This is a genomic window from Nonomuraea mangrovi (assembly GCF_042681425.1).
Taxonomy (GTDB): Bacteria; Actinomycetota; Actinomycetes; order Streptosporangiales; family Streptosporangiaceae; genus Nonomuraea; species Nonomuraea mangrovi.
In genome coordinates, this window is record NZ_JBHUFV010000015.1 from 167666 (window position 1) to 225336 (window position 57671).

At 71.8% G+C, this 57671-nt stretch carries 50 protein-coding genes and 2 riboswitches (2 of these 52 running past the window's edge); of the genes, 29 read left to right on the top strand and 21 right to left on the bottom strand.

The genetic code is table 11. The features are described 5' to 3' along the window. On the bottom strand, positions 1-151 hold the 5' portion of the coding sequence (locus tag ACFSKW_RS08275; RefSeq protein ID WP_379570827.1) for a hypothetical protein. The gene continues 674 nt to the left of window position 1, outside the view; only the first 151 of its 825 coding nucleotides appear in the window; its start codon is at positions 149-151; the stop codon falls past the left edge of the window. Between the two features lie 310 nt (positions 152-461). Between ACFSKW_RS08275 and sucC the strand changes: the two genes are divergently transcribed. From sucC to ACFSKW_RS08290, 3 genes are all read left to right on the top strand, one after another. Continuing rightward, the gene (gene sucC, locus ACFSKW_RS08280) at positions 462-1643 is read left to right on the top strand and encodes an ADP-forming succinate--CoA ligase subunit beta (RefSeq protein ID WP_379570829.1); all 1182 of its coding nucleotides are present in this window, start codon (positions 462-464) and stop codon (positions 1641-1643) included. After that, entirely contained in the window at positions 1643-2518 is an 876-nt protein-coding gene (sucD, locus tag ACFSKW_RS08285; protein WP_379570831.1) for a succinate--CoA ligase subunit alpha, read from the top strand. Before sucC ends, sucD begins: the two co-directional genes overlap by 1 nt. A 251-nt stretch (positions 2519-2769) precedes the next feature. Next, a complete protein-coding gene (locus tag ACFSKW_RS08290) occupies positions 2770-4392 on the top strand; it encodes a cell division protein PerM (RefSeq protein WP_379570833.1) in 1623 nt (540 codons plus the stop codon). Between the two features lie 98 nt (positions 4393-4490). Here the strand turns inward: ACFSKW_RS08290 and ACFSKW_RS08295 are convergent, their stop codons facing one another. Next, positions 4491-4907 (bottom strand): hypothetical protein, encoded by a 417-nt coding sequence (locus ACFSKW_RS08295; protein ID WP_379570835.1) that lies wholly within the window; start codon positions 4905-4907, stop codon positions 4491-4493. 76 nt (positions 4908-4983) lie between these two features. Between ACFSKW_RS08295 and purN the strand changes: the two genes are divergently transcribed. The 3 genes from purN (at position 4984) to ACFSKW_RS08310 (ending at position 7504) form a co-directional block, all read left to right on the top strand. Further along, positions 4984-5607 carry a phosphoribosylglycinamide formyltransferase gene (gene purN / locus ACFSKW_RS08300; RefSeq protein ID WP_379570837.1) on the top strand — a complete coding sequence of 208 codons (624 nt, stop codon included), beginning with the start codon at positions 4984-4986 and terminating at the stop codon, positions 5605-5607. Continuing rightward, a complete protein-coding gene (gene purH / locus ACFSKW_RS08305) occupies positions 5604-7169 on the top strand; it encodes a bifunctional phosphoribosylaminoimidazolecarboxamide formyltransferase/IMP cyclohydrolase (protein ID WP_379570839.1) in 1566 nt (521 codons plus the stop codon). The genes purN and purH overlap by 4 nt, the downstream gene beginning before the upstream one ends. A gap of 158 nt (positions 7170-7327) precedes the next feature. Then, positions 7328-7504 (top strand): hypothetical protein, encoded by a 177-nt coding sequence (locus ACFSKW_RS08310; protein ID WP_379570841.1) that lies wholly within the window; start codon positions 7328-7330, stop codon positions 7502-7504. On the opposite strand, the gene ACFSKW_RS08315 is transcribed toward ACFSKW_RS08310, so the two are convergent. The 3 genes from ACFSKW_RS08315 to ACFSKW_RS08325 are packed head-to-tail and all read right to left on the bottom strand — an operon-like array spanning position 7464 to position 13485. After that, the gene (locus ACFSKW_RS08315) at positions 7464-8450 is read right to left on the bottom strand and encodes an ROK family protein (RefSeq protein ID WP_379570843.1); all 987 of its coding nucleotides are present in this window, start codon (positions 8448-8450) and stop codon (positions 7464-7466) included. The genes ACFSKW_RS08310 and ACFSKW_RS08315 overlap by 41 nt on opposite strands. Next, positions 8450-9358 (bottom strand): DUF7158 domain-containing protein, encoded by a 909-nt coding sequence (locus tag ACFSKW_RS08320; protein ID WP_379570845.1) that lies wholly within the window; start codon positions 9356-9358, stop codon positions 8450-8452. Before ACFSKW_RS08320 ends, ACFSKW_RS08315 begins: the two co-directional genes overlap by 1 nt. Then, complete coding sequence (locus ACFSKW_RS08325) at positions 9355-13485, bottom strand: glycoside hydrolase family 38 N-terminal domain-containing protein (RefSeq protein WP_379570847.1); 4131 nt, start codon at positions 13483-13485, stop codon at positions 9355-9357. Before ACFSKW_RS08325 ends, ACFSKW_RS08320 begins: the two co-directional genes overlap by 4 nt. Before the next feature lie 188 nt (positions 13486-13673). Further along, positions 13674-13803: riboswitch (cobalamin riboswitch) on the top strand. Between the two features lie 31 nt (positions 13804-13834). Here ACFSKW_RS08325 and ACFSKW_RS08330 point away from each other — a divergent pair. From ACFSKW_RS08330 to ACFSKW_RS08355, 6 genes are read left to right on the top strand one after another with little or no spacing between them, the layout of a single operon-like run. Beyond that, on the top strand, positions 13835-14026 hold the full coding sequence (locus tag ACFSKW_RS08330) for a CbtB domain-containing protein (RefSeq protein ID WP_358136434.1): 192 nt from the start codon (positions 13835-13837) through the stop codon (positions 14024-14026). 9 nt (positions 14027-14035) lie between these two features. Next, positions 14036-14785, top strand: coding sequence for a CbtA family protein (locus ACFSKW_RS08335; RefSeq protein ID WP_379570849.1), 750 nt, complete (start codon positions 14036-14038; stop codon positions 14783-14785). Between the two features lie 38 nt (positions 14786-14823). Continuing rightward, a complete protein-coding gene (locus ACFSKW_RS08340; protein ID WP_379570851.1) occupies positions 14824-15417 on the top strand; it encodes a histidine phosphatase family protein in 594 nt (197 codons plus the stop codon). After that, entirely contained in the window at positions 15414-17513 is a 2100-nt protein-coding gene (locus ACFSKW_RS08345; protein ID WP_379570853.1) for a VWA domain-containing protein, read from the top strand. Before ACFSKW_RS08340 ends, ACFSKW_RS08345 begins: the two co-directional genes overlap by 4 nt. 1 nt (position 17514) lies before the next feature. Next, on the top strand, positions 17515-18117 hold the full coding sequence (gene cobO / locus ACFSKW_RS08350; RefSeq protein ID WP_379570855.1) for a cob(I)yrinic acid a,c-diamide adenosyltransferase: 603 nt from the start codon (positions 17515-17517) through the stop codon (positions 18115-18117). Positions 18118-18125: 8 nt separating this feature from the next. Further along, complete coding sequence (locus tag ACFSKW_RS08355) at positions 18126-19586, top strand: cobyrinate a,c-diamide synthase (protein ID WP_379571511.1); 1461 nt, start codon at positions 18126-18128, stop codon at positions 19584-19586. Here ACFSKW_RS08355 and cobN read toward each other — a convergent pair. After that, on the bottom strand, positions 19541-23203 hold the full coding sequence (gene cobN, locus ACFSKW_RS08360; protein WP_379570857.1) for a cobaltochelatase subunit CobN: 3663 nt from the start codon (positions 23201-23203) through the stop codon (positions 19541-19543). The genes ACFSKW_RS08355 and cobN overlap by 46 nt on opposite strands. A gap of 38 nt (positions 23204-23241) precedes the next feature. Continuing rightward, positions 23242-23432: riboswitch (cobalamin riboswitch) on the bottom strand. Between the two features lie 7 nt (positions 23433-23439). Between cobN and cobG the strand changes: the two genes are divergently transcribed. The 3 genes from cobG to ACFSKW_RS08375 are packed head-to-tail and all read left to right on the top strand — an operon-like array spanning position 23440 to position 26830. Beyond that, on the top strand, positions 23440-24744 hold the full coding sequence (gene cobG, locus ACFSKW_RS08365) for a precorrin-3B synthase (RefSeq protein WP_379570859.1): 1305 nt from the start codon (positions 23440-23442) through the stop codon (positions 24742-24744). Then, positions 24741-25361 (top strand): precorrin-8X methylmutase, encoded by a 621-nt coding sequence (locus tag ACFSKW_RS08370; protein WP_379570861.1) that lies wholly within the window; start codon positions 24741-24743, stop codon positions 25359-25361. Before cobG ends, ACFSKW_RS08370 begins: the two co-directional genes overlap by 4 nt. Before the next feature lie 5 nt (positions 25362-25366). Next, positions 25367-26830: a precorrin-2 C(20)-methyltransferase gene (locus ACFSKW_RS08375; protein WP_379571513.1), complete on the top strand. Its 1464-nt coding sequence runs from the start codon at positions 25367-25369 to the stop codon at positions 26828-26830. Here the strand turns inward: ACFSKW_RS08375 and ACFSKW_RS08380 are convergent. From ACFSKW_RS08380 to ACFSKW_RS08395, 4 genes are all read right to left on the bottom strand, one after another. Continuing rightward, a complete protein-coding gene (locus tag ACFSKW_RS08380) occupies positions 26818-27543 on the bottom strand; it encodes a cobalt-precorrin-6A reductase (protein ID WP_379570863.1) in 726 nt (241 codons plus the stop codon). The two genes, ACFSKW_RS08375 and ACFSKW_RS08380, sit on opposite strands and share 13 nt — an antisense overlap. A 133-nt stretch (positions 27544-27676) precedes the next feature. Beyond that, a complete protein-coding gene (gene cobM / locus ACFSKW_RS08385; RefSeq protein ID WP_379570865.1) occupies positions 27677-28423 on the bottom strand; it encodes a precorrin-4 C(11)-methyltransferase in 747 nt (248 codons plus the stop codon). Then, positions 28420-29625 (bottom strand): precorrin-6y C5,15-methyltransferase (decarboxylating) subunit CbiE, encoded by a 1206-nt coding sequence (cbiE, locus tag ACFSKW_RS08390; protein WP_379570867.1) that lies wholly within the window; start codon positions 29623-29625, stop codon positions 28420-28422. The genes cobM and cbiE overlap by 4 nt, the downstream gene beginning before the upstream one ends. Next, positions 29622-30041, bottom strand: a complete 420-nt coding sequence (locus ACFSKW_RS08395) for a pyridoxamine 5'-phosphate oxidase family protein (protein WP_379570869.1) — start codon at positions 30039-30041, stop codon at positions 29622-29624. Before ACFSKW_RS08395 ends, cbiE begins: the two co-directional genes overlap by 4 nt. Positions 30042-30122: 81 nt before the next feature. On the opposite strand from ACFSKW_RS08395, the gene ACFSKW_RS08400 reads away from it, so the two are divergent. Then, positions 30123-30974, top strand: coding sequence for a bifunctional methylenetetrahydrofolate dehydrogenase/methenyltetrahydrofolate cyclohydrolase (locus ACFSKW_RS08400; protein WP_379570871.1), 852 nt, complete (start codon positions 30123-30125; stop codon positions 30972-30974). Between the two features lie 94 nt (positions 30975-31068). Here ACFSKW_RS08400 and murQ read toward each other — a convergent pair whose 3' ends face one another. The 3 genes from murQ to ACFSKW_RS08415 form a co-directional block, all read right to left on the bottom strand. Continuing rightward, a complete protein-coding gene (gene murQ, locus ACFSKW_RS08405; protein WP_379570873.1) occupies positions 31069-31974 on the bottom strand; it encodes an N-acetylmuramic acid 6-phosphate etherase in 906 nt (301 codons plus the stop codon). A gap of 81 nt (positions 31975-32055) precedes the next feature. Further along, on the bottom strand, positions 32056-32928 hold the full coding sequence (locus tag ACFSKW_RS08410) for a MurR/RpiR family transcriptional regulator (RefSeq protein ID WP_358136465.1): 873 nt from the start codon (positions 32926-32928) through the stop codon (positions 32056-32058). Beyond that, entirely contained in the window at positions 32913-34316 is a 1404-nt protein-coding gene (locus ACFSKW_RS08415) for a glycoside hydrolase family 3 protein (RefSeq protein WP_379570876.1), read from the bottom strand. The genes ACFSKW_RS08410 and ACFSKW_RS08415 overlap by 16 nt, the downstream gene beginning before the upstream one ends. Positions 34317-34461: 145 nt before the next feature. Between ACFSKW_RS08415 and ACFSKW_RS08420 the strand changes: the two genes are divergently transcribed. Continuing rightward, positions 34462-35985: a glycoside hydrolase family 10-like protein gene (locus ACFSKW_RS08420; RefSeq protein ID WP_379570878.1), complete on the top strand. Its 1524-nt coding sequence runs from the start codon at positions 34462-34464 to the stop codon at positions 35983-35985. Between the two features lie 224 nt (positions 35986-36209). On the opposite strand, the gene ACFSKW_RS08425 is transcribed toward ACFSKW_RS08420, so the two are convergent. Continuing rightward, positions 36210-36851, bottom strand: coding sequence for an FHA domain-containing protein (locus tag ACFSKW_RS08425; RefSeq protein WP_358136472.1), 642 nt, complete (start codon positions 36849-36851; stop codon positions 36210-36212). A gap of 181 nt (positions 36852-37032) precedes the next feature. Here ACFSKW_RS08425 and ACFSKW_RS08430 point away from each other — a divergent pair, with 181 nt between their 5' ends. The 4 genes from ACFSKW_RS08430 to ACFSKW_RS08445 all read left to right on the top strand — a co-directional run bounded on the left by ACFSKW_RS08430 (position 37033) and on the right by ACFSKW_RS08445 (position 41120). Then, on the top strand, positions 37033-38154 hold the full coding sequence (locus tag ACFSKW_RS08430; protein WP_379570880.1) for a citrate/2-methylcitrate synthase: 1122 nt from the start codon (positions 37033-37035) through the stop codon (positions 38152-38154). Next, positions 38151-38477, top strand: coding sequence for a DUF3017 domain-containing protein (locus tag ACFSKW_RS08435; protein ID WP_379570882.1), 327 nt, complete (start codon positions 38151-38153; stop codon positions 38475-38477). The genes ACFSKW_RS08430 and ACFSKW_RS08435 overlap by 4 nt, the downstream gene beginning before the upstream one ends. 52 nt (positions 38478-38529) lie before the next feature. Beyond that, positions 38530-39744 carry an NADP-dependent isocitrate dehydrogenase gene (locus tag ACFSKW_RS08440; protein WP_379570884.1) on the top strand — a complete coding sequence of 405 codons (1215 nt, stop codon included), beginning with the start codon at positions 38530-38532 and terminating at the stop codon, positions 39742-39744. Between the two features lie 335 nt (positions 39745-40079). After that, positions 40080-41120, top strand: a complete 1041-nt coding sequence (locus ACFSKW_RS08445; RefSeq protein ID WP_379570886.1) for a polysaccharide deacetylase family protein — start codon at positions 40080-40082, stop codon at positions 41118-41120. On the opposite strand, the gene ACFSKW_RS08450 is transcribed toward ACFSKW_RS08445, so the two are convergent. Beyond that, positions 41117-42106 (bottom strand): hypothetical protein, encoded by a 990-nt coding sequence (locus tag ACFSKW_RS08450; protein WP_379570888.1) that lies wholly within the window; start codon positions 42104-42106, stop codon positions 41117-41119. The genes ACFSKW_RS08445 and ACFSKW_RS08450 overlap by 4 nt on opposite strands. Positions 42107-42139: 33 nt before the next feature. After that, positions 42140-43270: a saccharopine dehydrogenase family protein gene (locus ACFSKW_RS08455; RefSeq protein ID WP_379571515.1), complete on the bottom strand. Its 1131-nt coding sequence runs from the start codon at positions 43268-43270 to the stop codon at positions 42140-42142. A gap of 206 nt (positions 43271-43476) precedes the next feature. Between ACFSKW_RS08455 and ACFSKW_RS08460 the strand changes: the two genes are divergently transcribed. The 3 genes from ACFSKW_RS08460 (at position 43477) to ACFSKW_RS08470 (ending at position 48208) form a co-directional block, all read left to right on the top strand. After that, positions 43477-45567: a serine/threonine-protein kinase gene (locus ACFSKW_RS08460; protein WP_379570890.1), complete on the top strand. Its 2091-nt coding sequence runs from the start codon at positions 43477-43479 to the stop codon at positions 45565-45567. 55 nt (positions 45568-45622) lie between these two features. Continuing rightward, positions 45623-46597, top strand: coding sequence for a malate dehydrogenase (locus ACFSKW_RS08465; protein ID WP_379570892.1), 975 nt, complete (start codon positions 45623-45625; stop codon positions 46595-46597). 399 nt (positions 46598-46996) lie between these two features. Beyond that, positions 46997-48208 (top strand): COG1361 family protein, encoded by a 1212-nt coding sequence (locus ACFSKW_RS08470; protein ID WP_379570894.1) that lies wholly within the window; start codon positions 46997-46999, stop codon positions 48206-48208. Here ACFSKW_RS08470 and ACFSKW_RS08475 read toward each other — a convergent pair. Genes ACFSKW_RS08475 through galE form a run of 3 tightly spaced genes read right to left on the bottom strand, consistent with a single transcriptional unit; the run spans position 48146 to position 50550 of the window. Then, entirely contained in the window at positions 48146-49393 is a 1248-nt protein-coding gene (locus tag ACFSKW_RS08475; RefSeq protein ID WP_379570896.1) for an MFS transporter, read from the bottom strand. The genes ACFSKW_RS08470 and ACFSKW_RS08475 overlap by 63 nt on opposite strands. 27 nt (positions 49394-49420) lie before the next feature. Then, positions 49421-49564, bottom strand: a complete 144-nt coding sequence (locus tag ACFSKW_RS08480; protein WP_379570898.1) for a hypothetical protein — start codon at positions 49562-49564, stop codon at positions 49421-49423. 26 nt (positions 49565-49590) lie between these two features. After that, the gene (gene galE, locus ACFSKW_RS08485; RefSeq protein WP_379570900.1) at positions 49591-50550 is read right to left on the bottom strand and encodes a UDP-glucose 4-epimerase GalE; all 960 of its coding nucleotides are present in this window, start codon (positions 50548-50550) and stop codon (positions 49591-49593) included. 105 nt (positions 50551-50655) lie between these two features. Between galE and ACFSKW_RS08490 the strand changes: the two genes are divergently transcribed. After that, positions 50656-51966 (top strand): hemolysin family protein, encoded by a 1311-nt coding sequence (locus ACFSKW_RS08490; protein WP_379570902.1) that lies wholly within the window; start codon positions 50656-50658, stop codon positions 51964-51966. A gap of 14 nt (positions 51967-51980) precedes the next feature. Next, positions 51981-52988, top strand: coding sequence for a tryptophan--tRNA ligase (trpS, locus tag ACFSKW_RS08495; RefSeq protein ID WP_379570904.1), 1008 nt, complete (start codon positions 51981-51983; stop codon positions 52986-52988). A gap of 142 nt (positions 52989-53130) precedes the next feature. Here the strand turns inward: trpS and ACFSKW_RS08500 are convergent, their stop codons facing one another. Further along, complete coding sequence (locus ACFSKW_RS08500; RefSeq protein WP_379570906.1) at positions 53131-53634, bottom strand: MarR family winged helix-turn-helix transcriptional regulator; 504 nt, start codon at positions 53632-53634, stop codon at positions 53131-53133. 59 nt (positions 53635-53693) lie between these two features. Between ACFSKW_RS08500 and ACFSKW_RS08505 the strand changes: the two genes are divergently transcribed. Both ACFSKW_RS08505 and ACFSKW_RS08510 read left to right on the top strand, forming a co-directional pair. Further along, the gene (locus tag ACFSKW_RS08505) at positions 53694-54914 is read left to right on the top strand and encodes an amidohydrolase family protein (RefSeq protein WP_379570908.1); all 1221 of its coding nucleotides are present in this window, start codon (positions 53694-53696) and stop codon (positions 54912-54914) included. 233 nt (positions 54915-55147) lie between these two features. Next, positions 55148-56089, top strand: coding sequence for a YihY/virulence factor BrkB family protein (locus ACFSKW_RS08510; protein ID WP_379570910.1), 942 nt, complete (start codon positions 55148-55150; stop codon positions 56087-56089). 190 nt (positions 56090-56279) lie between these two features. Here ACFSKW_RS08510 and ACFSKW_RS08515 read toward each other — a convergent pair whose 3' ends face one another. Then, a complete protein-coding gene (locus ACFSKW_RS08515; RefSeq protein ID WP_379570912.1) occupies positions 56280-57410 on the bottom strand; it encodes a D-alanyl-D-alanine carboxypeptidase family protein in 1131 nt (376 codons plus the stop codon). Between the two features lie 71 nt (positions 57411-57481). On the opposite strand from ACFSKW_RS08515, the gene ACFSKW_RS08520 reads away from it, so the two are divergent. Next, positions 57482-57671, top strand: partial view of an SCO4848 family membrane protein gene (locus ACFSKW_RS08520; RefSeq protein WP_379570914.1) — the 5' portion only. The gene runs 20 nt beyond the window's last position; 190 of the gene's 210 nt are visible here — the first part of the coding sequence; its start codon is at positions 57482-57484; its stop codon lies beyond the right edge, outside the window.

Consider the following 57671-nt stretch of genomic DNA (forward strand, 5'->3'; position numbering starts at 1 on the left):
TGGTCTCGGAGACCTTGACGCCCTTGCCGGCGACGAACTGCTTCTTGAGCGCCTCAACCGGGTTCTTCGGCGCGCTGGAGAACGCGAATGCGGGGGTGGCGACCGCGACCGCGGATACGGTGAGCGCGGTGGCGGCGATCAAACGCCTCATGTCTTTATGTGCCCCTTCGGTCAGATGTGCGGGACATCCTAGATCGCTAAAGAGGACAATCGGGCGATTTGCCACACATTGGTATGGCTCGCGAGCGATATCTATGACCCGATGACCTGGGCAGGTCAAGCTTGGGACTAGGCTTCCTTGGCGGAAACGCCCGGCACACGGGGTGGGCCCGGGCCGTCGAACATCAGTCGAATAGCAGGGAGTGAACCCGACGCAGCGCGCGGAGTGGAAGGCCGTAGGGACGAGGCGTTCCGCGAAGCGAGCGAGGAGGGGGAGCGACCAAGGAGAAGGACGGACCCTCGTGGACCTGTTCGAACATCAGGCGAAGGAGCTCTTCGCGGACTACGGCATCCCGGTGCCGCGCGGCATCGTCGCGCACACCGTGGAGGAGGTGCGTGCGGCTGCCGAGCAGCTGACCGGCCGCGTTGTTGTCAAGGCCCAGGTCAAGACCGGGGGCCGTGGCAAGGCCGGCGGCGTCAAGGTCGCCGATGACGCGGCGGACGCCGTCGCGAAGGCCACCGACATCCTCGGAATGGACATCAAGGGCCACACGGTCCACAAGGTGCTCGTGGAGGAGGCCAGCGCGATCGCCGAGGAGTACTACTTCTCCTTCCTGCTCGACCGCGCGAACCGTACCTTCCTCGCGATCTGCTCCGCCGCCGGCGGTATGGACATCGAAGAGGTCGCCCACAGCGCACCCGACAAGGTCGCCAAGGTGCCGGTCTCGGCGCTGACCGGCGTCGACCGCGCCAAGGCGCGCGAGATCGCCGTCGCCGGCGGCCTGCCCGAGCAGTCCCTGGACGGCGCGGCCGAGCTCATCGAGAAGCTCTGGTGCTGCTTCGTCGACGAGGACGCCTCGCTCGTCGAGGTCAACCCGATGATCCTGTCGGCCGACGGCCAGGTGAAGGCCCTCGACGGCAAGGTCACGCTCGACGACAACGCGACCTTCCGCCAGGCCGACCACGAGAAGTTCGCCGACAAGGCCGCCGAGGACCCGCTCGAGGCCGCGGCCAAGGAGAAGGACCTCAACTACGTCAAGCTCGACGGCAACGTCGGCATCATCGGCAACGGCGCTGGCCTTGTCATGTCCACCCTCGACGTCGTCGCCTACGCGGGCGAGGCCTTCCCCGGCCAGCCCAAGCCGGCCAACTTCCTCGACATCGGCGGCGGCGCCAGCGCCGAGGTCATGGCCGCCGGCCTGGAGATCATCCTCTCCGACGCCGCGGTAAAGTCGATCTTCGTGAACGTCTTCGGCGGCATCACCGCCTGCGACGCCGTCGCCAACGGCATCGTCTCGGCGTTCAAGCTGCTGGAGGAGCGCGGCGAGGCCGTGACCCGCCCCCTGGTCGTCCGGCTGGACGGCAACAACGCCCTGCTCGGGCGCCAGATCCTGCACGACGCCGCGCTCAAGGGCGTCGAGCTGGTTGACACGATGGACGACGCGGCCAAGCGCGCCGCCGAGCTCGCTGCGGTAGGTGCGTAATGGCAATCTGGCTGACCGAGAACAGCAAGATCATCGTTCAGGGCATGACCGGCGGTGAGGGCACCAAGCACGCCAAGCGCATGCTCGCCTCCGGCGCCAGGGTCGTCGGTGGCGTGAACGCCCGCAAGGCGGGCACCACCCACCTGGACCTGCCGGTCTTCGGCACCGTCAAGGAGGCCATGGAGCAGACCGGCGCCGACGTCTCCGTCGTCTTCGTGCCCCCGGCCTTCACCAAGGACGCGGTCATCGAGGCCGTCGACGCGGGCATCCCGCTCTGCGTGGTCATCACCGAAGGCGTGCCGGTCCACGACACCACGGCCTTCTGGGCCTACGCGGTGTCCAAGGGCAACAAGACCCGCATCATCGGCCCGAACTGCCCCGGCATCGCCTCGCCCGGCGCGTCGAACGCGGGCATCATCCCGGCCGACATCACCACCGCGGGCCGCATCGGCCTGGTGTCGAAGTCGGGCACGCTGACCTACCAGCTCATGTACGAGCTGCGTGACTTCGGCTTCTCGACCGCCGTCGGCATCGGTGGCGACCCCGTCATCGGCACCACGCACATCGACGCGCTCCAGGCCTTCCAGGAGGACCCGGGCACCGACGCCATCGTGATGATCGGTGAGATCGGCGGCGACGCCGAGGAGCGGGCCGCCGCCTACATCGAGCAGCACGTGACCAAGCCGGTCGTGGCCTACGTCGCCGGCTTCACCGCCCCCGAGGGCAAGACGATGGGTCACGCGGGCGCGATCGTGTCCGGCTCGGCCGGCACCGCGCAGGCGAAGAAGGAGGCGCTGGAGAAGGTCGGCGTCCGCGTCGGCAAGACGCCCTCCGAGACCGCCCGCCTGATGCGCGAGATCATGCAGTCCCGCTAGTCCCGTCTCCGCGGGGCTCTCCCGAGCCCCTCAGTACGGCAAAGCGTGGTGACGGCCACCGGGGTCACTCGGTGGCCGTCCGCATGTCCACGCCACTCCAGCGGGACTCCGGTGCCCGCCGCCACGCCAGGACCGCGAGCCGGCTCAGGCGCGGAAACGGCGGCGGGGGGCGGCTTGCCGTACAGGATGAATCGCGGGCGCCCGGCGCGGCTGTGGGGTTCTTGACTGAAAACTTGAGAACATCGAGCACTGTGACGGCCCTTCTCGACCAACTGCGGACAGCTCCCCGGACGGTACTGAGCAAGATCTCCGGAGATGACGACGAGACGAGGCGGCCGCTGCCCGTCTCAGGGATGCTCGCGGCGGCGGCCACGTTGGGGGTCGGGCTGGCCGTGCTCATCACCCTCACCCTGGTCGGCTGGATCGCCGCGCCGAGGGGCGCGCTCGGCACGGGCCTGCCGGGCGTGTTCCGCACCGCCGCGCAGATCTGGCTGGCCGCGCACCACGCGGGGTTCGCCTGGCCCGGCGGGCAGCTCGGGTTGCTGCCGCTGGGGCTCATGGTGCTGCCCGCCGTGCTGCTGTACAAGGCGGCCATCTGGATGGCACGCGACGCCGACCTGCGGCTGCGGCTGCCCGCGCGGCTGCCGAAGAACAGCCCGAAGGAGCAGGCGGGCGCCAGGCGCAAGGCTCAGCTCGTGCTGGTGGCGCAGGCGGGGGTCTCGCTGGCCGCGCCGTACGCGCTGCTGGCCGGGTTGATCGCCCTGGTGGCCAGGAACGACGTCACCCAGCCCTTCATCGGCGAGGCGCTGCTCAGCCACTTCCTGCTGGCGTTCGTCGCGGGCGTGCTGGCCACCGCGCGCACGATCGGCCCCTGGCGCTCGATGCTGCGGCTGCTGCCCGAGCGGCTGCGCGCCGTCACGGTCGGCACGGCGGTCGCCGTCGCCCTGCTGCTGGTCGCGGGCCTGGTGCTGGTGCTGGTGGCGATCGCGGTCAACTTCTCACAGGTGGCCGACCTGACGAGCGGCCTCGCCCCCGGGTTCGTCGGCGGGCTGCTGCTCGTGCTGGTCCAGGGCCTGTACCTGCTGAACGCCGTCATCTGGGGGCTGGCCTACATCGCGGGGCCCGGCTTCGCCGTCGGCACGGGCACGCTGGTCGCGCCGACGGGCGTGCAGCTCGGCTACGTGCCCACGCTGCCGCTGCTCGGCGCGCTGCCCGACAACGGGCCCGTGCCCGGCCTCATGATGGCGGTGATCGCGCTGCCGTTCGCGGCGGGCGCCGTCGCGGGCGTGGTGGTCGCCAGGATCGCGCCCTCGCCGTCGTATGAGGCGGCGCCGCTGTGGGGGTTCGTCACCGGCATCACCACCGGGCTCGCCGCGGGGGTGCTCGCCGCGCTGTCGGGCGGGCCGATCGGCGGGGCCAGACTGGCCGTCGTCGGGCCCTCGCCGTGGGAGGTGGCGCTGTCGGTCGGTCTGGAGGTCGGCGTCGCCGCCGGCATCTCGGCGGGGCTGGCCAACTGGTGGCTGCTCTACCAGGGCGCGCGGGGCAAGGGCCCGATCGCGCGCAAGCTGAGCACGGCGCGCAAGGCGGGGGCGGTCATCGCGAAGGCGGCGAGCAAGGTCGGTTTCGCCGAGTCCGAGGGGCGTGCCCTGCCAGGGCACTGGATGGACGCCACGGAGGCGGACACCCAGCCGATCCCGATCATCAGGGACGACTGGCAGGACGAGCACGCGTCGGCGGCGGCCGAGGCCGTGCCGCGGCCCGAGCCGCGACGGCCCGAATCGCCCAGGCCGCCCCGCCGCGACATCGTGGACGAGTCGGACGACCGTGGCGGCCACGTGATCTACCTCGATCCCTACGCGTGGGACCGCGACTGAGGAACCCGACCACGGCTCACGGACAGGGGCTCACGGACAGGGGCTCACGGACAGCGGGCTCGCGGCTCAGGGGTTCGAGGACCGGGGCCCGCGCGGGGCTACTGCACCGACTTCAGGAAGTCGATCACGCCGGGCGGGAGCTTGGCCGCGGCCGCGTCCCTGAACCCGTCGAAGCACGCGCTCTTCGCCTGCACCGTGCCCGCGCCCTTGAGGCACTCCTGGTAGGCGGAGTACTCGTCCATCAGATACAGCTGCATGGCCGTCGCGGAGGCCGAGAGCATCAACGACACCGTGGCGACCACGATGCCTCCCACCGCCACACCCTGGGACCTGCCGGCGCCGCGCAGCAGCGGCACCGCCCTGAATCCCGCGACCAGCGCGAAGACGGCCATGACCAGGCCGGCGAGCGGGAGCATGAACGTCATGGCCAGCGCCGCGATGGCCAGCCATATCGCCCTGCGGCCCGCGGACTCCGCGAGTTGCTGGCCGCCCGGTGCCTGCACCGGTGTCGTCACCTGACCTCCTCAACGTTGCCGGACGAGGAACAGATACCCTGGCAGCCCCACCCGAGCATGCGAATGGAGTGCGCCTGTGTCCCAGGCAGGTCGGCTTGTGGTTCTCGTCTCCGGCTCTGGAACCAACCTACAGGCCCTTCTGGATGCCTCAGCAGACCCGTCGTACGGTGCCACGATCGTGGCCGTCGGCGCGGATCGCGACGGCATCGAGGGGCTGGCCAGAGCCGAGCGCGCGGGCGTGCCGACGTTCGTGGAGAAACTCTCCTCGTACGGCTCCCGCGCCGACTGGGACACGGCCCTCGCCGCCCGCATCGCCGTCCACAAGCCCGACCTGGTGGTCGCGGCGGGATTCATGAAGATCCTCGGCGAGCCCACGCTGAGCGCGTACCCCGTGCTCAACACCCATCCGGCGCTGCTGCCGTCCTTCCCTGGAGCCCACGGCGTGCGCGACGCGCTGGCCCACGGCGTCAAGGTCACCGGCTGCACGGTGATGCTGGCCGACGCCGGCGTCGACACCGGGCCCATCGTCGCTCAGGAGGCGGTGCGCGTCTTCGACGGAGACGACGAGCACCTGCTCCACGAGCGCATCAAGACCGTCGAACGAGGGCTGCTCGTCGACACAGTCGGCCGGATGGCCCGCGAGGGATGGACCATCGCCGGCCGTACCGTCCGCCTCGGATCAGGAGGAGAACAGAAGTGACCGAGCGCAGCGAGAGCGCTTTCCAGTCCGACACCCGCATCGCCATCAGGCGCGCGCTGATCGCGGTGTACGACAAGTCCGGGCTCGAGGAACTGGCCCGCGCGCTCGACGCCGCGGGGGTGGAGATCGTCTCGACCGGTGGCACGGCGGCCGCGATCGCGTCCTTCGGCGTGGCCGTCACCAAGGTCGAGCAGCTGACCGGCTTCCCCGAGTGTCTGGACGGCAGGGTCAAGACCCTGCACCCGCGCGTCCACGCGGGCCTGCTGGCCGACCTGACGAAGGAGCATCACGTCGCCCAGCTCGCCGAGCTGGAGATCGACCCGTTCCAGCTGGTCGTGGTCAACCTTTACCCGTTCCAGCAGACCGTGGCCTCGGGGGCGTCCGACGCCGAGTGCGTCGAGCAGATCGACATCGGCGGGCCCGCCATGATCCGCGGCGCCGCCAAGAACCACGCCACCTGCGCCGTCGTCGTCGACACCGGCTCCTACGGCGAGATCTACCGGGCGCTCGACCAGGGCGGCTTCACCCTTGACGACCGCAAGCGGCTGGCGGGAGGCGCCTACGCGCACACGGCCGCCTACGACGTCGCCGTGGCCGGCTGGTTCGCCTCGACCTACACCGGCGACCAGCGGTTCACCGGCGCGGCGGGGCAGCTCAAGAGCGTCCTGCGCTACGGCGAGAACCCGCACCAGCAGGCCTCCCTGTACGTCTCGGAGGACGGCGGGCTCGCCAACGCCGAGCAGCTGCACGGCAAGGAGATGTCCTACAACAACTACCTCGACGCCGACGCCGCCTGGCGGGCCGCGTGGGACTTCGACGCGCCGTGCGTCGCGATCATCAAGCACCAGAACCCGTGCGGGATCGCCGTCGGCGGCGACGTCGCAGACGCCCACCGTAAGGCCCACGCGTGCGACCCGGTGTCGGCCTACGGCGGGGTCATCGCGGTCAACGGGGAGGTGACCGTCGAGCTGGCCAGGCAGATCGCGGACGTGTTCACCGAGGTGGTGGTCGCGCCCGCGTTCGCCCCCGAGGCGCTCGCCGTCCTCACAGAGAAGAAGAACCTGCGCCTGCTGCGCTGCGAGCAGCGGCCCGCCAACGCCACCGAGTTCCGCAGGATCGACGGGGGGCTGCTCGTGCAGACCGCCGACAGGATCGACGCTCCGGGCGACGCGCCCGAGAACTGGGAGCTCAAGGCGGGCCCGGCGGCCTCGCCCGAGCTGCTGAAGGACCTCGACTTCGCGTGGCGGGCCTCCAGGTCGGTGAAGTCCAACGCGATCGTGCTGGCCTCCGAGGGGGCCACGGTCGGCGTCGGCATGGGCCAGGTCAACCGGGTCGACTCCTGCCGCCTCGCGGTCACCCGCGCAGGGGACAGGGCGGCGGGGTCGGTGGCCTCCTCCGACGCGTTCTTCCCGTTCGCCGACGGGCCCGAGGTGCTCATCGCGGCGGGTGTGAAGGCGATCGTGGAGCCCGGCGGGTCGATCAGGGACGACGAGGTCATCGCGGCGTGCGAGAAGGCCGGCGTCACCCTCTACTTCACGGGGACGCGGCACTTCTTCCACTGACGCGCCGGTACGGCTACCGCTCCCGCGTGTGGCGCGGTAGCCGTCACGGGGGATAGGACCGTGGCGGGAGAGACAGGTGTAAACCGCGACGACCATGCTTGGACGGCGGTTATGGTGAGTCCTCTGTCTGGTTCTTCCCCCGGAGTCCACTTATGCCGATGCTCGAATCGATCCTGCATGTCTTCGTGGCCGTGAACGGCTTCTCCACGAGCCCGGTCGTCCTCGTGGTGCTGGCCTTCGTCGGCGCCTATTTCGGGGCGAAGCTCGTGGAGGTCATTCCCTTCACGCGGCGGATCATCGAGCGTCGTGAGGCTCAGGCGGCGGAGCGGCAGTAGGCCGGCCCGCCGTCCACGCCAGCTTGGCGGCACCGGCCAGCGCGGCCCGGACGCCCAGCCGGGAGCGGCGGATCTCGACGCGCTTGACGAAGTCGAGGCCGGCCAGCTCGTCCATGGCGCGGCGCAGCGGGTCGAAGAGGATCGGACCGGCGTTGGCGACGCCGCCGCCGATGACCACGTGTGTCACCTCGACCGCGGCCGCCGTCGAGACGATCATCGCGGCCAGCGCGCGGGCGCCCCGCCCGAACGCCGCGACCGCCACGGGGTGGCCCGCCGCGGCGTCCCTGGCCAGCATCGCCCCGTCCGGCACGACCTCCCCGGTCGCCTCCGTCCCGCCGACCGCGGGGCCGGAGTCGGCGGGTGAGGGGGTCCAGCCGTTCTCGGTGGCCCAGCGGACCAGGTTGGGGCCGCTGGCGTACCGCTCGACGCATCCGCGGCTCCCGCACGCGCACGGGTCGCCGTCGGGGTCGACCGTCATGTGCCCGACATGTCCGGCGTTGCCGGTGGGGCCGAGCAGCGGCGCACCGTCGATGACCAGCCCACCGCCGATGCCCGTCGAGACCACGATGCCCAGCATCGACCGGCTCTCGGCGCCGGTGCCGAGCCAGTGCTCGCCGAGCGCGAAGCACTGCGCGTCCCCCGCCAGCACGGTCGGCAGCCCGGTGAGCTCCCGCACCCGTTCCCTCAGGGGGAAGTCCCTCCAGGTGGTGATGTTGACCGGGCTCACCGTTCCCACGGCCAGGTTGAGCGGGCCCGCGCAGCCGATCCCGACCGCGACGGGCACCGGCCCTTCGGCCACCATCTCGGCGATGAGCAGGGCGAGCGCGTCGAAGACGTCCTCACGAGGCGTCGGGCGCGTGGCCGAGCGCAGGACGGCGCCTTCGCGGTCGACGAGGGCCGCCGCGAGCTTGGTGCCACCGATGTCGATGGCGAGTACGTAGGTCATCAGTGTTTGTGGTGGTTGTCGGGCTGGCGAGGGTCGCCAGGATGTTCGAGGCCGGGGACGAGCTCCACCCGCGCCGCCCGCTGCACGTCCAGCCAGCGGGCGAACGCCCGCCGCCCGGCCGCCGCCACGAGCTCCGCGTCAGCCGAACCGCCCGCAGGCGCGGAGGCGGGCACAGAAGCGGGCACAGAAGCGGGCACAGAAGCGGGCACGGAAGCGGAAGCCGGGGCGGGCACGGGAGCGACGTCGGGGGCGGGGGCGGGGGCGGAAGCCGCGGCTAGACCGGCGGCAGGGGCGGAAGCGGGGGCGGGACGGGCGATGGCCACGTGCCAGCCGAGCGGGTCCCTGACCGGCCCGGCCTGCGTCCCGTACGGCAGGCTCCGCAACGCGGCCGCGATCGCGGAGGGCAGCGTGTCGAGGGAGATCGCCCCGAGCGGCTCCAGGTCGTCGGGGGTGGCGTCGGCGGCGGCGCGCTCGTCGGCGTAGAGCCCGTGCCGTACCAGATGGAGGGGCGGGGAGGGTTCCCGCGGCGGCGGCGACCACGCGGCGGGGACGCGCGCCGACGCGGTCACGGAACGGTGGACGGCGCGGACCCACGGGCTGCCGTTGTAGGCGGAGGCGTTGATGGAGCCCAGCTCGACGGCGGCGAGGCGGTCGAGCGCCGGGCCTTCGAGCGGCGCGAGACCCCTGGCAAGCGCCTCGTGCTCGCACAGCACCTCCGTCAGGATGACCTGCGTCAACCAGCGGGCCATCTGCCTGTCCTCGGAGCTGCCGGGCGCGGGCAGGGCGGCGCTGAGCGGCCCTTCCCGCAGGCCGCGCAGGCGGGCGTCCAGGAGGTCGCGGGGGACGGCGTGCCCGTCGACCGTTCCGATCACGGCCCCGTGGACGTGAGCGGGGTGGGAATGGGTCATCGCGCGACCTCCACGCGGACGGCGGGCGTGTACTGGCATCTGCCGTACCACATGATCTTGGCCAGCGCCCAGGAGCGGACCTCGGGGGCGTCGGGCGGGACCGAGACGGGGAAGGAGACGTCCACCTCCGCGCCCGGGGCCACCTCGAAGCCTTGGACGACGGAGGGGAGCAGCTCCCACGTGCCCCACGGGGAGGCGAGCTGGGCCTCGCCGCGGATGGGCCCCGCGGTGGTGTTGGCCAGGCGTATGGTCAGGGCGGCCCGGTCACCGGGACGCAGGCGGAGCTCCTCGGTGACGGCGGTGACCGACAGCCCTGTCGGCCTGCCTTCGTCCGCCCTGGTCCCCTGCGCGGCCTCCCCGTCCCCTGGCACGGACTCGATGGGCGCGGGCAGCTCGGGGGCGTCGCCGAGCGCGACGGTGACGGCGTCCTCGATCACCTGACCGCCCACCTGGGTGCGGACGGTCACGAAGTGCAGACCCTGGCCCTCGCCGGGAGTGACGGTGAACGGGAAGCGGGCGTGGCCGCCCGGTTCGAGGCGGAAGACGCGCCGGGACGGCTCGGCGGTCCAGCCGTCGGGCAGCTCCAGCGTCACCACGCCCTCGTGGGGCGCGTCCACGAGGTGGGAGGAGACGACGACGTCCATCTCGAACGGGCCCGCGGAGGTGACGAGGCCGGGGGAGGCGGCCAGGCTCACGGGGAGGTAGCCGAGCGGGGCGGGCCCCTTGTTGTGCAGCCAGTAGCGGCTGTAGACCGGCTGGGCGATCTCGGCGGTCGCGCCGAGGACCCCGCTCGACCGGTCGAGGGGCGCGGGGGCCACGAAGGTGGCGACCTCGGCGCCCGCCAGGGAGAGCGTGTCCTGTGTGCCGGGGCCTTCGAGCAGGTCGGAGCGGACCAGGCCGTCCAGGTCGAGGACGGGCGAGTGCAGTGAGGCTGTCGCGCCCAGGCCCGTCGACTCGGTCAGCCTGATCGTCACCCCGTCCTGTTCCGCCGAGACGCCGTGTGCGAGCGGGTTACCCGTGGCCTTGACCGTGCTGAACAGCACCTCACGCGGCGGGTCCACCCGCAGCAGCGAGTGCAGCGGCGGCAGGTCGCCGCCCTGGGCGGGGAGCACGCGGGGCAGCAGCGGCGTGCTGAACTCCTGTCCCGCCGCGGGCAGGCCGAGCGCGCGCCAGTCGCCGTCGCCCGCCGCCAGCGCGTAGGAGAACTCGTGCGTCCAGTGCTGTAGCTGGAACCCCGATCCGTCAGGTGTCGTACGGCGGGGCGGATCCAGCCACACGCCCGAGGGCCAGCCGGTGCACGAGCGCATCAGCGACAGGTGCAGCGCCCCCGAAGGGTCGACGGCGAAGCCCGGCAGGCCGTACGTGAGGAGGGCGACCGTCCTGTCCTCCAGCTCCTCGCCTCCGACGGGGCACAGGGCGTGGATGACCGCCCCGTCCAGCAGCTGGTCGGCCGGGTCGGTCACGATCAGCGCGGGCAGGGCGCGCACGTCCCGCAGGTCGGCGCTCGGCTGCCACACCTCGGCCAGCGGCTTCTCGGCGGGCACCCACACCCGGCTCGCGCCCGCCTCGAGCGCGTCGAGGAAGGCGGGGTCGCTGCGCGACAGCAGCTCGGCGGCCAGCGGGTTGGTGCCGGGGCCGCCGAGGATGATGCGCACGTCGGGCAGGTTGGAGTCGACGTCGAGCCAGCCGTACCTGGAGCCGGACGCCGAGGAGGTCGTGGCGGTCACGCCCACCCTGGCCAGTGCCACCACCAGGTCGCGGGCGGCGGCCGCCTCCTCGTGGGAGCGGACGACGATCTCCGCCACGCCGATCGCGCGGGCCCCGGCCCCGCCCAGGTCGACGCGGGCGGTGGACGACAGGCCGAACCAGGTGTTGGCGGGGTTGTCCAGCGTCCATGGGTGCTCGGCGCTGTCGACGTCCGGCAGGGCGAATCCGCGTCCGACGACCGCGCCCGCGACGTCGGAGACGGGCAGCGCACCCCGCACCTGGGCGGGGAAGCGAACCCTGAGCAGCCGGTCGGCGCCGGCGTGGTCGAGGACGCGGGTGGCGAACTCGACCCGCTCGTCCCTGAGCGTGACGACCTGCTCGTAGGACAGGTCGCCGATCTCGCCGGTGACGATCAGGCGGGAGCCGAGCGGGCTGGTCTCGGCTCTCACGGTGGCGGTGGTGGTGCCGGTGCCGGTGATCGCGCCCGTGGGGATGAGGTGCCAGGGGCCCTCGCCCATGTCGGGGTGCTGCGGGTACTCGTCGTAGAGCCGCAGCTCGTTGCCGAGGCCGGTCAGCAGCTCGCGGCCGTCCCTGATGAGGGAGGTCAGGCCGCCGCCCCGCGCGGGGTCGGCGGTGACGCGCCAGCGCCCGCTCTCGATGGTGTGGCCCTCGATCGGCTGCCACCCGTCGGCGTCGCCTTCGATCACCTGGTAGGCCCGCCAGCCGAGCGCGGGCACGTCCTCGGCGAGGAAGACGTGCGTGCCGTCCTCGACGACCGAGGGGGCGTCCACCCGCAGCCCCGGCTCCAGCCGTACCCTGACCAGGCCGTCGCGGGCGAAGGAGAGCGTGTTGGTGACGACGACAGAGCGGCCGTCCACGGCCACGCGCCCCAGCAGCGCGTCGAGGGCGCGGTCGCGGGCGTCGGCGGCCAGGTCGTACGCCTCGCGCCAGCCGGTGAGCAGGTCGACGTAGACCTGGTCGGACTCGGAACCGGTGATCGCGTCGTGGTGCGCGCCGTAGGCGAGCTGCCGCCACACCTTGTCCAGCGCCGCGTGCGGGTAGCGGCCGAGACCCAGCAGCGACGCGAACGCGGCGAGCCGCTCGGCGTCGAGCGCGGCCACCTCGGCGGCGCGCTGGGCCTGCTTGGTGTCGATGTACGAGACGTCCTTGCCGGTGTAGATGGGGTTCATGTCGCGTGTCTGCGGGCTGAACGTGCTCGTCGCGGCCTTCACCGCCTCGAAGAAGTCGTGCGGCACCGCGCAGACGAACTTCGGCCACACGTAGCGGGCGGCCCACTCCCTGTGGATCTCGGTCACCCACTTGTTCGGCGGGGTGTAGTCGGTGCCGACGGGCAGCAGCACGTTCTTGGTGGCCGCGACGGGCTTGAGGCTCGCGAACAGCTCGTGGACCGCCGTCATCGCCTCCTCCAGCGTCGCCGAGGAGTCCATCCACCAGCCCGCCGAGTAGTGCGCGGGCATGTAGTGCGTCACGACCCCCAGCCCCGACGGCGAGATCCACTCGAACTCGCTCGGGAACTGCATCAGCGTGGCGTCGTTCTTGGCCTGCCTGAAGTTCTTGCTGATCGGGCCCCACTGGTGGAAGGGCCCGCGTGCCCACGCGCTGCCCGTCAGGCCCGCGGCGGCCAGGTAGCCGGGGAACTGCGGGTCGTGGCCGAACGCGTCGAGCTGCCACGCCGTCCGGGGCTCGCCGCCGAGGATGTCGCGCTGGTAGCCGATGCCGTACACGATGTTGCGGATCGTGGTCTCGGCGCCGGTCAGGTTGGTGTTGGGCTCGTTGTAGGTGCCGCCCATCAGCTCGACCCTGCCCTCGGCCATGAGGCGGCGCAGGTCGGCCCTGCGCTCGGGGTGGATGTCGAAGAACGGCTTCAGATAGTCGATCTCGGCGAGCACGAACTTGTAGTCGGGGTCCCGCGCGGCCAGCGCCAGGTGCGCCTCCACCAGCGCGAACGCGTTGCGCTCCCACAGCGGCCTGGTCGTCGCGTCACCCGACAGCAGCTCCCACGGGCTGGTGTAGGCCGCCTGCGTGTTCCACCAGACGGGGTCGTAGTGGAAGTGCGACACCATGTGCATCGTCCAGCCGGGCTCCTCGACGGTCACCTCGGCGGCGATCTCGCTGCCCGCCGCGCTCACGTGGCAGTGGAGCGTGCTTCCCACCGGGGCGCTCACCTCGAGCGGAACCTCCACCACGACGGTTCCCTCGCCCGCGGGCACGATCGCGTGGCCCGCGATCCCCTCACCGCGCACCTCCAGGCCGGTGTCGTGCTCGCCCTGCTCGGCGGTGACCCTGAGGACCTGGTACGGCTGCGCGTCCGTCCCCACGAAAAGGTCGGTCGACTCGGCGGACAACAGGCGAACGGGCACGGGGTCTCCCTCGGCGTCCTTGGGGGCTGTCGCCGTCACCCTAGGTCCTATCAAGATCAATGGCAACGTTGTCATAGCCGTGACCACTTGCTCACGAACCCCCCGGAACCCGGCGAACCGTCCGCCTCGCGGGCCAGGAGATCCTGGAACGGCGTTCAGGCTCGGGAGGCTCCGCGCCCGGGAAGCATGGGCTCCAAGAACAGGGCGATGTTGACGAGAACCACAGAAAGGGATACGTTCCGGTAGATTTCGCGGCGACTCAGGGGAAATCCGGTGAGATGCCGGTGCGGACGCGCCACTGTATCCGGGAATACAACCCTCGGGAGCCAGGTCACCTGACCGCCGCGACCTCGACCAGCGGGACGCGTCATCCCTGAGGAGGCTTCACATGAGTGGTCTGTCCACGTCCGTAACCGCTATTCCGCTCCACCGTCTCACGCGCTGGCTGCTGGCCGTGCCCGTCCTGATGCTGCTCGCGTACCTCGTCCTGATGGACAACGGCGCGATCTCGCAGACCGGCACGTTCCTGCACGAGCTCATGCACGACGGGCGTCATCTGCTCGGCGTGCCCTGCCACTGAGGCACGGCCGTGGTGAGAACCCTGGTGGTCAGGGGCCTGCTCGTGGGCCTGCTGGCCGGACTCGTCGCGGGCGCGTTCGCCTTTTTCGTGGGTGAGCCGCGCGTCGACGCCGCCATCGCCCTCGAAGAGGCGGCCGCGTCCGCCGCTCCCTCGGAGCCGCACGGGCACGACGACGGCGCGGCGGCCTCCCACGATCACGGCGAAGAGGCCGTGGTCAGCAGACCGGTGCAGAAGGCCGGGCTCTTCCTCGCAACCGGCCTGTACGGCGTGGCGGTGGGCGGCGTCTTCGCCCTCGTCTTCGCCGGGCTGCGCGGCAGGGTGGGGCCCAGGTCGGAGCCCGGGCTGGCCGTCGCCGCCGCGGCGGCCGCCTTCGGCGCCATCATCCTTGTCCCCTTCCTGAAATATCCGGCCAACCCCCCCGCTGTGGGCGACCCTGAAACGATCAACTCGAGGACGGTCCTCTACGTCGTCATGGTCCTCGTCGGCCTCGCCTCCATCGCGATCGCCGTCGCCGCCGCCCGCAGGGTCACCGTGCCCGGGGTGTGGGCGAAGGGCCTGGTGGCAGGGGCCACCTTCCTGGTGCCTGTGATCGCCGCGTGGGCGCTCCTCCCGCGCGTCGACGAGGTGCCGGCCGGCTTCCCCGCCGCCCTGCTGTGGGACTTCAGAGTCGCCTCCCTCGGCACCCAGCTGGTGTTCTGGGCGGCGTTCGGGCTGTTGTTCGCCGCGGCGGGCGAACGCGTGAAGGCACGGGTCAGCTGACCAGAGTGCTGTTCGTCCGGCATGCCTTGACGGTCGGCATGCGTGGCGCGCGCTTCCCCACGGGGGAGGAACGTGCCGACCCGTCAAGCCTTGACGCCGCCCACCTCCTGGCAGGGACGCTCCCCGAGGGACCCGGGGGAACGGCGTTCGTCGCCCCGGGCCGGGCCGCGCAGGAGACCGCCGCGGCGCTCGGGTTCGAGCCCGTGGTCGTGCCCGAGCTGGCCGAACCGGACTACGGGAGGTGGCGCGGCCTGCCGTACGAGGAGGTCGCCCAGGCGGACCCTGAGTCCTTCGCGCGCTGGCTCGCCGACCCCGGCGCGGCGCCCCACGGCGCCGAGTCCCACAGCCACGCGGCGGCCCGGGTCGTCCGCTGGCTGGAAGGACTCCGCGACGCCGCAGTCCCTGACGACCACCCGCGCGAGCAGGTTCCCGCCCCCGGCGCGGGCCTGGGCGCCCTGCGCGCGATGGTCGTGTGCGATGTCGGCGCCGTACGGGCGGCGGTGGGGCACGCCCTCGGAGTCGGGCCTCTCGTCGCCGCGCGTTTCGATCTCGCCCCTCTTTCTCTCACGCAGTTGTCCGCCACCCCGGAGGGCTGGCGGATCGGGTACGTCAACCGGAAGGCCGCACCGTGACCGCCACCTATCCCTTCAGCGCCGTCGTCGGCCTGGACGATCTCAAGCTGGCGCTGGTGCTCAACGCCGTCTCCCCCCGCGTGGGCGGCGTGCTCGTCAGAGGCGAGAAGGGCACGGCGAAGTCCACGATCGTCAGAGCGCTGGCCGCGCAGCTGCCGCCGGTGGAGGTGCCGGCGGCGTGCAGGTTCGCGTGTGATCCTTCCGCGCCGGACCCCGAGTGTCCCGACGGGCCGCACGAGCCGGGCGAGCAGGCGGTGACCAGGGCGGCGACGCTGGTGGAGCTGCCGGTGGGAGCGTCGGAGGACCGGCTGGTGGGCTCGCTGGACCTGGAACGGGCGCTCACGGAGGGGGTCAAGGCGTTCGAGCCGGGCCTGCTGGCCGCCGCCCACAGGGGCGTGCTCTACGTGGACGAGGTCAACCTCCTGCACGACCACCTGGTGGACCTGCTGCTCGACGCCGCCGCGCTCGGCACCTGCTACGTCGAACGGGAGGCCGTCTCCGTCCGGCACGCGGCCAGATTCCTGCTGGTCGGCACCATGAACCCGGAGGAGGGCGAGCTGCGGCCCCAGCTCCTGGACCGGTTCGGGCTGACGGTGGAGGTGCGGGCGTCGCGAGAGCCGTCGGAACGGGCCGAGGTGGTACGGCGGCGCATGGCTCACGACGCCGACCCGCGAGCGTTCGCGGCGCGGTGGACGGCGCAGGAGGCGGAGCTGGCGGCGGGGATCGCGGCGGCCAGGGACCGTCTCCGGGCGGTGGAGTTGCCTGACGCCCGCCTGCGGCAGATCGCGGAGGTGTGCGCGGCGTTCGAGGTGGACGGCCTGCGCGCCGACCTGGTCACGGCGAACGCCGCCGTCGCGCATGCCGCCTGGCGGGGTTCGAGGGTGGTGACGACCGAGGACGTGCGGGTGGCGGCCAGGCTGTCGCTGCCGCACCGGCGGCGGCGCGACCCGTTCGACGCGCCCGGACTGGACGAGCGGCTCCTGGAGGAGCTGCTGGCCAGGACCTCCGAGGACGAGCACCCCGACGACGACTCCGACCCCGACACCCCGCCCCCGACGGGGGACGACCCCACGGGCGGTCCCGACGGCGACGGCGGTCAGGGCGACGGGCAGGACGAGGGTCAGGGCGAGGGCGGGCAGGGCCACGGGCGGGCCGACGGCGGGCGGCGCGGGGACGCGACATCCGGCGGCGACACCCAGGCGGCGGACGGAGCCCCCGCGGGCGAGCCCCGCGGCGACTCGCGCCCACGGGAGGCGTCAGGGCCGCACGAGAGCCCCGCAGGAGCCGAAGACCAGGAAGGCCGGATCCAGGTGGCCGGGGTGGCGGCGCCGTACCGGGTGCCGTGGCTGAAGGTGGAGGGCCTCGGCGACGGCGCGTCCGGCAGGCGGTCGCGCGCCCGCACCCCGCACGGCCGCACCACAGGCTCCCGTGCCCCCCATGGCCCGCTGCGCTCGCTCCATCTCACCGCCACGCTCGTCGCCGCCGCGCCGTACCAGAAGGAACGCGGACGCTCCGCCCCCGGCCTGCTCATCCGCCAGGAGGACCTGCGCGAGACGGTCAAGGAGGGCAGGGAGGGCAACCTGGTGCTCTTCGTCGTCGACGCCAGCGGATCCATGGCCGCGCGCAGGCGGATGACCGCCGTCAAGACCGCGGTCCTGAGCCTGCTGCTCGACGCCTACCAGCGGCGCGACAAGGTCGGCATGGTCACGTTCAGGGGCAGCGCCGCCGAGGTGGCGCTGCCGCCGACCTCGTCGGTCGAGGCGGGCGCGGCGAGGCTGCGCGCGCTGCCGACCGGCGGGCGCACGCCGCTGGCGGCGGGCCTGGCGCGCGCCGCCGAGGTGCTGCGCGTGGAACGCATGCGCGACCCCGACCGCAGGCCGCTGCTGGTGGTGGTGACCGACGGCCGCGCCACCTCGGGCGGCGATGTGGACCGCGCCGCGGCCCTGCTCACCGGCACGGCGAGCGTCGTCGTCGACTGCGAGTCAGGGCCGGTGAGGCTCGGCCTGGCCGCACGCCTGGCGACCAGACTGCGCGCCAGGCTCATCCCGCTCGACGGGATGGACGACCTCATCCGCGACTACAGAAGGGCGAGCTGACATGCCGCAGGGCAAGCCGGAGGTCGTCCCCGACGACGGCCTCACCACCCGGCAGCGCAGGAACAGGCCGCTGCTGATCGTTCACACGGGACCCGGCAAGGGCAAGTCGACGGCCGCGTTCGGGATGGCGCTGCGGGCGTGGAACCAGGGCTGGCCGATCGGCGTGTTCCAGTTCGTGAAATCGGCCAAATGGCGCATCGGCGAGGAGCGGGCCCTGCGCGTCCTCGGCGACTCCGGCGAGGGCGGGCCCGTGACCTGGCACAAGATGGGCGAGGGCTGGTCGTGGATCCAGCGTCCCGGTGCGGAGGAGGACCACGCGGCTGACGCCCTGGAGGGCTGGCGGCAGATCAAGCGCGACCTGGAGGCCGAGGCCTACCGGTTCTACGTGCTCGACGAGTTCACCTACCCGATCAAATGGGGCTGGCTGGACCTCGACGACGTGGTGGACACGCTCGCCGGCCGTACGGGGAACCAGCACGTGGTGATCACCGGCAGGGACGCGCCGGAGAAGCTGCTCGCGGCGGCCGATCTGGTGACCGAGATGGGCAAGGTCAAGCACCCCATGGACGCGGGCCAGAAGGGGCAGAAGGGCATCGAGTGGTAGTTCCGCGCCTGGTGATCGCCGCGCCGGCCTCGGGGAGCGGCAAGACGACCGTGGCGACGGGGCTCATGGCGGCGCTGCGGGCGCGCGGGCTGCGGGTCTCGCCGCACAAGGTCGGGCCCGACTACATCGACCCCGGCTACCACGCGCTGGCGACGGGCCTGCCGGGCCGCAACCTCGACCCCTGGCTGACCGGCGAGGAGCGGGTGGCGCCGCTGTTCCTGCACGGGGCGGCGGGCGCGGACGTCGCGGTGGTCGAAGGCGTGATGGGCCTGTTCGACGGCAGAGCGGACACGGACTTCGCCTCCACCGCGCACGTCGCCAGGCTCCTGGACGCGCCCGTCGTGCTGGTCGTGGACGCGGCGCGGCAGAGCAGGTCGGTGGCGGCCGTCGTGCATGGTTTCGCCACGTTCGACCCTCGCGTGCGGGTGGGTGGAGTCATCCTCAACCGGGTGGGCTCCGAGCGGCACGAGGAACTCTGCAGGTCGGCGCTGGCGGCCACGGGGACGCCGGTGCTGGGGGCGATCAGGCGGGACGACGCGGTGTCGACCCCTTCACGCCACCTGGGGCTGATCCCCGCCGCCGAACGGGGGAGCGAGGCGGTGGCCGCCGTGGACCGGCTGGGCGAGCTGGTGGCCCGCTCGTGCGATCTGGAGGCGCTGCTACGGCTGGCGCGGACGGCGTTCCCGCTGGACGGACGAGCGTGGAGCCCGGCCGGCGCCCTCCATCGGCCAGGGACCGGTCCGAGCCCGGCGGGGGCCCTCCATCGACCAGGGACCGGTTCGAGCCTGGCGGGCACGACGGTACCCGGCACCGGGCCGAGCCCGGCGGGCACAGCGCGGCAGGGACCGGGGGTCGCAGCGGGAGCGGCCAAGGGAACGGGGCCGGTGGTGGCCGTGGCGGGGGGAGCGGCGTTCACGTTCGGGTACGCCGAGCACGCCGAGCTGCTCAGGGCGGCGGGCGCGGAGGCGGTGACGTTCGACCCGCTGCGCGACGAGGCGCTGCCCGAGGGCACGGCCGCCGTCGTGATCGGCGGTGGCTTCCCCGAGATGTACGCGGCCGACCTCGCCGCCAACGAGCCGCTCAAGCGGGAGATCGCCGCCTTCGGCGGCCCGATCGCGGCGGAGTGCGCGGGCCTGCTGTACCTGTGCGAGAGCCTCGACGACCACCCCATGTGCGGAAAAATCGCGGCGAAGGCGGAAATGACGCCCAGGCTGACCCTCGGCTACCGCGACGCCACGGCCACCCGCGACTCCCTGCTCACCCGCGCGGGCGAGCGCTATCGCGGCCACGAGTTCCACAGGACGGCCGTGACCGTCGCAGGCGAGCCCCTCTTCCGGTGGGAGGGCGGCGGAGACGGCCACGGAGACCCGCTGGTGACCGCCTCCTACCTGCACCTCCACTGGGCGGGCAGCCCGCTGCTCGCTCAGCGGCTGGTGTCGTCCTCCAGATCGCCCTCCGCCTTGAGATAGGCCTCCTGGAGCTCGCGCAGCACGTCAGGGTCTGGGTGCTCCCACATCCCCCGCTCGGCCGCCTCCAGCAGCCGTTCGGCGATGCCGTGCAGCGCCCACGGGTTCGACTTCTCCATGAACTCCCTGTTCACGGGGTCGAGCACGTACGTCTGCGTGAGCTTGTCGTACATCCAGTCCGCGATCACCCCCGTCGTGGCGTCGAAGCCGAACAGGTAGTCCACGGTCGCGGCCAGCTCGAACGCGCCCTTGTAGCCGTGCCGCCGCATCGCGGCCAGCCAGTTCGGGTTCACCACGCGCGCCCTGAAGATCCGCGACGTCTCCTCCGACAGCGTGCGCGTGCGCACGGCGTCGGGGCGGGTGCTGTCGCCGACGTAGGCGGCGGGCGCGCGCCCCGTCAGCGCCCGTACGGTCGCCACCATCCCGCCGTGGTACTGGAAGTAGTCGTCGGAGTCGGCGATGTCGTGCTCGCGTGTGTCGATGTTCTTCGCCGCGACCGCGATCCGCCGGTAGGCGCTCTCCATGTCCTGCCGTGCGGGCACGCCGTCCAGGTCACGGCCGTAGGCGAAGCCGCCCCACACGGCGTACACCTCGGCCAGATCGGCGTCGTCCCGCCAGTTGCGGCTGTCGATCAGCGGGAGCAGGCCCGCGCCGTACGCGCCGGGCCTGGAGCCGAAGACACGCATCGTCGCCCTGCGCTCGTCGCCGTGCGTCCCGAGGTCGGCGGCGACGTGGGCGCGGACGTAGTTGTCCTCGTCGGCCTCGTCCAGCGCGGCGATCATGCGGACGGCGTCGTCCAGCATGGCCACGACGTGCGGGAAGGCGTCGCGGAAGAAGCCGCTGATGCGGACCGTGACGTCGATGCGGGGCCTGGCGAGCTCCTCGAGCGGGATCGGCTCCAGGCGGGTGACCCTCCTGGACGCGTCGTCCCACACGGGCCTGGCGCCCAGCAGCGCCAGGACCTCGGCGACGTCGTCGCCCGCCGTACGCATGGCGCTGGTGCCCCACACCGACAGGCCGACCGAACGCGGCCACTCGCCGGTGTCGGCGCGGTAGCGGGCCAGGAGCGAGTCCGCCATCGCCAGGCCCGTCTCCCATGCGAGCCTGCTGGGCACGGCACGCGGGTCGACGGAGTAGAAGTTCCTGCCGGTGGGCAGCACGTTGATCAGGCCGCGCAGCGGCGAGCCGCTGGGCCCCGCGGGGACGTAGCCGCCGTCGAGGGCATGCAGGAGATGGTCGAGCTCGTCGCCCGTCCTTGCCAGCCTGGGGACGACCTCGCCGGCGGCGAACTCCAGGATCCGCGCCACCAGCTCACGCCGCTCCCGGGCGGAGCCGGGAGCGAGGACGGATGCCGCCACCTCCCCGGCCTGGGCGGAGCCGGGAGCGAGGACGGATGCCGCTACCTCCCCTGCCGCCGTCACGTCCCACCCGCGGGCCTCCATGCCCTCCACGAGCGCCCTGGCGGCCGACTCGGCCGCGTCCACGTCGGCCAGGCCGGCCGAGCCGTCCTCCGCGAGGCCCAGCGCCTCGCGCAGACCAGGCAGCGTCTCGGTGCCCGCCCACATCTGCCGGGCCCGCAGCATCGCCAGTACCAGGTCGACGCGCACCGCGCCCTCGGGCGCGGCTCCCAGCACGTGCAGCCCGTCACGGATCTGCGCGTCCTTCACCTCGCACAGCCAGCCGTCCACGTGCAGCAGGAAGTCGTCGAACTCCGTGTCGTGCGGCCGGTCGGCCAGCCCCAGGTCGTGGTCGAGCCGCGCCGCCTGGATCAGCGTCCAGATCTGCGCCCTGATCGCGGGCAGCTTCGCCGGGTCCATCGCCGCGATGGAGGCGTGCTCGTCCAGGAGCTGCTCCAGCCGCGCGATGTCGCCGTAGGTCTCGGCGCGCGCCATCGGCGGCACCATGTGGTCCACCAGGACGGCGTGCGCCCGCCGCTTCGCCTGGGTCCCCTCACCGGGGTCGTTCACCAGGAACGGGTACACCAGCGGCAGATCGCCCAGCGCCGCGTCGGGCCCGCACGCGGCCGACATGCCCGCCGACTTGCCCGGCAGCCACTCCAGGTTCCCGTGCTTGCCGACGTGCACCATCGCGTGCGCGCCGAACTCCGCCGACAGCCACCGGTAGGCGGCCAGGTAGTGGTGGCTGGGCGGCAGGTCAGGGTCGTGGTAGATCGCGATCGGGTTCTCGCCGAAGCCCCGCGGCGGCTGCACCATCACCACGACGTTGCCCGCCTGGAGGGCGGCGAGCACGATGTCGCCCTCGTGCACGAAGAGCTCGCCGGGCGGCGGACCCCAGTGCCGTTCCATCGCCGCGCGCAGTTCCTCGGGAAGCGTCTCGTACCAGGCGGTGTAGGAGGCGGCGGGGATGCGCACGGGGTTGGCCGCGAGCTGCTCCTCCGTCAGCCACTCCTGGTCCTGGCCGCCGGCGGCGATGAGCGCGTGGATGAGCGCGTCGCCGTCCAGCTCCGCGACGCCCGGCAGGCCCTCGCCCAGGTCGTAGCCTTCGGCGGCCAGCCTGGCCAGCAGTTTCACCGTGCTCGCCGGCGTGTCGAGGCCGACCGCGTTGCCGACGCGCGCGTGCTTGGTCGGGTAGGCCGACAGCATCACCACGAGTCGCTTCTCGGCGTTCGGGACGTGCCTGAGCCGCGCGTGCCGTACGGCGGTGCCCGCCACACGGGCGGCCCGTTCGGGGTCGGCCGCGTAGACGGTCAGCCCGTCCTCGTCCACCTCCTTGAACGAGAACGGCACCGTGATGATCCGCCCGTCGAACTCGGGGATCGCCACCTGCGAGGCCGCGTCGAGCGGCGACAGGCCGTCGTCGTTCTCCTCCCACGCCTGCCTGCTCGTGGTCAGGCAGAGTCCCTGCAGGATCGGCACGTCGAGCTCGGCCAGCGCGCCCACGTCCCACGCGGCGTCGTCGCCGCCCGCCCCCGCCGTCGCCGGCCGCGTGCCTCCCGCGGCGAGCACGGTCACCACGAGGGCGTCGGCGGTCCTCAGCGTGTCGAGCAGCTCGGGCTCCGCCGTACGCAGCGAGGAGCAGAAGACCGGCAGCGCCCGGCCGCCCGCGTCCTCGATCGCGTCGCAGAGCGTCCGCACGAACCCGGTGTTGCCCGCCATGTGGTGCGCCCGGTAGTAGAGCACGCCCACGACGGGCTCCTCGGCGGGCTCCTCGGCGGGCCGCTCCCTGTCGAGAAGCCCCCAGGTCGGGGTCGGCTCGGGCGCGGCGAACCCGTGTCCCGTGAGCAGAACCGTGTCGGACAGGAAGGCGTGCAGCTCGGCCAGGTTCGACGGGCCGCCGTGGGCGAGGTAGGCGTGCGCCTCGGCGCAGACGCCGCCGCTGACCGTGGACAGCTCCATGAGCTCGGCGTCGGGCGCCTGCTCGCCGCCCAGCACGATCACGGGGCGCGGGCCCGCGAGCAGGTGGTCGAGCCCCTCCTCCCAGGCCCTGCGTCCGCCGAGCAGCCGCACCACCACCAGGTCCGCGCTCTCGACCAGCGCGGGCAGATCGTCGACCGTGAGCCTGGCGGGGTTTCCGAGCCGGTACGGCGCGCCGCTCGCCCTCGCGCTGAGCAGGTCGGTGTCGGAGGTCGACAGCAGCAGAACGGCCGTGCTCTCGGGCACAGGGAACTCCTCCCTCGGGGTCCTCGCCCCGGTCGCGGGTGTCACGAGTGCGGGAGTCTCCTGGCTCCCGGATCGACGCTCACCCCGGCCTTCCCACCCGTCTCCGGACAGTGGCCTTGCGGTGGGGTTCGCTCCCCGGTCACAGTGGCGGGACCGCGCCGGCTTCGCACCGGCTTCCTCCGTCGCCCTCGTCTGCGATCAGACTAGAGGGTTTGGAACGGGTTACCATCCTCCGCGTGGACATAACTGCGGACATTGGCGACTTTTCGGGACATGCGGGTCCCGACGCGTGCCCCGGGGCACTCCAGGTCCACACCGCCGCCGACGGCGCGCTGGCCAGGGTTCGCATCCCGGGCGGAGCGCTCTCGCCGGCCCAGCTGAGGGAGCTGGCCGCCTGCGCCGCCGAGCTCGGATCCGGCGTGATCGAGCTGACCTCCCGCGCGAACGTCCAGGTGCGCGGCCTGCGCGCGCCCGACCCCGCCGACCCGTCCAGCGTGCCGGCCTTCGCCGCCCGGATGGCCGCGGCGGGGCTGCTGCCCTCCGCCACGCACGAGCGGGTGCGCAACATCCTCGCCTCCCCCCTCGCGGGGCGCGTCCCCTCATCGCTCGCGGACGTCCGGCCGCTGGTGAGCGCACTGGATCGCGCGCTGTGCGGCACCCCCGAGCTGGCCGGGCTCTCGGGCCGCTTCCTCTTCGCGCTGGACGACGGCACCGGCGACGTGCTGTCCTGCGGCGCCGACGTGACCTTCCTCGCCACCTCGGCCTCCGGCGGCGTGCTCCTGCTCGGCGGCGTACGGCAGGGCCCGCCCGTGGACCTTGCCGGGGTGGTCCCGCTGATGCTCGCCGCCGCCTCCGCCTTCATGGAACTGGGCGACGGCGGCGCGTGGCGTGTCAGGGACGTCCAGGACGGCCCCGCCCTGCTCGCGGCCCGCCTGTTCGGCGCCGCCCAGGAAGAGCCCGGCCAGAGCGACCAGGCAGGTGACTCCGGCCCCGCGGGTGACTCCGATCCGACCGGCCCGACCGATCCGGCCCGCCCGGCCGATCCGGCGGGCCCGGCGGGCCGGGAGCGTGCAGGGGTGCGGGATGCGGGGACCTTCCGGCAGCTCGACGGCGACGTCGCCCTCGAAGTGGTGATCCCGCTCGGCCGCCTGACCGCCCACCAGGCCGCGGTCCTCGCCGACGCCGCCCCCGAGGCGCGCGTCACCCCATGGCGTACCGTCGTCCTGCCCGGCCTGGCCCCCGACGCCGTCCAGCAGGTCGCGGACCGGCTCACCGGGGCGGGCCTGGTCACCGTCCCCGGCACGCCGTGGGCCGGGCTCAGCGCCTGCACGGGCCGCCCTGGCTGCGCGAAATCCTTGGCCGACGTCCAGCTCGACGCCAGAGTCTGGGCCGAGCGGCCGGACCACGAACCTGCGGCCCGTCCCGTCCACTGGGCCGGGTGCGAGCGGCGCTGCGGCCGTCCCGCCGGAGAGGTGGTCGACGTCGTCGCCACCCCGGCCGGCTACCGGGTCGCGGGCCGTACCGAAGAAGAGGGGACATGACCGACTACATCCGCGACGGCGCGGAGATCTACCGGCGCTCGTTCGCCACCATCCGCGCGGAGAGCGACCTCGCGGGGCTGCCGGCGGACATCGCCCAGGTGGCCGTCCGCATGATCCACGCCTGTGGCATGACCGACCTGGTCACCGACCTGGCCTACTCGCCGGGCGTGGTCGCCGTGGCGAGGGCGGCCCTGCGCGCGGGCGCGCCGATCCTGTGCGACGCCATGATGGTCGCCTCGGGCGTCACGAGGACCCGCCTGCCGAAGGACAACGAGGTGATCTGCACGCTCGGCGACCCGGGCGTGCCGGAGCTGGCCGAGCGGATGGGCACCACGCGCAGCGCGGCGGCGCTGGAGCTGTGGCGCGAGCGGCTCGACGGCGCCGTCGTCGCGGTGGGGAACGCGCCCACCGCCCTCTTCAGGCTGCTGGAGCTGGTCGAGGAGGGCGCGGGGCGTCCTGCGGCGGTGCTCGGCATCCCCGTGGGCTTCATCGGGGCGGCGGAGTCGAAGCAGGCGCTGGCGAGCAGCGGTCTGGAGTACCTGGTGGTGCACGGCCGCAGAGGCGGCAGTGCGATGGCGGCGGCCGCGGTCAACGCGATCGCGAACGAGCGGGAGTGAACGGCGTGGCGGGACGGTTGTTCGGGGTGGGGCTGGGTCCCGGGGACCCCGAGCTGGTGACGGTCAAGGCGGCCAGGCTGATCGGCGAGGCGGGCGTCATCGCCTATCACAGCGCCAGGCACGGCAGGAGCATCGCGCGTTCGATCGCGCTGCCGTACATGCGGGAGGGGCAGGTCGAGGAGCTGCTCAAGTACCCGCTGACCACGGAGACCACCGACCACCCCGGCGGCTATCAGGGAGCGCTCGACGACTTCTACGCCGAATGCGCGCGGCGTCTCGCTGCCCACCTGGACGAGGGCAGGGACGTGGTGGTGCTGTGCGAGGGCGACCCGCTCTTCTACGGCTCCTACATGCACATGCACAAGCGGCTCGCCCACCGCTACGAGACCGAGGTCGTGCCTGGTGTCACCTCGGTGGCGGGCGCGGCGGCCGTGCTGGGGCGCCCGCTGGTGGAGCACGAGGAGACGCTGACCGTGCTGCCGGGCACGCTCCCTGCCGACGTCATCACCGAGAAGCTGCGCAACGCCGACTCGGTGGCGGTGCTCAAGCTCGGCAGGACCTTCGAGAAGGTTCGCGACGCGCTGGCCGAGGCGGGCCGCCTCGACGAGGCGTGGTACGTCGAGCGGGCGACCACGGCGAACCAGCGGATCGAGCCGCTGAAGGACGTGGACCCGGCGAGCGTGCCGTACTTCTCGCTGGCGATGCTGCCCAGCGGCGGCGGGCGTGACGACGAGCGTCTGGAACCCGGGGTCGCGGTCGTGGGGCTCGGGCCCGCGGGCTCGCAGTGGCTCACCCCCGAGGCGCGGCACGTGCTGGCCGAGGCGACCGACCTGGTCGGCTACGGCCCCTACGTCGACAGGGTGCCGCAGCGGTCGGGCCAGATCAGGCACCGCACCGACAACAGGGTGGAGGCCGAGCGCGCCGCGCACGCGCTGGAACTGGCCCGGCAGGGCCGCAGGGTGGCGGTCGTCTCCTCCGGCGATCCAGGCGTGTTCGCGATGGCCAGCGCGGTGCTGGAGGCGGCGGAGGACTTCCCCGACGTCCCCGTGCGGATCGTGCCCGGTCTGACGGCCGCGCACGCCGTGGCGAGCAAGGCGGGCGCGCCGCTCGGGCACGACTACTGCGTGATCTCCCTGTCGGACCTGCTCAAGCCGTGGGAGATCGTCGCCGAGCGGCTGCGGGCCGCCGCCGTGGCCGACCTGGTGCTGGCGATCTACAATCCGGCCTCGCGCAGCCGTACCTGGCAGGTGGGCGCCGCCCGCGACCTGCTCATGGAGCACCGCGACCCGGCCACCCCCGTGGTGATCGGCCGCGACGTCGGCGGGCCGCAGGAGACGATCACCGTCACCACGCTCGGGGAGCTCGATCCCGCGCAGGTGGACATGCGCTGCCTGCTCATCATCGGCTCCTCCACCACGCGGGTCACGGGCGACGGCGTCGTCTACACCCCGAGGCGTTACCCGGCCTGAACCCACGCCACGGCCGCCGCCACGCTGTCCACCAGCACCGCCCCTTCGGGCAGCGGCGGCCGTCGCACGACCACCACGGGCAGGCCGAGCTCGCCGGCGGCGGTGAGTTTCGCGGTGGTCATCTCGCCGCCGCTGTCCTTGGTGACCAGGACGTCGAGGCGGTGCTCGCCGATCAGCGCCCGCTCGCCCTCGACGGTGTACGGCCCGCGCGCCAGCACCACGTGGACGTTGGAGGGCACCGGCGGCTCGGGCGGGTCGACCGACCTGGCCAGGAACCACAGGTCGGTTAGTCCTGCGAACACCGGCAGGCTCCTGCGCCCGGTCGTCAGGAACACGCGGCGGCCCAGGGAGGGCAGCACCCGCGCGGCGGCCTCCAGCGAGTCGACCAGCACCCAGTCAGGCCGCGGCGCCCAGCCGGGCCGCCGCAGCACCAGCAGCGGCACTCCCGCGGTACGGCACGCCTCGACGGCCGAGGCCGTCATCCGCCGCGCGAACGGGTGCGTGGCGTCCACCACGGCGTCGATGCCGTTGGCCGACACCCACGCGGCCAGCCCTTCCGGGCCGCCGAACCCGCCGACGTGCACGTCGCCGACCGGCAGCCTGGGCTCGCGCACCCGCCCCGCCAGTGACGACACCACGTGGACGGCGCCTTCGAGCGCCGCCGCGAGCGCCCGCGCCTCGGCCGTCCCGCCGAGGATCAGGATCCGTCGCACGCGTCCTCCATCCGGGCCGCTCCCGGCTTCCCGACGGGGCCGCCGAAGGAGACGGGGCCGCCGAGGGAAGGGACGGCCGAGCGGACCCGCCACGGCAGGGTCGTGGAAGCCGTCGTGGGGGTCGTCGTGTGGATCACAGCGGACGGCAGCGTTCGGCGGAGTAGAGGTGGCTGTCGGGGAACTGCGTGGCCGCCAGCACCCTGCCCACGACGATCACCGCGGTCCTGACCACGCCCGCCGCCTTCACCTGGTCCGCGATGTCGGCCAGCGTCCCCTTGATGACCAGTTCGTCGTCACGGCTGGCTCTTGCGACGACCGCCACGGGACAGCCGGCCCCGTAGGCGGGGATGAGCTCGTCAGCGACCTCCGCGATCCGCTGCACGGCCAGGTGCAGCACCATCGTGGCCTTGCTCGCCGACAGCGTGGCGAGGTCCTCGCCCTCGGGCATCGGCGTCGCGCGCGCCGAGGTCCTGGTCAAGATGATCGTCTGGCCGACGCCCGGCACGGTCAGCTCCCTGCCGAGCGACGCGGCCGCCGCCGCGAACGCCGGAACCCCCGGCACCACCTGGTACGGCACGCCGATCGCGTCGAGCCGCCGCATCTGCTCGGCCATCGCGCTGAAGACAGAGGGGTCGCCCGAGTGCAGCCTGGCCACGTCGAGCCCCTTGGCGTGGGCGTCGGCCAGCTCAGCGACGATCTCGTCGAGGGTGAGGTTCGCGGTGTCGACCAGCCGGGCGCCCCGCGGGCACGACTCCAGCAGCTCCTCGGGCACGAGCGAGCCCGCGTACAGGCACACGGGGGAGCTCTCGATCAGGCGCAGCCCGCGCAGCGTGACGAGGTCGGCCGCGCCGGGTCCCGCGCCGATGAAGTGGACGGTCACGCGCCGCTCTCCTTGGTCGCTGTCCAGATGGTCACCGGCATCATGGTCCGCCAGGCGGTGAAGCCGCCCACGGGGCCTGCCCTGCTGACCGAGAGGCGGACCAGGTCGCCGCCGTGCGTGCCGTACCAGGTGGTCAGGACGGACTCCGACTCCAGCGTGACCGCGTTGGCCACCAGCCTGCCGCCGGGCGGCAGGGCCCGCCAGCACGTCTCGAGCAGGCCGGGCCGGGTCGCCCCTCCGCCGACGAACACCGCGTCAGGGGCGGGCAGCCCCTCCAGCGCCTCGGGCGCCCGCCCTGTGACGATCCGCAGGGCGGGAACGCCGAGCGCGGCGGCGTTCCGCCCGATCCTGGCCGCCCGCTCGGGGTCGCTCTCGACGGCGATCGCCCTGCACGTGGGGTGGGTGCGCATCCATTCGATCGCGATGCTGCCCGCGCCCGCGCCGACGTCCCACAGCAGCTCGCCGGGCAGCGGCGCCAGGCGGGCGACGCTGACCGCGCGCACCTCCCGTTTGGTGAGCTGCCCGTCGTGCTCGAAGGCGTCGTCGGGCAGTCCTGGCACCAGCGGGCGCGGCGCCGTCCCCTTGTCGGCCGCGCACTCGACCGCGACCACGGACAGGGCGGACCCCTCCCGCTCCCAGGCGGCGGCCGTGCCCGTGAGGTGTGACTCGGCGGCGGAACCGAGGTCCGACAGGACGTGCATGACGCTCGCGCCGTACCCGTGCTCCCTCAGCAGTCCCGCCACGCGGGCGGGCCCGCTCGCGTCCGCCGTCAGCACCAGCAGCCGGCTCCCCGGCAGTACGGCGCGCCGCAACGCGTCGAGGGGCCTGCCCACCAGGCTGACCACGGTCGTCTCCTCGACCGGCCAGCCGAGGCGCGCGCAGGCCAGCGACAGGCTGGACGGCTGCGGCATGACGCGCAGGTTCTCCGGGCCGGCGAGCCTGGCCAGTGTCGAGCCGATCCCGAAGAACATCGGGTCGCCGCTGGCCAGCACGCACAGCCCCGCGTCGCCGAACTCGGCCAGCAGCCCGGGCAGCGCGGGCAGCAGCGGCGAGGGCCAGTGGACCTTCCGGGCGGCGGACTCGGGGACCAGGTCGAGCTGGCGGGCCGAGCCCAGCAGCACCCCCGCCTCCGTGACGGCCTGCCGCGCCTGGGACGTCAGGCCGTCCCAGCCGTCGGCCCCGATGCCGACGACGGTGATCACACCGTGCCCATGGCTCTGGTGACGTGGATCTCGATGACCACCCTGGCGGGGTTCGGCCGCGGTGGCTTGTAGCGGGCGGTGTAGCGGGCCTCGGCGTCGGCGATCTGGTCGGGCTCGGTGCGCACCACGGCCGTGCCCTCGAGCGTGGACCAGCGGCGGCCGTCGACCTGGCACAGCGCCACGGGTGCGCCGTCGCTCCCCGCGAGCACGCGGGCCTTGTGCGAGGTGCCGGAGGTGATGATCCTGGCGATGCCCGTCTCCAGGTCGAGCGTCGCGCCCACCGGCACCACGTGCGGCGTGCCGTCCGGCCTGAGCGTGGTCAGCGTGCACAGGTGCCGCTCCCGCCAGAACTCGGCGAACTCCGCTCCCCGCGCGGCCAGATCCACCTTCGCCCCTTCCGTCCGGTTCTCGTGCACGGTCAGCGTAGCGAGGCCGTCGGCCGGGGTGTCGGGGGCGGGGCTTGCGGACCGCGGAGGAGGCTCTGCAAGGATGTGGACATGAGCGCTGTGAAACTCGACGGCAAGGCGACCGCGGCCAAGATCAAGGCGGACCTCACCGCGCGGGTGACCGCGCTCAAGGAACGGGGCGTCGTCCCCGGGCTCGGCACCGTGCTGGTCGGCGACGACCCCGGCAGCCAGATCTACGTCGCGGGCAAGCACCGCGACTGCGCGGAGGTCGGCATCGCCTCCATCCGCGTCGACCTGCCGGAGACCGCGACCCAGGCCGACGTCGAGGCCGCCATCGACGAGCTCAACGCCTCGCCCTCGTGCACCGGCTACATCGTCCAGCTTCCGCTGCCCAAGCACCTGGACACCATGGCGCTGCTGGAGCGCATGGACCCCGCGAAGGACGCCGACGGGCTCCACCCGGTCAACCTCGGCCGCCTCGTGCACATGGTCGACGCGCCCCTGCCCTGCACCCCGCACGGCATCGTGCTGCTGCTGCAGGAGTACGGCGTGCCGCTGAAGGGGGCCGACGTCGTGGTGGTCGGGCGCGGGATCACGGTGGGCCGCTCGCTCGGGCTGCTGCTGACCAGGCGCACCGAGAACGCGACCGTGACGCTCTGCCACACGGGGACCGCCGACCTGGCCGCGCACGTGCGGCGCGCGGACATCGTGGTGGCGGCCGCGGGCGTTCCCGGACTCATCACGGCGGACATGGTCAAGCCCGGCGCGGCGGTGCTCGACGTGGGCGTGTCGCGGGTGGACGGGAAGATCGCGGGTGACGTGGCGGCGGACGTGGCCGAGGTGGCCGGGTTCCTCACGCCGAACCCCGGCGGCGTGGGCCCGATGACGCGGGCGCTGCTGCTGTCCAACGTGGTGGAGGCGGCGGAGCACGCGCTCCGCTGAGATCCGTCCGCGCAGGCGGGCACTTCGCCGGTCCGGCCGCGCGGCGCCTGCCTCCGTCGGACGGCGGGCAGGGGAGGGCCGCTCCGTGACCGGGTCAGGTGAAGGAGCGGATGGCCTCGCGCAGGTTGCCCGAGGTGCGATCCAGCGCGGCGCGGGCCTCGGCGGGGTCGGCGCCGGTGAGGAGCATGATGACGGCGGCGGGCACCGATCCGTCCGCCGCGCGGAGCGCGGGCCCGACCTCCGCGTCGGGCAGCCCGGTGATCGACGACACCATGTCCTGGGCGCGCGCCCACAGCTTCTCGTTCGAGGCCACCAGGTGCGACATCAGGTTCCCGTGCGTGCGTCCGAGCCGGACCATCGTCAGCGTCGAGATCATGTTGCACACCAGCTTCTGCGCCGTGCCCGCCTTCAGCCTGGTGGACCCCGTCAGGAACTCGGGGCCCACCACGACCTCGATGGCGATCTCCGCCGCCGCGCCGAGCGCCGAGCCCGCGTTGCACGCGACTCCGACGGTCAGCGCGCCGGCGGCGCGGGCGTGCCGTACACCTCCCACCGCGTACGGTGTCCGCCCGCTGGCCGAGATGCCCACCACCGCGTCGGCGGCCGACACCTCCACCTCTGTCAGGTCGGCGACGGCCAGCGCGGCCGAGTCCTCCGCGCCTTCGACGGCGACCGCGAAGGCCGAGGGTCCGCCCGCGATGAGCGCGAACACCTCCGAAGGCGTGGTGCCGAAGGTGGGGCCGCACTCGCTGGCGTCGAGCATGCCGATGCGGCCCGCCGTACCGGCTCCGAGGTAGATCAGCCTGCCGCCCTGCCGCAGGCGCGCGGAGACGGCGTCGACGGCGGCGGCGATCTGCTCGGACTGCCCCGCTACCGCGGCGGGCACCAGGGCGTCCTGCTCGCTCATGCGCCTGACCAGGTCGATCGTGGGGAGCGCGTCGAGGTCGTCGAGTCCGGGCAGTCGCTGCTCGGTGACGAGGTCGGAGATGCCGCGCGTCATGGTCCCCCCGCAGGATGGAGAAAAGCTAGCCATCCACGACTATAGGTGAAAATTTCCTTCATATGGGCCTTGGGTGGCCCCTTATCGGGTTCTGAAGACCTCGAGCGCCTCCCTGGTCGCGCGCAGAGCCGTCTCCGAGCTGTCGAACGTGCGCTGGGCGAGCCCGACGAAGATGCAGTCGACGATCAGCAGCTGGCTGATCCTGCTGGCCAGCGCCCCAGGCCGGAACGCCGTCTCCCGCCCCGCCGACACCAGCACGTGGTCGACCGTCTGGGCCAGTGACGAGCGCGGGTTGTTGGTGATGGCGATGGCGAGCGCCCCCGCCTCCTTCGCCGTCCTGGTGGGCTCGATCACGTCGGTCGTCTCGCCCGAGCAGCTCACCGCCACCACGACGTCGCCTTCGCGCAGCAGCGCGGCGCTGGTCAGCGCGAGGTGGGCGTCGTTGAAGGGATGGCTGGACAGGCCGATGCGCATCAGCTTGTGCGCGAGGTCGGCCGCCACCAGGCCCGAGGCGCCGACGCCGTAGACGTTGATCCTGCGGGCGGCGGCGATGGCCGCCACCACCTCGCCGAGCTGGTCGGGCACGAGCTGTTCCGCGGTGTCCGACAGCGCGTCCACCTCCGCCCTCGTCACCTTGGCGATCACGTCGGTCAGCGGGTCGTCCGGGCCGAGGTCGCCGGGCACCAGCCGTTCGGGCGTCTCCCTGGCGACGGCGCCCGCCAGCGCGAAGCGGAGCTGGGAGTAGCCGGAGTAGCCCAGCGCGCGGGCGGTCCGCACGATGGTCGCCTCGCTGGTGCCCGACACCGCGCTGAACTCGGTGATCGTGCTGCGCACGACCACGCCGGGATCCTCCAGGATGATCCTGGCGATGGCCTGCGCCGCGGGCGTGAGGGAGGGCAGTACCGCTCGCACCGCCGAGACCGGGTTGACCGGCTCGTTCATCTGGTCAGCCATCGTGCCACCGCCTTCGCCGAGACCTTGGAGATGCCGTGCGTGGCGATGTGGGCCGCGCCCGCGGGCTCGTCGGGGATGCCGGTCTCGACGACGATCACGTCGGGGCGCCGCCGTACGGCCTCCGCCACCGTCTCCCGCACCCATGGGTGACGGGCCGCGTCGTGGACGACCAGGACCACGGGCCGCTCGTCGAAGTCGGGGGTGGAGGTCCGCTCCGTCCCCAGCAGCACCTCGCCGAGCGCGGCGGCCAGTCCCGTCGGGGTGTTCGGGTCGATCGCCTGGTTGTGGCGGGTGTTCACCTCGACGACGAGCGGGGCGGCGGTCAGCCGGGCCGAGCCGGTGATCGTGAGCGCCCTGACGGCCGCCTCCATGCCGGCAGCGTCGTCGGGCTCGGCGTCGCGCGGTTGCGCGGCGTACCACTCGGCAAGAGCGTGCACCCGTCCCGCCGCCTCGGCCAGGCGCTCCTCGGGCAGGGTCCCGTCCAGGACGGCGGCCACGATCGCGTCGCGGATCTCGTAGAGGCCCTCGGCGGTGACCAGGCCCGCGCAGATCGCGTCCACGCCGGCGGCGAGCGCCCGCACGGCGATCTCGCCCGGCGAGTAGATCGCCGCGACCGCCTTCATCTCGATCGCGTCGGTGACCAGCATCCCGTCGAAGCCGAGCTCCTCTCGCAGCAGCCCGGTCAGGATCGTCCGGCTCAGCGTCGCGGGCATCGAGGGGTCGAGCGAGGGAATCAGCAGGTGCCCGCACATGACGGACCGCACGCCCGCCCCGATGGCCGCCTCGAACGGCGGCAGGTCGCGACCGCGCAACTCGGCGAGGGAGGCGTGCACGGTCGGCAGCGCCAGGTGCGAGTCGGTGACGGTGTCGCCGTGCCCGGGGAAGTGCTTGGCGCACGCGGCCACGCCCGCGCCCTGCACGCCCTGGATGTAGGCGACGGAGTGGCGCGCGACGAGATCGGCGGTCGGCCCGAAGGAGCGCACGCCGATCACCGGGTTGGCAGGGTTGGCGTTGACGTCCACGGAAGGGGCGTAGTCGAGCGTGATGTCCAGCTCCGCGAGCATTCGCCCGATCTGGCGGCCCACCCGCTCGGTCAGCGCCACGTCGTCGACCACGCCGAGCGCCCTGTTGCCGGGGAAGGAGCTGCCCTCGCGGGCCTCCAGGCGGGTGACGACGCCGCCCTCCTCGTCGATGGCGACCACCACGCCGGGGTTCTCCGCGCGCAGCGACGCGACCAGCCCGGCCGTGTCGGCGGTGACGTTGCGCGCGAACAGCACGGCGCCGCCCAGCCCCTCACCCAGTGCCTTCCTCAGCCAGTCGGGGGCGGTGGCGCCCTCGAACCCGGGTTGGAGGACGCTCAGTGCGAGTCGGTGCAGGTCAGCGGTCACGAGACCTCCTCGGTCGGCCTCATGACCGAACGGCTGCGATGCCAGTCGGCCAAGGCGGCATTTTCCTTCACAATTATTGATCTGAAGGTAATTTTCTGCCATCGTCGCCCTCGAACACAACCACCTCCCCCGAGAGGCACCCCCCATGCCCACTAGAAGGACCGTTCTGAAGGGCCTGGCCCTCGCCGCGGCCGCATCCGTCGTGCCGCTCCCCGCCTTCGCCGAGCCCGGCTACGTGCCGCCGCTGCGCCAGATGCGCGGCATGTGGATCGCTTCCGTCGTCAACATCAACTGGCCGTCGAAGCAGGGATTGACCGCGGACCAGCAGAAGGCGGAGTTCATCGCCTGGCTCGACCTGGCGGTCCAGCGCAAGCTGAACTCGGTGTTCGTCCAGATCAGGCCCACGGCCGACGCCTTCTGGCCGTCGCCGTTCGAGCCCTGGTCGCACTGGCTGACCGGCGTGCAGGGGCAGGACCCGGGCTACGACCCGCTGGGCTTCGCCGTCGAGGAGACGCACAAGCGCGGCCTCACCTTCCACGCGTGGTTCAACCCCTACCGCGTCTCGATGCAGACCGACCCGAACCAGCTGCACCCCTCGCACCCGGGGCGCGTCCACCCCGAGTGGATCCTGCCGTTCGGCGGCAAGCTGTACTACAACCCCGGCATCCCCGAGGTGCGGAAGTTCTGCCAGGACGCGATGCTCGACGCGCTGACCCGCTACGACATCGACGGCCTGCACTTCGACGACTACTTCTACCCGACCAACACGACGGCCTTCAACGACGCCGACACCTTCGCCAAGTACGGCGCGGGCTTCCCCGACCTGGCCGCGTGGCGGCGCAACAACGTGGACCTGATGGTCTCGGAGATGCAGCAGCGGGTACGCGAGGTCAAGCCCGAGGTGGCGTGGGGCATCAGCCCGTCGGGCATCTGGCGCAACAAGGGCACCGACCCGCTCGGCTCCGAGACCAACGGCGGCCAGTCCTACGACAACCTGCACGCCGACACCCGCGGCTGGGTCAAGAAGGGGTGGCTCGACTACATCGCGCCCCAGCTCTACTGGTACATCGGCCAGCCGCCCGCCGACTACAGCAAGCTCGTGCCCTGGTGGTCCGACGTGGCCGACGGGACGGGCACGATGCTGTGGATCGGCCAGGCCGCCTACAAGGCGGGCGACCCCGCACAGGCCGCGCAGTGGCAGGACCCCGCCGAGCTGTCCAAGCACCTGACGCTCAACCGGTCGCACCCGCAGATCGGCGGCGACATCTGGTACAACGCCAACGACGTGCGGGTCGACAGGATCGGCTCGATCAGCACCGCGGTCAAGGACCACTACCAGCGGCCCGCGCTCCCGCCGCTGCTGCCCAGGCTCGCCGACGGCGAGAAGCCCAAGCGGCCTGTCCTGGCCTACGTGCGCAGGGTCCACGAGGGCGTCGAGCTGAACATGATCGCGACCGGCAGGCACGAGCCGTTCCAGTTCGCGATCTTCAGGTCCTCCGCCGAGATCGACCGGTTCGACGACGCGAGCAACCTGGTGGCGGTCATCCCCGGCGACAGGGTCGTCCGCTGGGTGGACGCCGAGGGCAAGAAGGGCGACCACTACTACGTCATGGCCGTGGACAGGGTCAGCAGGACCAGCAGCCCGAGCCACGGCCGCAAGGTCTGGTAGGAGACCCACGGGTTCGCGCCCGGCTTGCCCGCGCCCGCCGACCGGTCGAGCGTCACGACGCGTCGACCGGCGAGCGGGCGCCAAGAGTCCACACGCGGGCGCCATGGATCCACACGCGCGGGCATGGAAGGCCCGCGCGTGCGGGGCACGACCGCTCCGGGGTCCGGGCCGTTCCTCAGGCTGCCGGAACCCCTCGCCGAAGCACCGGTCGCCCTGCGGATCGGCTAGCTGGCGCGGCGACCGGCCGGCTGGCTCTCCTGTGACGTTCCAGAGCGCTGTGGGGGCACCACCGGAGTCGGCCTGACCAGACCGAGCGCGACCACCTCGTTGGCCAGCCTGGTGCGCCTGTTGGTCCCCTCGGGGATCCTGAACTTCTGGTAGAGCCTGAGCAGGTGCTGTTTCACCGCCGCCTCGGTGACCACCAGGTCATCGGCGATCTCGCGTGCCGTCGCGGGGGCGACGAACGCCTCATCCGAGAGCGCCGGCCTGCACAGCGACGTGAGCACGTCGACCTCTCGCCTGGTCAGCTCGGGCGCGGCGGCCCTGCGCAGCTCGACCTCAGGCGTGAAGTCCTCGCGCGGCACGCCGCCGACGCGCCCGCGCGCCGCGCCGAAGGAGACGACGTCGCCGTCGTCAAGGACCCTCCGGGCGATCGGCCTCCCGTTCACCCGCGTGCCGTTGCGGGACAGGCCCAGGTCAACGACATACAGGTACGGTCCGCGCCGTACGAACTCAGCGTGGAGCCGAGACACGCTCGGGTCGGTCAGCCGGATGTCGACACCACGGCCCCTTCCCACAGTCGTGATCTCGGGACGCAACGGGACCACCTCGCCAGTGTCCTCGATGCGTATGAAGGGCCCCTCCACGGCAGTTCCTCCCCAGGTAGCCCGCCGTTACTGTTACTACAGCTCCGGCTTACCCAAACGAAGGGATGGGGAATCGCCTTTGCCATAAGGAGAATCCGGCGTGAAATTGGTCTGGACCTCTGCGGCCGGTTTTGCCTGCTCACGGGTAGACTTTCGGCGAAGATAAGCGGAGGAAACACACATGGCGGACAAGCCCACAAAAGGCCTGGCCGATGTCGTCGCCGCGTCCACAGCGCTGAGCGACATCGACGGGAAGGCCGGTCGCCTCTTCTATCGTGGATACGACATCCATGACCTGGCCGGCCGCGCGACGTTCGAAGAAACCGCGCACCTGCTGCAGCGCGGCAAGCTGCCCACGCGACAGGAACTGCGCGAGTACGGTGACGAGCTCGTCAGGGGACGCGAGCTGGGCGCCCTCGTCTCGGCCAACATCGCCGAGATCGCGGAGAAGCAGAAGCCGATGGAGGCGCTGCGTTCGCTGGTCTCCCTGTCCGGGGCCGACGACCCCGACAAGGACTCCATCGCGCCTGACGCCAACCTGCGCAAGGCCGCCCGGCTGACCGCCCAGCAGCCGCTGCTCGTGGCCAGGTACCACGCCGCTCGTACCGGCAAGGCCCTGCCCGGCACCGACGACTCGCTCAGCATCGCGGGGAACTTCCTCCTGCAGGTCACGGGACGCACGCCGACGCAGCGCGAGGCCGAGATCTTCGACGCCTGCCTGGTCCTGCACGCCGACCACACCATGAACGCCTCCACGTTCGCCGCCCGCGTGTGCGCCGCGACGCTGTCCGACATGCACTCGGCCATCGTCGCCGCCATCGGCACGCTCAAGGGCCCGCTGCACGGCGGCGCGAACGAACAGGTCATGAAGACGCTGGAGTCGCTCGACCCGGCACAGGTAGCGCAGTCGGTGCGCGAGAGGCTGGACGCGCACGAGAAGATCATGGGCTTCGGCCACCGCGTCTACAAGACCGAGGACCCGCGCGCCACGCACCTGCGCAGAATGTCGCAGGAGCTGGCCACGGCGTCGGGCGACGACACCTACTATCGGATGTCCAAGGAGATGGAGGAGGTCGTCCTCGAGACGAAGGGCCTCTATCCCAACGTCGACTTCTACGCCGCCACCGTCTACCACTACCTCGGCATCCCGACCGACCTGTTCACACCGGTCTTCTCGATCAGCCGCATGTCCGGATGGACGGCGCACGTGATCGAGCAGCACGCGGACAACAGGCTGATCAGGCCCGACAGTGAGTACATCGGCGAGCGTGACCAGAAATGGAAGCCCATCGACGAGCGATGAGCCAGGCTGGAGAGGGCGAGGGCGTCAGGGGACGCCCGAGCGACGAGGGCTGGGGACCGTACCCGCTGATCCTGGCGGGTGCGGCTGTTGGGCTGCTCGCACTCTTCCTGGTGGACGCCGAATGGGGCGGGTTCGCGCTCGGAGCGGTGCTCCTGGTCGGGGCCGCTGTCCGATTCGCGGGGTACGGCGGGGCGCTTGCCGTACGCGTGAAGAGCGTCGACGTCTGGACGATGGGGGTGCTCGGAGCCGCGCTGGTGGTCACCGCGCTGTTCCTGGAGTATCCCGAGCTCAAGGCGCAGCTCCTGGTCCTTTTCGGCCGGTGACCACGCCTCCGATAACCTCAAGCATTATTTGTCACGAAGGGGAACCATACGCATGCCCAAGATCAAGGTAGAGGGCCCCGTCGTCGAACTTGACGGCGACGAGATGACCCGGATCATCTGGCAGTTCATCAAGGACCAGCTGATCCTTCCCTACCTCGACGTCGACCTGAAGTACTACGACCTCGGCATCGAGCACCGCGACGCCACCGACGACCAGGTCACCATCGACGCCGCCAACGCCATCAAGAAGTACGGCGTGGGCGTCAAGTGCGCCACCATCACCCCTGACGAGGCGCGCGTCGAGGAGTTCGGCCTCAAGAAGATGTGGAAGTCCCCGAACGGGACCATCCGTAACATCCTCGGCGGCGTCATCTTCCGCGAGCCGATCATCATGTCGAACGTGCCGCGCCTGGTGCCCGGCTGGACCAAGCCGATCGTCGTCGGCCGTCACGCCTTCGGCGACCAGTACCGCGCCACGGACCTGAAGATCCCCGGCGAGGGCACGCTGACCCTGACGTACACCCCCAAGGACGGCTCCGAGCCGATCGAGCTGGACGTGTACGACTTCCCCGGCAGCGGCGTCGCGATGGCCATGTACAACCTGGACGAGTCGATCCGCGACTTCGCCCGCGCCTCCATGCGCTACGGCCTGGCCCGCAACTACCCGGTCTACCTCTCGACGAAGAACACGATCCTCAAGGCCTACGACGGCCGCTTCAAGGACCTCTTCGCCGAGGTCTTCGAGACCGAGTTCAAGGCCGACTTCGAGAAGGCCGGCATCACCTACGAGCACCGCCTCATCGACGACATGGTCGCCGCGGCGCTGAAGTGGGAGGGCGGCTACGTCTGGGCGGCCAAGAACTACGACGGCGACGTCCAGTCCGACACCGTCGCGCAGGGCTTCGGCTCGCTCGGCCTGATGACCTCCGTCCTCATGACCCCCGACGGCCAGACCGTCGAGGCCGAGGCCGCTCACGGCACGGTGACCCGTCACTACCGCGAGCACCAGAAGGGCAACCCGACCTCCACGAACCCGATCGCCTCGATCTTCGCGTGGACGCGTGGTCTGCAGCACCGCGGCAAGCTCGACAACACCCCCGCGGTGACCGAGTTCGCCGAGAAGCTGGAGCAGGTCTGCGTCGAGACCGTCGAGAACGGCCAGATGACCAAGGACCTCGCGCTGCTGGTCGGCGGCGACGCCAAGTGGCTCACCACCCAGGACTTCCTGGCGGCGCTGGACGAGAACCTGAAGAAGAAGATGGCCTGACCCCTCTTCTCCTCCGCTTGAGGGCCGCCTTCGGGCGGCCCTTTCCGCGTTCCCGAGGCGGGGGACGCCGGCCCTCGCCGGTGGCGCGGGCGGGGGCGCGACGGCAGGCGAAGGGCATCACCTGGTCGGTGTTGCCTCCGTATCGGCAAAGAGATCCCCAAGTCCCGAAAGCCCTTCAGGGCTCACGCCGCACCCGCGCGCCATGGTGTACACCGGGGGATCGGCGCCGTTGCGGCTCTCGCGCGTCTCCTGGTTGATTCCATACCAGCGCGCGGTCCATTCACGTACCGTATTTGGGTAAGAGCCCCCTGTAGTCGATCTTCCGGGGGGTTCCCATGCGTGTGCTGGGTGCAGGGCTGATAGTGATGGGCGTGTTGACCGCCGGCTGCGGTGGCGCCGACACCGGGGCGAACGTCGCGAAGCCGCAGCTGGACCAGGCCGCCGTCCTGCGGCAGGCGCAGGCCGCCAAGGCCGCCAAGGTGGCCGCCGCCGTCAAGGTCAAGGCCAACGAGCTGGGCCAGATCCCGGTGATCATGTTCCACCGGGTGATCGACAAGCCGACGACGCAGGACGACCGCACTCCCCAGCAGTTCCGTTCCGACCTCGAACGCATGGCCAAGGACGGCTACGTGCCGATCACCGCCGCCGAGTTCGTCACCGGCAAGATCGACATCCCGGCGGGCAAGCACGCCGTCGTCCTCACCTTCGACGACTCCTCGCCCTCGCAGCTCTCGATGGACGAGCTCGGCCAGCTGAAGCCGGACACCGCGGTCGCCATCCTGCAGGACGTCGCCAGGCAGAACCCCGGCTTCCGCCCCGTCGCCACCTTCTACGTGACCCGCGACATGTTCGGCAAGACCACGCCCGAGGAGCAGTCGCAGATGCTGCTGTGGCTGAAGCAGAACGGCTTCGACATCGGCAACCACACCCGCGACCACCTCAACCTCCTGGGCAAGCCACAGAAGGCGGTGATGGCCGAGATCGCGGCGGGTCAGCGCCTGATCACCGACCTCGAGGGCGCGGCGCCGATCACGCTGGCGCTGCCGTACGGGAACCAGCCTCGCAAGAAGGACTGGGCGGCCAACGGCAAGAACGGCACGACCGTCTACAAGCACGCCGGGGTGTTCCTGGCCGGGTACACGCCCGCGCCGGCGCCGTACAACAAGAACTTCGACGCGCTCGGCATCCCGCGCATCAGGGCCATGGACAAGAAGGGCGACTGCTCGCAGTTCTGCTCGACCGCGTGGTTCGACTGGCTGAAGTCCAACCCCGACCAGCGCTACACCTCGGACGGCGACCCGAACACGGTGGCCTTCCCGAAGTTCAAGGCGCCGTTCCTGCGCAAGGCCTTCGCGCAGCGGGCGCTGCCGTACTAGGAGACGGCGCCGATTCCGACCGCCTCGGGGTCGAGCGGCAGCCGCTTGACCCTGGCGGTCCTCCCTGTGGTGACGTCGAGGGAGAAGAAGCCGGTGAACTCCTGGGTGCCGGCCGTGAACGTCCTGATCAGCAGCGCCTTGGGGCTCAGCCAGGCCTCGGCGGACGAGACGGTCGGCTCCTTCAGCGGGCTGGGGCGCAGCGGCTCGCGCCGCTCGCCCGTCACCGCGTCGAGGAGTTCGATCGTGTCGGCGGGCTGCTCGCCCACCACGGCGAGCCGGAGGCCGTCGGGCGAGAGGCGTGCCCCTGAAGGAAGGGGGAAGTCGTTCAGGCGCGCGCCGCTCCCGCGCAGGAAGCGCACCACCGTGTCGCCCGAGGAGGCGAAGACGGTGTCCCGCGTGATCCCGATCACGCCGTCGGCCCGCGGCAGAGCCGTCGTCCGACCGGTGCCGAAGTCGGTGACGAACACCTGCTCCCCGTCGCTCACGGCGAACCCGTCGCCGTCGGCCGAGATCGCGGTCGCCTCCGTGGGCAGGCCGGCCGTGCCGACCACCGGTGACAGGTCGCGTACGAGCCCGCTGGGCAGGTCGTGCGCCACGAACCGCTGCCGTGCCACGCTGAAGTAGGCGACCCTGTGGCCGTCACGGCTCACGCTGAACCCGGGCATGACCGCCGCGCCGCCGCTGGTCGGCACCCAGACCGCCGCGTCGGGGACCCGGATCCGGTAGGAGCGGCCGCCCTCGGCCTCGCCCGTCTCGTCGTAGTCGGCCACGAGCTTCGCCTGCTTGTCGGTGAACGCCCAGATCATCCATGAGGCGCACTCGGGCGGCCCGTCCGTCTCCGGGCAGGTGTCGGGTACGGCGTAGCGGATCGCGACGGGGATCGCGCCGTGCTTCCACTCCAGCCCGCCCGGCGGCGGGGACTCCGACGAGGTGCACGCCGCCGTCGCCCACAGCACCGCCGCCACGGCCAAGACTCGTAGGTTCACACCACGGTTGAACGTCTGACGCCCGGCCCTGGTTCAACCCTGACGCGTGGCGAAGCCGATCCCCGCGGACCTGAGGCGGTCGATGAGCGGCCCGCCCATGGCGACGGCCGTGGTGAGCTGCCCCGCCACGTCGGGCACGTCGTCGAAGGCCAGGCACAGCGCCGACTCCGCCAGCATCTTGGCGGTCTCGGAGTAGCCGGGGTCGCCGCCGGAGACCTCGGTGACGACACGCTCGCCGCCGCCCTCGCCGAGCAGGGTGAGCCTGAACCAGCTGCGCGCCCGCCGCTCCGCCGACGGCCCGTCGCCCGCGGCGATCCTCCTGAGCAGCCACTCGCGGCCGGCGGGGACCTGCGCGACGGCCGCCAGCGCCCCCGCCCCTGCCGCCACCGCCAGCGCCGAGGGCAGTCGCCTGACGGCGAAGTGCTGGCGGTAGGTGAAGTCAGGGCCGTAGCGGTCGAGCGCGCGGGCGGAGCGGCCGACGATCTGGTGATCGATGGTGGGCATGGGCAGCGCCCAGCCGCCCACGTAGCGCACGCCGCCGGGCAGCGCGCTCACCCTGCGGTCCTTCGGCCTGGTCTCGACGGAGCGGCGCCGACCGGCCGCCTCGGCCATCTGCCGGGCCCGGGACAGGGCCGTCACCGCCGAGTGGAGGGTACCGCCCGAGGGCCTGCCGCTGCCCCGCAGGAAGCCGCTGACCTTGAGCGGCACGCCCGCGGGCAGCGACTCGACCGTGTACAGGACGCCGAGATCGTAGGGGATGGAGTCGAAGCCGCACGCGTGGACGATCCTGGCGCCGGTTTCGCGTGCCAGGCCGTCGTAGCGCACGAACATCCTGTCGACGAACTCGGGCTCCCCGGTCAGGTCCACGTAGTGCGTGCCGGCCCCGGCGCAGGCCTTGACGAGCGGCTCGCCGTACCGGAGGTAGGGGCCGACGGTGGTGGCGACCACGCGCGCCTGCCCCGCGAGGGCCTCGAGGGAGGCGGGATCGGTGACGTCGGCGTGCAGAAGGGGGACGTCCAGGCCCAGCGCTTCGAGCTTGGCGCGGTCGCGGCCGGCCAGAGCCCATCGGCATCCCGCGGGGACGGCTCTGGAGAGGTATTCCGCGGTGAGGGCGCCGGTGAAGCCGGTCGCTCCGAGCAGCACGATGTCGTACATGCGCTCCAGAATGACATTCTGTGAGCGCGCTGGCGAGAGACGGGAGAAGGCTCGTGTGAGCGTTGACACCGCCGATGACACAGGGGCCGGCGTGGTGTGGTCCGTGCCCCCCGAAGTCACGAACTGTGACGTCACGAACGGTTAACGGTTCCCTGGGGGGTTCCTGAGCGTCGTAAAGTTTGCGTCGTCAGGCGAAGCCAACGTGGGGATGACGCATGCCGCAGATCGCGCCGTTGACAGCGGGCGATCCCAGCCAGCTGGGCTCGTTCACGCTGTCCGGGCGCATCGGGGAGGGCGGTCAGGGGATCGTCTACCTGGGGGTCGACAACCAGGGAGAGCGTGCGGCGATCAAGCTGCTGCACGTGAAGTTCAGCGGCGACACGACCGCCAGGTCGCGCTTCGCCAGGGAGCTGAAGGCGGCCCAGCGTGTGGCCTCGTTCTGCACGGCACGGGTGATCGAGGCCGACCTCGAGGGCAACACCCCCTACATCGCCAGCGAGTACATCGACGGGCTCTCGCTCAGGGACGTCGTGGAGCGCGACGGGCCGCTGTCGGGCCAGGCGCTGGAGCGGCTGGCGATCGGCACGGCCACCGCGCTCACCGCCATCCACCAGGCCTCGATCATCCACCGCGACTTCAAGCCGGACAACGTGCTCATCGCGGCCGACGGGCCGAGGGTGGTCGACTTCGGGATCGCCCGCATCATCGACTCCACGGGGACGATCACCAGCAGGGCCATCGGCACGCCCGCCTACATGGCGCCCGAGCAGATCGCGGGCGACGACATCGGGCCCTACACCGACGTGTTCGCGTGGGGGGCCACGATCGCCTACGCCGCGACAGGCGTGACCGTCTTCGAGGGCAACTCGATCGCGGTCGTGCTGAACCGCATCCTCAACCACGTGGTCGACGTCAGCGCGCTGCCGGAGCCGCTGCGCGGGGTGGCGGGCGCGGCGCTGACCAAGGACCCGAGGGAGCGGCCCTCGGCCGACGAGATCCTGCTGCGGCTGCTCGGTCACCCTCCGCGTACGGCCGGCGCGTCCACGGCGGTCCTCAGCCAGGGCGTGAAGATCGCCAGCGACGACACGACGCCGATGGCGCGGCTCCCCACGGGCATGGCGCAGGGCCGTCCCGCCACCACGGGCACCTCAGGAGGCCCTTCCGGAGGCCTTTCCGCCTCCGGGGGCCTTCCCGTTTCCGGGGGCCTTCCCGCCTCCGGGGGCCTTCCCGCCTCCGGGGGTTCGACGGGTTCGACGGCCTCGGGGGAGTCGGCTTACGCCGGGTTCCCCGCGCTGTCCGGAGGCCGGCCGCACACCCAGCAGCCGACCCGGCCGCCCGCCCCCGTCCACACCATGCCGCCCGACCAGCCGGCGCAGGGCCTGCCGTCGGCCCAGTACCTCGTGCCGCCCGCGACGACTCCTCCCGCGAAGCGGCGCAGATCGGTGACGCCGTGGGTGGCGCTGGCGGTGGCCGTGCTGCTCGTCGTCGCGCTCGCGCTCGCCGCCCTCCAGTACGGCTGGCCCATGGCGCTGGTCAGCGAGCGGAGCCCCGAGCCCTCGGCCGCGAGCGAGTCGATCGTCGACAAGGCGGCGACCACGGGCAAGCTCACGATCGGTGTCAGAGGCGACGTCCCCGGCGTCGGCTACCACAGCCGCGACGGCGGGTTCTCCGGCTTCGACATCGACATCGCCAAGCGCATCGCGAAGGAGCTCCGCGTCGCCGAGAGCGGCATCACCTTCGTCATCGTCCCGCCGTCCCAGCGGGCGGAGGCGCTGGCCAAGGGCGAGGTCGACCTGATCGTGGCCACCTACTCGATCGACGACAGCGACGTGCAGTTCGCCGGGCCTTACGTCCTGGCCCACCAGGCCCTGCTGGTCCGCGACGGGGACACCGACATCTCCAAGCCGGCCGACCTCAAGGGCCTGAAGCTGTGCGACCAGCGCAGCTCGGCGGTCCGCAAGGTGCAGAAGATGGTCGACATGGTCACCGTCAGCGCGTCCAACTACGCCGACTGCATCAGGATGCTGTCCACGGGCAAGGTCGACGCGGTGGCGGGGGACGACCTGATCCTCGCGGGATTCGCCAACAGGGAGAACGCCCGCTACCGGATCCTCGGCGCCACGCTGAGCGACGAGCGCTACGCCGTCGGCATCAAGCGGGGCGACGCGCGCACGTGCGAGGCGGTCAAGGGAGCGATCTCCGAGATGATCGCGAGCAACACGATCGGGCAGCTCGTGGCCACTCACTTCCCCAACGTCGACTTCCGGGCGGACCTGAAGGTACCCGTGATGGAATCCTGTCGATGACGAGCGAGTAACATCCAGAAGTCACGATTAGATTCTTCTGAGTTAGGGGAAGGCCATGGCCGCGCCCGTCAAGGTAACCGTCACCGGAGCCGCCGGACAGATCGGTTATGCCCTGCTGTTCCGCATCGCCTCGGGCCAGCTGCTCGGCGCCGACGTTCCGGTCAAGCTGAGCCTGCTGGAGATCCCGCAGGCGGTGAAGGCGGCCGAGGGCACCGCGATGGAGCTCGATGACTGCGCCTTCCCGCTGCTGTCCGGCATCGAGATCACCGACGACCCGAACGTCGCCTTCGCCGGCGCCAACGTCGCCCTCCTGGTGGGGGCCATGCCCCGCAAGGCGGGCATGGAGCGCGGCGACCTGCTCGGCGCCAACGGCGGCATCTTCGGCCCGCAGGGCAAGGCGATCAACGACCACGCCGCCGACGACATCAAGGTCCTGGTGGTCGGCAACCCGGCCAACACCAACGCGCTCATCGCCCAGCAGAACGCGCCGGACGTCCCCGCCGAGCGGTTCACCGCGATGACCCGCCTCGACCACAACCGCGCCCTGTCCCAGCTGGCCGCCAAGCTGCAGGTCCCGGTCACCGAGATCCAGAAGATGACCATCTGGGGCAACCACTCCGCGACGCAGTACCCCGACCTGTTCCACGCCGAGGTCGGCGGGAAGATCGCCGCCGAGCAGGTCGACTCCGAGTGGCTGCGCGAGACCTTCATCCCGACCGTCGCCAAGCGCGGCGCGGCGATCATCGAGGCCCGTGGCGCCTCCTCCGCCGCGTCGGCGGCCAACGCGGCCGTCGACCACGTCTACGACTGGGTGAACGGCACGGAGTGGACCTCCGCGGCGATCCCGTCGGACGGCTCGTACGGGGTGCCGGAGGGGCTCATCTCGTCGTTCCCCGTCCGCTCGGCCGGTGGGCGCTGGGAGATCATCCAGGGCCTGGAGATCGACGCCTTCTCGCGCGAGCGCATCGACGCCTCCGTCGCCGAGCTCGTCGAGGAGCGCGACGCGGTCCGCGAGCTCGGGCTGATCTGATCATCCAGCTGATCTGATCATCCAGTACGGCAAGGCAGGGTCACGGCCACCGGGGTCACCGGTGGCCGTCTGTCTTTCACGCGCACTCCAGCAGGACTCCGGCCGCCCGCCGTCACGTCGCCCCGCCCCTCGAACGATGCGTCCGGCTGTCCCACGCGCCCGGCCCGTTCTGCGACGATCCGCACCCCGGAATCCCGCAGCGGCCCCTCGTCCAGCGGTTTAGACGGGAGGTGTCGCCCGGCGGGTTCGGGCAGGGGGCGCGTCGTTCGGCGGTCTGGGTAGGAGCGTGTCGCCCGGCGGGTTCGGGCAGGGGGCGCGTCGTTCGGCGGTCTGGGTAGGAGCGTGTGGCTCAGCGGGTTCGGGTGGGGGCCGCGTCGTTCGGCGGGTCGGTGCTGGAGCGTGTCGCTCAGCGGGTTCGCGCAGGTCGCCAGGGAAGAATGGGTGGCCGTCGAAGGGGGCGCGGTGGGCGTGGGTTGCGTGGCGAGGAGAACGGTCGCCGTTTCGGCGGCCGTGGTCGTGTTGAGCGGTTCGGTACCGGCGTCGGCGAACGCGGCGCCGGGTCAGGCGGACCTGTCCGTGAAGGTGTCGGCCAGCCCTTCGGTGGCCCGGCCGGGACAGCCGATCGTCTACCGGGTCGACGTCGACAACGCGGGCCCAGGTGACGCCGTGCAGCCCGTTCTCAAGGTGGTCGTCCCCGACGGTGTCGACGTCGTGGGGGTGGACGTGGCCACGTGCCGTCCTGGCCGCACACTCAGGGAGGTGGTCTGTCCCTCGGCCGAGAACGTGGCGGCGGGCGGCTCGGGCGGGGTGACGATCACCGGGCTGGTGCGGCGCGGCACGGCGGGCCCGCTGCGGCTGGTGGCGAGCATGTCGGCCCAGCGGGCGGATGTCGACGACACCGACAACAGGGCGACCCTCACCACCACCGTCGACTCCGGCGCGGACCTCGGCCTGCGGCTCAGGGCGAGGCAGGCGCGCGGCGGCTTCGTGCTGGCCGCGACGGTGAACAACAGGGGACCGCACGTCGTCCGTGACGCCCGCGTCGAGATCAGGGCGGACGGGGCGCACCTGCTCGCGGGAGGCAGCGCGGGCGGTGTGGGGAACCTGGCGGGGGCGCAGACCCCGGCGAGCCCGGCTCCCGTGGACGACGAAGGGAACGCCGGGCGCGACGAACGCCTCGACGCCGGTGAGAGCGGACGCGGCGCGGGCGAGAGCGGCCGTGGTGCGGGTGAGAGCGGACGCGGCATGGGGGAGAGTGGACGCGGCGCGGGGGAGAGCGGCCGTGGTGCGGGTGAGAGCGGACGCGGCATGGGGGAGAGTGGACGCGGCGCGGGGGAGAGCGGCCGTGGTGCGGGTGAGAGCGGACGCGGCACGAGTCAGGCCGGCGCGGGGGATGGCGTGCGGGTCGCGGGCGATGCGGCATGCAGGCGGAGGGCCGGTCTGGTGGTGTGCGAGCCGGCCAAGGTGGGCTCTGGTGACAGGGTGCGCTTCGAGCTGTTCTTCAGCACCTCGCGGGACGTGGTGAACGTCAAGGGCGCCGTCCGGTCGTCACGCTTCGGTGACCGCCGTCCTGCCGACAACGAGGCCGACCTGCGCGTCGCCGTACGCTGACCTGCTCCTGGCGGCCCAGCGGGCGGCGGGCGGGACGGCCAGGCCCGCCCCCAAGAACAGCGCGCCGACGAGCAGCCATCCGGGCCAGCCCCAGCCGATGACGACGGTGGTGAGCAGGACGGGTGCGACCACCTCGGCGGCCTGCCAGCCGGTGTTGTAGAGGCCCTGGTACTGGCCGAGGGCGTGCGAGGGGGCCAGCTCGTAGGACAGGCCCCACGAGCCCGCCGACTGCAGGAGCTCGCCGAACACGTGGAGGAGCGCGCCGCCGACCAGGGCGGCGAGCATGGCCCACAACGGCTGTCCTGCCGCGATCGCGAACAGCACGCAGGCCAGCAGCAGGAGCGCGCCCGCCCTGCGCTGGGCGCGGGCGGCGCCGGCGATCTCGCCGGTGCCGCGGCTGAGCCGCACCTGGAGGAGGGTGACGGTGATGGTGTTGATCAGTCCGATGGCGGCGACCATCACGCCCGGCGCGCCGATGTGCTTGATCCACATCGGGATGATCGTGGTGAGCAGCGACAGGTGCATGACGAGCACCATGTTCAGCAGGGCCAGGACGACGTAGGGGCGGTCGCGCAGGACGATCCACGTCGGGCCGCCCCCGGCGGTGTGCGGAGCGGGGGCGACGCGGGGGACGCGCAGGGTCAGCGCGCCCGCGCCGAGGTAGCAGGCCGCGCAGCCGTACACCATGGTGAGGTAGGCGGGCCTGGTGTCGACGGCCAGGGCCACGCCGGCGGCCAGGCCGCCGATGGACCAGCCGACGTTGGTGACCGCCCGGATGTAGGCGCGGACCCGAACGCGCTCGCCGGGGGGCGCGATGCCGCCGACGAGCGTGGCACGGGCGACGCTGTCTCCCGCGTCGGCGAACTTGGCCAGCGCGGCGACGACCGCGAAGCCCCAGAAGGAGTCCACGAAGGCGTAGCCGAGGATGGCGAGGCCGCCGAACGCGGCGAAGGTGATGGAGACCGCGCGCGGGCCGAGGACGTCGCACAGGCGTCCTGACGGGAGTCCCGCGGCGAGGCTGACGACGCCCGCGATCGTCATGCCGGCCCCGACCTGCGTGGCCGACAGGCCCACCGAACTGAGGAAGAAGATGACGCTGACGGTGATGAACAGGCCTCGACCCGTGGCACGCAGCAGGACCGAGAAGGCGAGGGAGCGCACGGGTCCGCGTTCGGGGAGGATCACGACCGAAAGATTATCGGTCGTCCCTATTTAGCTGTCTTTGGGCGTGCAGGTGGGTGCCTGCTGCGTCGCCGAGGTGGGCTCGGTCGTGGCGAACACCACCCCGGCGGCGGTCACGCTGCTGCAGAGAAGGATCGCGAGAGCGAACAGCACCTTCTGTGAAAAGGTCCTCACATTTCGCTATCTCAGCATATTTTCGCTTACCGGGTGACGGCATTCCAGGCATCCGCCACGATGTCGCGAATCGCGGCGCGTTCGGCCTTCCACCCCAGCTCGTGCTGGATCTTGTCGGAGGAGGCGACGAGCACGGCGGGGTCGCCCGCGCGGCGCGGCCCGACCACGGCGGGGATCGGGTGGCCCGTCACCTCGCGGCAGACCTCGATCACCTCCTGGACGGAGAACCCCGTGCCGCTGCCCAGGTTGTAGATCCTGTGCTCGCCCGGCGTGGTCGCCTCGAGGGCGAGCAGGTGGGCACGGGCCAGGTCGGCGACGTGGATGTAGTCACGCACGCAGGTGCCGTCGGGCGTCGGGTAGTCGGTGCCGAACACGCTGACGGAATCCCGCTCGCCGGTGGCGACCTTGAGAACGTTGGGGATGAGATGCGTCTCGACGGCGTGGCGCTCGCGGTAGACGCGGCCGTCGGGGGCGGTGTAGGCGCCCGCCACGTTGAAGTAGCGCAGGCTGACCGCGCCGAGGCCGTGCAGGCCCGCGTAGGCGGTCAACGCGGTGTCGACGGCCAGTTTGGACGCGCCGTACGGGTTGGTCGGGCGGGTCGGGTCGGTCTCCAGGATGGGGGAGCGCTCGGGCTCGCCGTACGTCGCCGCCGTGGAGGAGAAGACGATCCTGCGCACGCCCTCGGCCCGCATGGCCTCCAGCAGTGCCAGCGTGCCGCCGAGATTGTTGGCCCAGTAGAGCCCCGGCTTGTCGACCGACTCGCCGACCAGCGACTTGGCCGCGAAGTGGAGCACGCCCTCGACCCCTTCGAGCGCGTCGCCCGGCTCGGTGATCGGCCGGTCGACGAACCTGGCCCCGGCGGGGACGGCGTCGGCGTGCCCCGTCGACAGGTCGTCCAGCACCGTCACCTCGTGCCCCGCCTCGACGAGCTGGGCGGCGACGACGCTGCCGATGTACCCGGCGCCTCCCGTGACGAGCAGCCTCATGTTCACCTCTGTTGATTCGTGTTTGATTTTGTACGGCTCTAGCATACTCGGCCCTTACCATCCGGCCAGGTACGCTGGCAGACCACTACGTCGAAAGCACCTGCGTTGAACAGCGTTGCCGCCAATATCGCCATCGTCCTGCTCTTCATCCTGATCGGCGGCTTCTTCGCGGCGGCCGAGATGGCCATGGTCTCCCTGCGGGAAAGCCAGATCCGCAAGCTTGAGCAGCGAGGACGCAGAGGCGCCAGAGTCGCGAAGCTGGCCCAGGACCCGAATCGTTTCCTGTCGGCCGTCCAGATCGGCGTCACGGTCGCGACCATGCTCTCGGCCGCCTTCGGCGCCGACCGACTGGCCGGCGAACTCGAACCTACCCTGGTGCGCTGGGGTCTACCCGGAGGCTTCGCCGAGCCGACCGCGCTGGTCCTGGTGACGCTCGCCATCTCCTACCTCTCCCTCGTGCTCGGCGAGCTGGCGCCCAAGCGCCTGGCCAGGCAGCGCGCCGAAGGGCTCTCGCTGTTCGTCGCGCCCTTCCTCGACCGGCTGGCCAGTCTGTCGCGGCCGATCATCTGGGCCCTGTCGAAGTCCACCGACGGCGTCGTCAAACTGCTCGGCGGCAACCCCGAGGCCGACCGCGAGGAGATGACCACCGAGGAACTGCGCGACATGGTCGTCGGCCACGCCGAGCTGACCGCCGACGAACGGCACCTCATCGGTGAGGTGTTCTCCGCGGGCAAGCGGCAGCTTCGCGAGGTGATGCTGCCGCGCACCGAGGTGGAGTTCATGGAGGCGGACACGCCGCTGGCCGAGGCCGCGGTGCTGGTCGCCGCGCTGCCGCACTCCCGCTTCCCCGTCTACCGCTCCTCCTACGACGAGATCCTCGGATTCGTCCACGTCAGGGACCTGCTCGACCCCGTGCTCACCGGCCGGATCGAGCCGATCAGCCAGCTCGTGCCCATCAGGCCCATCAAGCTCGTGCCCGCCTCCAAACGGGTGCTCACCACGCTGTCGGAGATGCGCGACGAAGGGCACCACCTGGCGATCGTCGTCGACGAGTACGGCGGGACGGCGGGCATCGTCACGATGGAGGACCTGGTCGAGGAGCTCGTCGGCGACATCAGGGACGAGTACGACGTCGAGGAGGACCCCGTCCTGCTCCCCGCGGGCGAGATAGAGGTCGACGGGCTGACCAACCTCAACGACTTCGCCGCCCAGACCGGCATCAGGCTCCCCGACGGTCCCTACGAGACGCTCGGCGGCTTCATGATGGCCGGACTCGGCCATCTGGCCACGGTCGGCGAACGGGTGGAGGTACCCGGCTTCGAGTTCACGGTCACCGAGCTCGACGGCAGGCGGATCTCCCGCATCAGGGTGAAACGCCGTCCGCTGATCGAGTCGCCGCCCGAGCCGGATTCCTGACACAATTGCGGGCTATGGCCAGACCTCGCGTACTCTCCGGCATCCAGCCCACCGCGGACTCTTTCCACCTGGGCAACTACCTGGGTGCGGTCCGCCAGTGGGTGACGTTGCAGGAGACGCACGACGCGTTCTACTGCGTGGTCGACCTGCACGCGATCACCGTGCCCACCGAGCCCGCCGACCTGCGCCGCCGCACCCGTGTGGCCGCCGCGCAGCTGTTCGCCGCGGGGCTCGACCCCGAGCGCTCCACGGTCTTCGTCCAGTCACACGTGCGCGAGCACAGTGAGCTGGCGTGGGTGCTGATCTGCCTCACCGGCATGGGTGAAGCCGCCCGCATGACGCAGTTCAAGGACAAGTCGGCCAAGTTCGGCGAGAACGCGGCCAGCGTCGGCCTGTTCACCTACCCGATCCTCCAGGCCGCCGACATCCTGCTCTACCAGGCCAACAGCGTGCCGGTCGGCGCCGACCAGAAGCAGCACCTGGAGCTGACCCGCGACCTCGCGCAGCGCTTCAACCACCGCTTCGGCGACACCTTCACCCTCCCCGCGCCGCACATCCTCAAGGAGGTCGAGAAGATCACCGACCTTCAGGACCCGTCCGCGAAGATGTCGAAGTCGTCCTCGTCCCCCGCGGGCATCCTCGACGTGCTCGAGCAGCCGGGGCCGCTGCGCAAGAAGGTCATGCGCGCGGTCACCGACACCGGGTCCGAGGTGCTGTTCGACGAGGAGAACAAGCCGGGCATCTCCAACCTGCTGCGCATCCAGTCCGCGCTGTCGGGCACGCCGATCCCCGAGCTCGTGGCCCGCTACGAGGGGCAGGGGTACGGGACGTTCAAGAAGGACGTCGCCGAGGTGGTCGTCGAGGCGTTCACGCCGATTCGCGAGCGCACCGAGAAGCTGCTGGCGGACGAGGCCGAGCTCGACCGGTTGCTGGCCATCGGGGCCGAGCGCGCGGGCGCGGTGGCCAGGGAGACCATGGAGCAGGTGCGCGACCGGGTGGGCTTCCTGCCGCGCGCCTTCTGATCATCACCGTCCAAGGCCCTCCCGTACGGTCACCACCGTCGTGAGGGCCTTCGCCGTTCCCCGGGACCGCCGCTCCGGCGCCCGCCTCTCACGTGAGACGCTCGCCTGCCGGTGGCAACGGTGAGAGGGGCCGGGGCAGAGGTCAGCGGGCGCGGCGGCCCAGGGCGAGGGTCAGCTCGCGCAGGGCGTCGGCCGCGTGGCGCAGCGTGGTCTCAGGGACGCCGGCCATCGCCTCGGTGTGGGCACGGCTCGAGCCTTCGAGGGCCAGGTTCGCCACGCGCAGCCCCTCGGAGGTGAGCTGGACCCAGCGGCTGCGGGCGTCGCCCGGATTGTCCTCACGCTCGACATATCCGGCGGCGGCCAGCCGCTGCAGGACGTTGCTCGTGCCCCCCGAGGTCAGGAACAGCGCGCGGGCCAGCTCGCTCGGCTTCAGCCGATGCGGGGGGCCGGTGCGGGCCAGCGCGGCGAGCACGTCGAACTCCGCGTAGGTCAGCCCGAGCTCGGCCAGTTCGGCCTTCACCGCCTGCTCGAACAGCCCGTTGAGGCGGGACATCCGCTTGCTCAGCTCCAGGCTGGCGATGAGCGACTCCGCGAGCCCTGCCTCCCGCCAGCGGGGCACCAGCCCATCGACCTCGTCCTGGTTCACGCTCCGAGGATACTCGCAGGCATATTGCTTTTCGAAAAGCTTCTCTCTAAGCTTTTCATATGAGTAATTCATGGATCATCAAGAACGGCGTCGTCATCGACACCGAGCCGCAGCCCGTCGTGCTCGGCGAGGTCGACGTGCTTGTCAGGGAGGGAAGGATCGCGGCGGTCGGGCCCGACCTGACCGCGGAGGGGGTCGCGGAGATCGACGCGACCGGCATGATCGTGCTGCCGGGGTTCGTCGACAGCCACCGGCACACCTGGCAGTCGACGATCAGGGCCGTCGCCCCCGACACCACGCTGGGCGGCTACGTGGAACACGTGCTCGGCGAGCTGGGGCCGCGCTTCGGCCCCGGCGACGTCCACGCGGGGATCGCGGCAGGCGCGCGCGAATGCCTGGACAGTGGCATCACGACCATGCTCGACTGGTCGCACGTGCAGTTCACGCCGGAGCACACCGACGCCGCCGTGGACGCGCTCACCGCCTCCGGCATCAGGGCCGTCTTCGGCTTCTGCTATGGCGGAACGGACCAGGACCAGATGGCGCCCGAGGGGCGGCGGGTCCGCGAGGCGCTCACCGGAGACCTGGTGAGCATGGCAGTCGCCGCCTTCGGCCCCGAATTCGGCGACCTCGCACGGGCGGCGGGCGAATGGCGGCTCGCCCAGGAGCTCGACCTCACGGTGAGCGTCCACATGGGCGGCCACGGGGCCGAGAGCGCCGAACGCGGCCTGGCCTTCCTCGACGCGCACGGCTTCATGGGCGGCCCACGTACCACCTACATCCACGCCAACTACTACACCGACGAGCACCTCAAGCGGATCGCGGACAGCGGCGGCAGCGTGTCGGTCTCGCCGTTCAGCGAGATGGCGCTGGCGATCGGATACCCCGTCACCGGCAGGGCGAGGGAGTTCGGCATCCCCGCCTCGTTCAGCGCCGACGCGGTGACCAGCGGCCCCGGCGACATGTTCGGGATGATGCGGACCGCCCACGCCCTGGAGCGGGGCAGGCCCGAGGGCGCGGGACTGGGGTTCACCACCCGTGACGCGCTGCGGATGGCGACGATCGAGGGGGCCGAGGTGGTCGGGCTCGCGGACGTCACCGGATCGCTGCGTGTCGGCAAGCAGGCCGACCTGCAGCTCCTGCGGACCGACACGCCCTCGATGGCCGGTGCGCAGGACGTGATCGGCGCGGTGGTGCTCAACGCGGACACCAGCGCGGTCGACACCGTGATGGTGTCGGGGCGTGTCCTGAAGCGTGCAGGCCGCCTGGCGTCCGTGTGACACCCGCGCCCCGGCATCGAGGGCGGGGAGATCGTGTGATCACCATGCGCCCCCGCCGCCTCGGGTGCGGGAACCGGACACCTCGCGTGGTCACGGCCTGACACCCGCGCCTCCGGCTTCGGACACGGCACCCACCTGGACCGGGTGGGGAGTGTCGGGAGGCGTCAGGATTCGGGCGGCAAGAGCCCGGGTTGCTGGCTGTATCAGGGCCACATCGGGTAGAAGCATTCGTCATGAGCACATGGGTCGACCGGATCGGCGCGGTCAAGGAATGGAGTCGCCGGACGACCACACGAGCCAGGGTGCGATGGCACGCGGTCGACCACCTGATCAGGACGGTGCAGCGATACCAGATGCAGAGCGGTGACCGGCTGGCCGGCGCTGTCACCTACTACGCGTTCCTGTCGCTCTTCCCCATCATCGCGCTGGCCTTCGCGGTGTTCGGCTACATCCTCCAGGAGCGGACCGAACTCCGCGACGCGCTGGAGAAGTCCATCTCCGAGCAGCTTCCCGGCCTTGCCGACCTCATCAACCTGGAAGGGATCGCGCAGGCCCGGACGAGCGCCGGGGTGATCGGTCTGGTCGGTCTGCTGTACGCGGGGCTCGGCGCGATCGACGCCCTGCGCGGCGCGTTGCGCGAGATGTCGATGACGGCCGCGCCACCGCCCAACTTCGTCGTCGGCAAGGCTCGCGACCTGGCCACGCTGCTCATGCTCGGGGTCACGCTCGTCATCTCGACACTGGTAGGCGGCTTCGCCACCCAGGCGACGACGACCGTGGCGAGGTTCCTCGGCGTGGAGGCGTCGGCGGGCGCCACGTTCACGCTGGCCATGGTCGGCATCGCGGCCAGCGTGGGCGCCGACTGGGTGCTGTTCCTCATCGTCCTGGGCTGGGTGGCCAGGACGGCCCAGCCGTTCAAGGTCCTGGCCAGGGGGGCTTTGCTCGGCGCGATCGGGTTCGGCGCGCTGAAGCAGGTGGCGACGCTGCTGCTGGCGGGCACGCTGAGCAACCCCGTGTACGGGACGTTCGCCGTGACCGCGGGGTTGCTGCTGTGGATCAACTTCTCGGCGCGGCTGACGCTCTACGTGGCAGCGTGGACCGCGACCGCCGGCTTGCACCCGCCGCCCGACCCGACTCCGGTGCCCTCCGACGGAAGCCTCCCGCTGGGTTACTGAAGCGGGCGACGCGACGGCGGCACACCGGAGTCCGGTTGGACCGGTGGATGTGACGGCGGCATACCGGAGTCCGGCTGACCGGAGGACGTGACGGTGGCATACCGGAGTCAAGCGGGCGACGTGACGGCGGCGCGCCGGAGTCCGGCTGGAGCGGCGTGATGGACGGGCGGTCAGCGGTGACCGCGGTGGGCTATCGGCGGCCTGCCGTACGCGATGATTCGCGGGCGGTCCTGCGCCTGCGCATGCCGTAGAACAGCCACCCCGCGCCGCCGAGCACGCCCGCGCCGATCGCGAGGGCGCCGATCGCGCGGCTCGTCCCGGGCTCCGAACCGGCGCCCTGCGCCGGCGCGGCGGCGGGAGCGGCGGGCACGGCCGGCGCCTGCACCTGCTTCGTCACCGGCTGCGCGGGCAGTGGGTCCACCAGCGTGCCCACGGGGGTGGACTTGCCGCGCATGGCGAAGCCCCAGTCGAGCAGATGCTCGACCTCCTCCCAGAAGTAGCCGTCGTGCCGCATGATCGTCACGATGATCGTGTGCCCGTCGCGGGTGGCCGCGCCGACGAAGCTTCCGAGGGCCTTGGAGGTCCAGCCGTTCTTGACGCCGACCATGCCCTTGTACCGCCACAGCAGCTTGTTGTGGTTGCCGATCTCGTAGTAGCCCTTGGGCGCGGGGAAGCGCGAGGTCTTGAGGCTGACGTACCTGCGGAACTCGGGGTTGGCCAGGCCCGCGCGGGCTATCAGCGCCAGGTCGTAGGCCGAGCTGCTCTGTCCTGGCTTGTCCAGGCCGCTGGGCGTCTTGGCCACCGTGTCGTTGGCCTGCAGGCGCTTGGCCTCGGAGTTCATGTCGGCGAGCGTCGTCGAGAGCCCGCCGTTCGCCTCGGCCAGCGCCATCGCCGCGTCGTTGCCCGAGGTGAGCATGAGCGCCTTGAACAGGTCGTCGACCTTGTAGATGGGCTTGGTGGACAGGCCCACCGCGCTGCCCTCCTGGTTGACGGCCGTCCTGCTGGGCTTGACCTTGAGGTTCCTGTCGAGCTTGGGGATGAGCGCGAGCGCGGTGAGCGTCTTGAGCGTGCTCGCGGGCAAGTAGCGGCCGTGGGGGTTCTTGGCGGCGAGCACCTGTCCTGTCTCGGCGTCTGCGATGACGAAGGAGGTGGCCTTCGTCTTCGGCGGTGCCTTCACGCCCTTGGGCACGATCAGGCCCCTGCCGGCCAGTCGGTCGCCGCCCAGCGGGCCTTCGGCGGCGGGCGGTTCGGCCAAGGCAGGGCCTGCGGCCAGAACGACCGCGGCGAGAAGTGCCGCGACCGGCACCAGTTTCGTCCCCATAGCGACCTCAGCGTAGCTTCGTGACATAGCGCATGAGGCGTCACTACCCGCCAAGAACCAGAGAGATGGGCATGTCACGAAAGATCGCCGGATTCCTGATCATCATTGGCGCGTTCATGGTGTTCGAGTGGATCAATCTTGGATTCAACCTCGCCGACGGGCATCCGACCGGCTTCTACGTGGTGCACGGCATACTCATCGCCGTGAACGTGGTCCTGGGCGTGGTGCTCGCCCTGATCGGCTGGCGCGGCTACAGAGGCG

Bases quoted from the DNA above. Each gene is read 5' to 3' on its own strand.
- sucD (WP_379570831.1), top strand. From the start codon at position 1,643: ATGGCAATCTGGCTGACCGAGAACAGCAAGATCATCGTTCAGGGCATG.
- ACFSKW_RS08310 (WP_379570841.1), top strand. From the start codon at position 7,328: ATGCTCGAATCGATCCTGCATGTCTTCGTGGCCGTGAACGGCTTCTCC.
- ACFSKW_RS08315 (WP_379570843.1), bottom strand. From the start codon at position 8,450: ATGACCTACGTACTCGCCATCGACATCGGTGGCACCAAGCTCGCGGCG.
- ACFSKW_RS08320 (WP_379570845.1), bottom strand. From the start codon at position 9,358: ATGACCCATTCCCACCCCGCTCACGTCCACGGGGCCGTGATCGGAACG.
- ACFSKW_RS08330 (WP_358136434.1), top strand. From the start codon at position 13,835: ATGAGTGGTCTGTCCACGTCCGTAACCGCTATTCCGCTCCACCGTCTC.
- ACFSKW_RS08340 (WP_379570851.1), top strand. From the start codon at position 14,824: ATGCGTGGCGCGCGCTTCCCCACGGGGGAGGAACGTGCCGACCCGTCA.
- cobO (WP_379570855.1), top strand. From the start codon at position 17,515: ATGCCGCAGGGCAAGCCGGAGGTCGTCCCCGACGACGGCCTCACCACC.
- ACFSKW_RS08370 (WP_379570861.1), top strand. From the start codon at position 24,741: ATGACCGACTACATCCGCGACGGCGCGGAGATCTACCGGCGCTCGTTC.
- ACFSKW_RS08400 (WP_379570871.1), top strand. From the start codon at position 30,123: ATGAGCGCTGTGAAACTCGACGGCAAGGCGACCGCGGCCAAGATCAAG.
- murQ (WP_379570873.1), bottom strand. From the start codon at position 31,974: ATGACGCGCGGCATCTCCGACCTCGTCACCGAGCAGCGACTGCCCGGA.
- ACFSKW_RS08410 (WP_358136465.1), bottom strand. From the start codon at position 32,928: ATGGCTGACCAGATGAACGAGCCGGTCAACCCGGTCTCGGCGGTGCGA.
- ACFSKW_RS08420 (WP_379570878.1), top strand. From the start codon at position 34,462: ATGCCCACTAGAAGGACCGTTCTGAAGGGCCTGGCCCTCGCCGCGGCC.
- ACFSKW_RS08430 (WP_379570880.1), top strand. From the start codon at position 37,033: ATGGCGGACAAGCCCACAAAAGGCCTGGCCGATGTCGTCGCCGCGTCC.
- ACFSKW_RS08435 (WP_379570882.1), top strand. From the start codon at position 38,151: ATGAGCCAGGCTGGAGAGGGCGAGGGCGTCAGGGGACGCCCGAGCGAC.
- ACFSKW_RS08440 (WP_379570884.1), top strand. From the start codon at position 38,530: ATGCCCAAGATCAAGGTAGAGGGCCCCGTCGTCGAACTTGACGGCGAC.
- ACFSKW_RS08445 (WP_379570886.1), top strand. From the start codon at position 40,080: ATGCGTGTGCTGGGTGCAGGGCTGATAGTGATGGGCGTGTTGACCGCC.
- ACFSKW_RS08460 (WP_379570890.1), top strand. From the start codon at position 43,477: ATGCCGCAGATCGCGCCGTTGACAGCGGGCGATCCCAGCCAGCTGGGC.
- ACFSKW_RS08465 (WP_379570892.1), top strand. From the start codon at position 45,623: ATGGCCGCGCCCGTCAAGGTAACCGTCACCGGAGCCGCCGGACAGATC.
- galE (WP_379570900.1), bottom strand. From the start codon at position 50,550: ATGAGGCTGCTCGTCACGGGAGGCGCCGGGTACATCGGCAGCGTCGTC.
- trpS (WP_379570904.1), top strand. From the start codon at position 51,981: ATGGCCAGACCTCGCGTACTCTCCGGCATCCAGCCCACCGCGGACTCT.
- ACFSKW_RS08505 (WP_379570908.1), top strand. From the start codon at position 53,694: ATGAGTAATTCATGGATCATCAAGAACGGCGTCGTCATCGACACCGAG.
- ACFSKW_RS08510 (WP_379570910.1), top strand. From the start codon at position 55,148: ATGAGCACATGGGTCGACCGGATCGGCGCGGTCAAGGAATGGAGTCGC.
- ACFSKW_RS08515 (WP_379570912.1), bottom strand. From the start codon at position 57,410: ATGGGGACGAAACTGGTGCCGGTCGCGGCACTTCTCGCCGCGGTCGTT.